A 57,671-nucleotide genomic window follows, 5' to 3' on the forward strand; every position below is an offset into this window, starting at 1 on the left:
GAAAATTTCTTTTCTCTTTTAATTAGTTTTTCCTGCCAGTCTGTCTGTGAACATTGCGTTGTTGCGGGTGCAAAAGTACCACCTTTATTTACATCTGCAAGACTNNNATTATATTTTTTCCATGTTTTTTCTAAGTGGCTGGTTTCGCGTTTTTTACATATCAAAGTTTTTTTGGTCTTTTTTCCAGAGGTGGGTACTTTGCGACGATTTTACGGCAAAACACAAAGTTCTCTTTAGGGAAATTGGATGCACAAAGTTCTCAAAACTGTGTTTTATTCTTATTTTGTCGTATGAACAAAGAACGCCAAACTTAATTTTATGCTTCTTTTTAATCGCGCAAAGTCGCAAAGGCGCTAAGTTTTAGTTTGTTTTGCAATTTTATTCCAGATCTTTTCTTGAAAACTGCTGCCCTAGCCCCGATAGAAGTGGAAATCCTTTTGCTTTTTTCTTTAAAAAGCAAAAGATTGGAACGGATAGCGGGATTAAGCTCCTGATAAAACAAATTTTAAACTTCAAATCCCAAACTCTAAACTCTAAATTCCAAATTATCTGGATTGCGTAATACTTTACAGAGGCTTCGACTTCGCTCAGCCTGACAGGTGTATTTTACTCTTATATATGTATAAAAATCAAACCCGGCAGGCTTTTAAATCTGTCGGGTTTGGTGAATGAAATCTAATCTTATATATAGTATACTTATATATGTATACTTTCATTTAAACTGTCGATCGCTTCTTTTGTGATTTGAATGCTTTTTAGTTTTGCTTGATGATCGAAGATTGGACTTGTTACCATTAGTTCGTCGATTCTTGCATAGTCGATGAACTTTTTTAAATCGGCAACTAATTGTTCTTTGTTTCCTGTGAAGGTTCCTGCTGTCATTTGATTGACATGGAAGCGTTCTTGCTCGTTCATAATGTCATCTAAAGACGGAACTGGAGGCTGTAAACCTTTACGATCGTTTCTAATTAAGTTCAAAAACATTTGATACAAACTTGTAGATAATAATTCTGCTTCTTCATTTGTATCTGCAGCAATTATATTGACACAAGCCATTGTTTTTGGTTTATCTAAATACTCTGAAGGCTGGAAATTTTCGCGATAGAATTCAAATGCCTGAATCATCAATTTTGGCGCAAAGTGTCCGGCGAAAGCATAAGGCAATCCGTAAGCTGCTGCCAAAGCTGCGCTGTCCATACTTGAACCTAGAATCCAAATTGGGACTTTCAAACCTTCGGCTGGGAATGCACGCACTTTTCCTGTTTCATTTTCGGAAGAAAAATATTCTTGAAGCTTGCTTACATTTTGCGGAAAACGCTGCGCCTGCTCAAAAAAATCTTTTCGAATTGCTTCCGCAGTTGGCTGGTCTGTTCCCGGCGCTCTTCCTAAACCTAAATCGATTCGGTTTGGGTAAAGTGTTTCTAAGGTTCCAAATTGTTCAGCAACTACTAAAGGAGAATGATTCGGCAGCATGATTCCGCCAGAACCTACACGAATATTTTTTGTCTGACTTGCTACATAACCAATTAAAACAACTGTCGCTGTACTTGCAACGTGTGCCATGTTATGATGTTCTGCCAGCCAAAATCGCTTGTATCCTAAATTATCTGCTAATTGCGCTATGTCTTTTGTTTTTTGAAATGTTTCTGTGGCGTTGCTATCCTGAGTAATGATAGCGAGGTCTAATAATGAGACTGAAATTGGGTTTTTCATATAAAAAAATGCTAGTATACAAAATTAACTCATTTATCTGGATGCCTTTTGTTTTCTAATGTTAATAGAATTATAATATTCTCATTACCGAAAAAACAATTACTTTTTGATAATTAATTATTGTTTTACGATAATTAATTATACATTTGCAATATCAATTTAACTTTTCCCTATATGAAGACAACTCATATTGTATCTCGAATATTATTTTACTTTACCCGATTTTTAGCCGTTGTTTATTTCTTTTTGGCGACATATTCTGTTTTTACTTTGATGACGGGATTGTTTTTGACCTTTAAAGACAACGGAAAGTATTTTCAGATTTGTTATCCTTTTACTTCGCATCCTTTAATGCTGGGTGATTACAATTTACCATATATTCTTTTTGATTTTTTAGCTCCGTTAAGCCTGTACGGACTTTTCTTTTTATTGAGCAGTAATGTTTTTAAAGTATTTTTTCAGCCAAAATTGTTTACTGCAAATGGAATTTCTCATTTAAGGCGTTTCTATTTATCGAATTTATTGATTCCGGGAATTGTACTATTTGTGGCTTTCTTTTTTGTTCCTCTAGACAATGAAGTTTGGCTTTTTATTATACTGCACGGAATGCTTGGTGTTTTCGCATACTTTTTAGCTGCCATCTTTAAACAAGGTTTAAACCTTCAGAACGAACAAGACTTATTTATATAACTATGCCAATAATCGTAAATGTTGATGTAATGCTTGCCAAACGCAAGATGCAGAGTAAAGAGTTGGCAGAAAAACTAGATATTACGCCTGCCAATTTATCGATTCTGAAAACTGGAAAAGCAAAAGGAATTCGGTTTGATACTCTCGAAGCTATCTGTAAAATTCTGGATTGCCAGCCTGGCGATATTTTAGAATACGTAGCAGAATAGCTTTCTTTTAAATTTTAATTTCTAAACATAATAAATCGGTTTTTGAAGCCGATAGGTATTCTATTGCCTAAAATTTTCAAATCAATAACTCATTTAATCATCTAAATCAATCAAAAATGAACAGTTTATCAATCAAAAATCTCAGCAAAACTTATGAGAACGGCACGAAAGCGATTGACCAATTATCGCTTGAAATCACAAATGGCATGTTTGGCTTATTAGGTCCAAACGGCGCCGGAAAGTCTAGTTTAATGCGGACTATTGCTGCTTTGCAGGAACCCACTTCTGGAATTATTGAGTTTAATGGAATCAATATTCTGGAAAACCCAATGTTTATTCGAAAAAATCTAGGCTATCTTCCGCAGGAATTTGGTGTTTATCCTAAAATTTCTGCTTATCGCCTGCTCGATCATTTGGCAGTTTTGAAAGGGATCGTCGATAAAAAAGAACGACACGATCAAATTTTGTACTTATTACAGCAGACTAATTTATTACAGCATAAAGATAAAGCGGTTCATTCTTTTTCGGGCGGGATGCGTCAAAGGTTTGGAATTGCTCAGGCTTTGCTTGGAAATCCGAAGATCATTATTGTGGATGAACCAACGGCAGGGCTTGATCCCGAAGAAAGAAACCGATTTAATAATTTACTGAGCGAAATTGGCGAAAGTATTATTGTGGTTTTATCAACTCATATTGTAGAAGACGTTCGAGATTTGTGTCCTAAAATGGCGATTATTTCCAACGGAAAATTGATTTTGGAAGGAAAACCAAATGAAGCAATCGATTCTTTGAAAGATAAAATCTGGATGAAAGCGATTCAGAAAACAGAATTGAAGGATCATCAATCGAACTTCAATATCATTTCGTCACACTTAAATTCGGGAAAAATTAATATTCATGTTTTCTCAGATCAACGCCCAGATTCTGGCTTTGAATTAATTTCGCCAGATTTAAGCGATGTTTATTTTAGTGTTCTAGGTCAAAATCAACTTCAAAATTAAGGTTATGTTTTCTAAATTAATTCAATTTGAATGGCATGACAATACCAGAAGCTGGACTTTTTATGCCACATTTATTATTTATCTAATTCTTGGATTTTTTGTGAGTGCGTTTGCTAACTTCTCTTTTTCGGGCGCATACAAAAATAGTCCGTATGTTTTAACTTATGCGATTGGTCTGATTTCGTTAATGACGATATTCTCGATTACGCTTCAGGCGGCACAAAGCTTTTTAAAGGAATATGAAACGAAATTCGATTCGATTATTTTCTCCTCGCCTATTTCTAAATTTCATTATTTGGCAAGTAAATTCGTTACGGCATTTGCTATTGCTAAAGTTTCTTTCGGAATGTTTATTGTAGGAATGATCGTTGGACACCAAATGTCATGGCTTCAAAAAAGTGAACTTGGACCTTTTGAAATTATAAATTATGTCTGGCCGTATTTGGTCATTGTGATTCCGAATATTTTTTTGTGCCTTTCTATCTTGACTGCTCTGGCGTGGCTTACACGAAGCAAACTTTTCATTTATGTTGGCGGATTATTAATTTACATCTTATATATAGCAGGTTCGATTTTTTCGAATTCGCCCCTATTTGCAAATGCTTCTCCATCTTCGGCGAAAGCCATGTCTTGGGCAGCAAAAATAGATCCGTTTGGTCTGGCAGCTTTTCTGGAACAAACGAGATATTGGACTTCAATTGAAAAAAACAGCCAGCTGGTTTCACTTTCGGGTAACTTTTTATTTAACCGATTGTTATGGATTTCTGTTTCTCTCCTTTTAATTTTTGTTTCGTATCGATTATTTTCATTCCGAAAAACCAAAACTAAAAAGGTAAAAACATCTAAATTCATTCAAAAAGAAACAAAAGTATTTTCGGCAGCAATTCCTAAAAACATCGAATTCAAAACTTTCAGACATAATTTAGCTGTTTTTAAAAGCAATATAAAACTGGATGTTTATTTAATTCTGAAAGGAATTCCATTTTTGCTGATTGTACTTTTATTCTCTGGATTATTAATGATTGAGATTTCAGATGAAATTGACGGCGGAATCCGCTTGGCTGAAAAAATCACCGATACTGCTTTAATGATTACCACCATAATTGATCGTCTTCCTTTTATATTGATCCTGATTCTCCTTTTTTACAGCAGCGAATTATTAAACCGAAGTGAAAATTCGAGATTTGAAATGCTTGAAAACACTGCGCCTTATTCTCAGTTTATTGTTTTGCTGGCAAAATTGACAGCACTTTTTATAATTCCGTTACTCATTATTAGTATAAGTATTTTGATTGGATGTGGATTTCAAATTATGAATGCGAATGCTCCAATCGAAATTGGTCTTTATCTTTCTTTGTTTTATTACATTGGATTTCCGTTACTGCTAATTTCAATTTTGATCATTGCAATTCAGACTTTTATTAAAAATAAATATATCGGACTTGCGATTTCGGCTTTTGTCTGCATTTTGTTTTGTACTGGAATTGGAGAGCAATTGGGAATTTCACATCCTTTATTTCGTTTTGGAAATGCTTTTAAAACAGAATATTTTGATTTGAATGGTTTCGGAAAATATACAATTCCTTTTCATATTTCGATGTTTTACAATTTCGGATTGGCATTAATCCTTTTAACCCTGACAGGAATTTTATGGAAAAGAAATGCTTCAATCGTAAAAACCTTTCGCAGAAATTCATTTAATGGTATTCAAAAAACAACTTTAGTATTTGGAATTATTATTTTTATTGGTTTTGGAAGTTATCTTTTTTACAAAACCAATATTGAATATCTGTATTTGACCGAAGACGATCAGAATAATTGGAGCGAGAAATATGAAACTCAATTTAAAAAATATACAAATCTACCTCAGCCAACAATCGTTTCGATAAAAAGTAAAGTCGATTTATATCCCGAAGAAAACCGCTATGAAGTAAATGGCATCTATGAACTAATTAATAATTCCGAAAAACCAATAGATAGTTTACTCCTATATATAGATCGAAATTCAAAACTGACTTCTGTTGAGATTCCGACTTCTAAAAAATTAGATGATGTTTCTGATTTTCAACATTATTGGTTTCGATTAGAAAAACCTTTACAGCCAGAGCAAAAACTTAAAATGAATTTTTCTTTTGAATCATCTTGGTCGCCTTTTAAAGGACACACGGCTTTTAATTCTATAATCGAAAATGGTTCTTTTATGCGAATAAGCCGTTACTTTCCGCTTTTTGGTTATCAGGAATCGAATGAAATCAGCAGTAAAAAAGAGCGTGCAAAAAGACATTTGAAACCTCAGACGCCTCTTAAAAAACTGGAAGATAAATCTAAAATCAAATATGATTTTGTTGATTATGACGCTGTGGTTTCAACATCTAAAAATCAAACTGCTATTGGTGTTGGAGATTTAATTGGAAGTTGGAAAAAAGACGATCGCAATTATTTTCATTATAAATCAAATGGAAAGATTCCGTTTCGATTTGCTTTTTCTTCTGCTGATTATCAAATTCAAAAAACGAAATATAAAGGAATTTCTATTGAAGTTTTTTATGATAAAAGACATTCCAGAAACATTGAAAAACTAATTCAAGATGTAAAAAATACTTTAGATTACTGCCAGAGCAATTTTGGTAAATATCCATATAAAACGATTCGATACGCAGAAGTTTCTGCTTTCGCCGATGGATTTGCGGCGACTTCATATCCGTCGACAGTTTTTATGAAAGAGAATTTCGGATTTTACAGCGATCTCAAAAACAAAGATAAAGAAGATGTCATCAATCAATTAACGGCTCATGAATTGTCGCACGAATGGTGGGGAAATTCACAAATAAGCCCAGAACAAAAAGAAGGAAGCTGGATTTTGACCGAAACTCTGGCACAATATACCGAGCTGATGCTTTATGAAAAAGAACATGGTTTGGAAAAAGCTTTGGAAACTTTAAAAATCCATCTTGATTTATATTTAAGTAGCAGAAGTTACGATCCAGAAACACCTTTATATAAAACCAATTACGACACGCCTCATTTACCTTATGATAAAGGAATGCTGGTTATGCATCAATTGCGAATATTAATTGGTGAAGAAAAGGTAAATCTGGCTTTGAAAAATTTTCTGAATCATTATAGATATCCAAATCCGTTTCCTGATTCTGAAGATTTATTAAAAGAAATTTATGCTGTAACAGATAAAAATCTATATACAAAATTAGATGAAATGTTTAAGCAGATTATCACTTATTCATCTAAAATAGAATCTGTTGAAAGCATTAAAAAGAATGGCTTTTATGAGATCTCTTTTAAAGCTTCTTCTGAAAAATATAAAGAAAATGCAACGGGAGAAAGAAAACAAATTCCAAACAACAATAAAATAGATATTGGAATTTATGATGAAAACGGAAAGTTATCGCGTTTTAAATTTTCAATAAAAAACAATAAAATAGAGGGAAAAATAAAATCTAAAATAAAACCTCAACGAATTGTTGTAGATCCTTATTTAATGAATATCGATACTTTTATAAAGGATAACGAAAAGGAGATTGATTAGAAAGTTTTGCCACAGATTAAAAAGATTAGAAGGATTATTTATTATGAAAGTAAAAAAATCATTAGAATCCTTTTAATCTGTGGCTATATTTTTTATTTCAGCTGAATGAAAATCTGTTTGTGAGTTGTTTTTCCGTCGTCTTTAATTTTTAAATCTTTATTTGATTCGATTTCAAATTTTGAAGAAGTATCAACTGTTAAAGAAATATCTCGATTTCTAAAGTTTTCTGGAATTTCAGGCAATACAATTGTCACTTCAATTTCTTTATCTTTTTGTTTGTAATCGACTTTAATTCTGTCTCTTAACCAAATATATTCGTAAACTTCCTGCCACGGCGCCATCCAAATTGTATCACTTCCTTTTACGCCGTACTTATCTGCAAGCGCTGTCATATAATATTTAAAATCGGGAAAACGCATGCTTAAATTCCATAAATTTCCATTGCCTGTTCCGTGTGTAAATTCGTTAAACCAAAGTGTATTTGGTTGTTTTACAATCGAATCTAGTGTCTTTAAATAACGATCCATTGTTTTGAAACTAGTTGAATCTTTTGAGCTCTGCACAAAAGTTCTGGCTGTAATCATTTTATCTAAATCGACTTTAGAATCAACATTTAAAATAGGTCCAACACCTTTGTGGGAAGCAACTGAAAGAAATCCGTTTGCTAATGCAGCTTTTTCATATTCATGATGATAATCTGGATCTCCTTCTCCGCCAGGAACCACAAAATGTGACATGGTAAAATCAAGATTTTGTTTTATCGAAGTAGTATTTTCAGTTACTTCTGTCAAATAATTTGTACCGTGTTTTGTAGCGTGATGAAAACCGTGATTCAAAACATCCCAGCCAGCATTATACATTTCTTGAATTTCTTGCCAAGAAAGATGTCCGCGATTTGCTGGCAAATCACGAATTGCACCACCGTTAATTGCCAAAGCCAATTTAAATGGGATTTTGTTTCCGAAACCGTCTGAGTAAAAAAGACCATTTGAAGTTGTTCCGTCTCCGCCTTGATCGATTTTCCATTCGTTTTTATCAGGATTACTGATTTTTCCGCCATTCAATAATGGAAAGGCTGTTAAATAAGCAGATCGATATCCATCATCAAGCGTAAAACTATAGGCAAAATGTTTATTGAATTTTAAAGGAGCAGGTTTGATTTTAACCTCATCGGCGGATTTTAATTTGATTTTAAAAGAAATAGTTTTTGATTTTGAAGAATCTTTTTGAACAATTTCATTTGAGAAACCATTAAAACTTCCGAAGATTACGACAGCTATTAAAAGGAGAATTCGTTTTGACATAAATTTTAGTGGTTCTTTTTGGATCTAAAAATACACTTCTTTTCGATGAAAATATTTTAAAACTGATTACATACTTAAAAATAATTTATTCCGAATTAAAAAAGGAAAGTGATTTAAAACCTAAATTTGTACATCAAAATAACTTTCTTTCCTCAAATGACACACAAAATTTTAATTATAGACGACGAAGAAAAACTGAGAAGTCTGTTGGCGCGTATTATAAAATCGGAAGGATTTGAAGTTTTCGAGGCAAAAGATTTAAAATCTGGTTTTAAGAAACTAGAACAAACCGAAATTGATGTCGTTTTGTGTGATGTCAAATTACCTGATGGAAATGGCGTTGATTTTCTTCAGAACATAAAAGCAAGTTTCCCGCTTGTAGAAGTTATTCTGCTGACAGCTTTTGGAAATATCCCAGACGGAGTTCAGGCAATGAAAAATGGTGCTTTTGATTATATTGTAAAAGGTGACGATAACGATAAAATTATTCCGCTTCTTTATAAAGCTTTAGAGAAAGTGGAATTGCAAAAAAAAGTACAGCAACTGGAAAAACGTATTGCAAACAAATATTCTTTCGAGACTATAATTGGAAAATCTAAAGGAATTGAACAGGTTATTGATCTCGCACAAAAAGTTGCCAAAACAGATTCGACCGTTTTATTGACTGGTGAAACTGGAACTGGAAAAGAAGTTTTTGCGCAGGCCATTCATGAAAACAGCAATCGTGTCGGAAAATCATTCGTCGCATTAAACTGCAGTACTTTCAGCAAAGAAATTTTAGAAAGCGAACTCTTTGGACATAAACAAGGCGCTTTTACCGGAGCTTTAAAGGATAAAAAAGGTTTTATAGAAGAAGCAAATGGCGGTACTTTGTTTTTGGATGAAATTGGAGAAATGCCGATTGATCTTCAAGCCAAATTACTTCGCGTTTTAGAAACTTCCGAATATATTCCGGTTGGCGATACAACTCCGAAAAAGTCAAATTTCAGATTAATTGCTGCAACAAACCGAGATTTAAAAACAGAAAGTGACGAACATCGTTTCCGTTCTGATTTGTATTTCCGTTTAAATATCTTCGAAATCAAACTGCCTTCTTTGCGAGAAAGAATCAAGGATATTGGCGTTTTGACGCATTATTTCGTCAAACAATTTTCTGAAAAAACAAACAAAAAAACATTACATATTGCTGATGATTTTCTACAGAAATTAGAAAATTATTCTTGGCCGGGAAATATCCGAGAACTTAAAAATATTATCGAACGATCGGTTATTTTGAGTAATGGAGATACTTTAACTTCAGATGTTTTGCCGTATGAAATGCAGCATCAAACGGAAAAAAGCACAAAATCAATGTCGGCTTTCTCTATGCAGAGTGTTGAAAAACTGCACATTCAGAAAGTTTTGAATTATACGAAAGGTAATAAAGCCGAAACAGCACGGTTATTAGAAATTGGAATTGCGACTTTGTATCGAAAATTGGAAGAATATGGGATTGAAAATTCCAAAATTTAAATTTCAAATTCCAACTGCAATAACAATCTCAATTACAATTTTTAAAGCTTCGGAGAAGCGAAATATTTATAGAATTATTTATTGCCAATAATGTAAAGCTCCAGCGGAGCAACACCTACGCAATCTAAAAAAATATGTCGCCCCGCTGGGGCTCTGATAACTTTGATTCTTTTATTTCTATAAAAATTTCGCTCCTCCGGAGCTTGACAATAACATATCAAAACGAGAAAAGCTTATCAAAATGATAGGCTTTTTTTATGCTTAATTTTTGGCACACAACTACATTCCTTTTATTTACAGCGCTTTAGCTGTAACTTGACTTTTTCGGAACATATTTTGGCATAAGGAGGGAGAACATAAAAATTCATTCTCATGAAAAATCAAGTCACCTCAATCTACAAACAAGCCGAACGCTTTGCCGAGATAACTAAAAAATCTATTATTTCTGGAAATATCGTTCGTGCGAAAAAATGCCTGGCTCTTGCTGAACGCTTATTTATCAGTGGAAGCATCGAAACTAAAAACGCCATTTCTAATGTGTATGTTTTTTCGGTTTCTTCTTTTATGGAAATGCGCCACTGCAATATTTCACACCTTTTTCCTCAAACGCTTAAAGCGGAATACATTAAGCAAGTTAATACTTCGGGAGTCTAATTCGTGAAATGTTTTTTGTGAAATGTTAAATGTTGTTTCCTTTCACAAATCACATTTTACGTCTCACATTTCACAAATCTAAAATCTAAAATAAAATCTTATGATCACTTTTCTTTTACTCGCATTGGCCGTTGTGCTGTTTGCTATTTGTTTTCTGTCAGTTGAATTCTTTGAAAAAATCTAAATCATGACTGCACTATTTATTATTTCAATCGCCGTTTTCGTGTATTTGGTTTATGTATTAATCAAACCCGAAAAATTTTAAACATGTAAAAAGTTATAAGTGAGATGTTAGATGTTATACGTCAGTCTGCTTTTACATCTCACATTTTACAATTAACAAATCACATTTTATGAACACAGAATTATTAGGCATCATTGGTATTTTTATCCTAACTATTGTTTTAGCGATTCCTTTAGGGAAATATATTGCTAAAGTTTATTTGGGAGACAAAACACTTTTTGACCCGATTTTCAATCCAATTGAAAAATTTATTTTTAAAATCAGCGGTATAAATTCCACTGAAGAAATGAACTGGAAACAGCACTTAAAAGCACTTTTAAGTATAAACATGGTTTGGTTCTTTCTTTGCTTTTTTGTTTTATTGTTTCAGGGTTCTTTACCGCTTAACCCAGATAACAATCCATCTATGACGCCAGATTTGGCATTTAATACTGCTATTTCATTTTTGGTTAACTGCAACTTACAGCATTATTCAGGCGAAAGCGGGGTTTCTTATCTTTCACAAATCGTCCTGATGTTCCTTCAGTTTGTTTCTGCCGGTATCGGAATGGCGGCTGCCGCAATGATATTTACAGCAATGAAAGAAAGAACTACAGAGCAATTGGGTAATTTTTACAATTATTTCATCAAAAGCTGTACTCGTATTTTATTACCGCTTTCAGCAATTGTGGCTATTGCGTTAGTATTTAGCGGTACGCCAATGACTTTTGAAGGTAAAGATGCTATTACAACGCTGCAAGGCGATCATGTAGAAGTTTCTCGCGGACCAGCCGCAGCCTTTATTGCTATTAAACATATTGGTACAAACGGTGGTGGATTCTTTGGAGCCAACTCAGCACATCCATTAGAAAATCCCACTTATTTTACTAACGGAGTTGAGCTTTGGGCGCAGATGATTATTCCGTTTGCGATGATTTTTGCGCTTGGCTTTTTCTTAAACAAAAGAAAATTATCGAATATCATTTTTGGTGTAATGACGGTTGGATTTTTACTTCTGGTTGTTCCAACAGTGATGAGCGAAATGAACGGAAATCCTGCTATTGAAAAAATGGGTATCGCACAAGCAACTGGAGCGATGGAAGGAAAAGAAGTTCGGTTTGGGCCCGCAATTTCAGGCTTCTGGAGTATTGCCACAACAGTAATTTCTACAGGTTCTGTAAACAGTATGCACGATAGTTCTATGCCGGTTTCTGGCGCTATGCAATTATTATCGATGATGGTAAATGCCTTTTACGGTGGATGTGGCGTAGGTATTCTCAACTACTACATTTTCATTATCCTAGCCGTATTCATCTCTGGACTAATGGTAGGTCGAACTCCTGAATTTTTAGGGAAGAAAATCGAAGCACGGGAAGTTAAAATTGCTGCTTTTATCGCTATTCTTCATCCTTTATTAATATTAGCGGGAACTGCTTTAGCATCTTATTTTGCTGCACATGATACCGCAATGGGCTATTGGTTTAGCGGTAACGCAACAGGTTGGTTAAACAATCCAGGAAATCACGGGTTCTCAGAAATGTTATACGAATACACTTCGAGCGCTGCCAATAATGGTTCTGGTTTTGAAGGATTAGGAGATAATAATCCGTTTTGGAATATCACTACAGGAATTGTTTTATTGTTAAGCCGTTTTATTCCAATCATTGGACCATTAGCAATTGCAGGTTTATTAGCAGGTAAAAAATATATTCCAGAGAGTGCAGGAACTTTAAAAACCGACACCTCAATTTTCGGAATCATGACTTTTGCTGTAATCGCAATTATCGCTGCTTTATCATTCTTTCCTGCGTTGGCACTTGGACCTTTAGCCGAATACTTTACTTTAAAATAATATAAAAAATGTCAACTAATAAATCCACATCATTGTTTGAAAGTAAGCAGGTAAAAGAAGCTCTAGTGCAGTCTTTTGTCAAGCTGAATCCAAAAATGATGATCAAAAATCCGGTAATGTTTACCGTAGAAATTGGAACTGCGATCATGTTTGCGGTTTGTATTTCCATATTAATGGGAGCAACAGATCAAGGCAGTTTTATCTATAATTTAATTGTGTTTTTGATTTTACTGGCAACGCTTTTATTTGCCAATTTCGCCGAAGCAATTGCCGAAGCCAGAGGAAAAGCACAAGCCGACAGTTTAAGAAAAACACGTGAAGAAACTCCTGCAAAGCTTGTAAAAAGTGAAAAGTCAAATGTAAAAGGTCAGCTAGATACATTTCACATTTTACATATTTCATCTTCACAACTAAAAAAAGACGATATTTTCGTTTGCGAAGCCGGCGATTTAATTGCTGCCGATGGTGAAATTATCGAAGGGTTAGCCACTATCGACGAAAGCGCCATTACCGGAGAAAGTGCTCCTGTGATTCGCGAAGCCGGCGGTGATAAATCGTCTGTAACCGGAGGAACAAAAGTACTGTCTGATAAAATTAAAGTAAAAGTAACATCTGAACCTGGCGAAAGCTTTTTAGATAAAATGATTGCTTTAGTTGAAGGTGCGAGTCGCCAGAAAACACCAAACGAAATCGCCTTAACCATTTTATTAGCCGCATTTACGTTAATCTTCGTGATTGTGTGCGTTACGCTAAAACCGTTTGCCGACTATGCCAACGCACCCATCACGATTGCGGCTTTCATTGCTCTGTTTGTATGTTTAATTCCAACCACAATTGGAGGGCTTCTTTCTGCGATTGGTATTGCGGGAATGGACAGAGCGTTACGCGCCAACGTAATTACAAAATCTGGTAAAGCCGTTGAAACTGCGGGAGATATTGATGTATTGCTTTTGGATAAAACCGGAACTATTACCATTGGAAACAGAAAAGCAACCAATTTTTATCCAACAAAAGGAATTTCTTTTGATGATTTTGTAAAATCAGCTGTTTTGAGCTCGCTTGCAGATGATACCCCAGAAGGAAAAAGTATATTGGAATTAAGCGAGATGATCGATGTAAAAAATGAGGTTAAAGCAAGCTTTTTGCAAACTACTTCTGATATTTCACACACCATCAAATTTACTGCCGAAACCAGAACTTCTGGAGTCGTATTAAAAGACGGAACCAATATTAGAAAAGGAGCGCAAGACGCTGCAAAAAACATTGCACAACAAGCCGGAAATTCTTTTCCTGAAGATACTGCCCAACAAGTTATTACCATTTCGTCTAACGGAGGAACTCCATTAGTAGTAATCAAAAACAATGAAGTTCAAGGTGTTATCGAACTTCAGGATATTATCAAAACCGGAATGAAAGAACGTTTTGAGCGCTTACGCAGAATGGGAATCAAAACGGTTATGGTTACCGGAGATAATCCATTGACAGCTAAATTTATTGCCGAAGCTGCCGGTGTTGATGATTTTATTGCAGAGGCTAAACCTGAGGATAAAATGAACTACATCAGAAAAGAACAAGCCGAAGGAAGATTAGTTGCCATGATGGGTGACGGAACAAACGATGCTCCTGCCCTAGCGCAAGCCAATGTGGGAGTTGCCATGAACAGCGGAACACAAGCCGCAAAAGAAGCTGGAAACATGGTCGATCTTGACAATGATCCAACGAAACTAATCGAGATTGTTGAAATTGGAAAACAGCTTTTAATGACTCGAGGCACTTTAACTACTTTTTCTATTGCAAATGACGTTGCGAAATATTTTGCTATTGTTCCTGCTCTTTTTATTACTGCGATTCCTGCGCTTCAAGGTTTGAATATTATGCATTTGCACAGTCCTGAAAGTGCGATTTTATCGGCTGTAATTTTCAATGCGATTATCATTCCGATATTGATTCCGCTTGCGCTGAAAGGTGTTGATTACAGACCAATTGGAGCAAGTGCTATTTTGAAAAGAAATCTTTTGATTTATGGACTTGGCGGATTGATCGTTCCTTTCATTGGAATTAAAGTAATTGATTTAGTTGTTGCACTTTTTATGTAAAAATTAAACCCGACAGGTTTTAAAAACCTATCGGGTTTACAAAACTCAAATTAAAAACACAGACTTTAGATTATTAAGCTTTCAAGAAAAAAACTTAGAACCTTAGCAACTTAGTCCCTTAGAATCTCAAAAAAATGAAAACAATATTTTCACTCTTAAAACTTACCGTACTTACTTTGATTTTGTTTGCGGTTATCTATCCTTTAGCGATTTACGGAATCGCACAAATTGCTCCAAACCAAGGAAAAGGAGAAACGATTTTGGTTAACGGAAAAGTGGTTGGTTACCAAAAAATTGGTCAGAAATTCGACAAATCGAATTATTTCTGGGGAAGACCTTCGGCTGTAGATTATAATGCGGCTGGAAGTGCCGGAAGCAACAAAGGTCCAAGCAATGCCGAATATCTTGCTTTGGTTCAAAAAAGAATTGATACGCTTTTATTGGTTCACCCCTATTTGAAAAAATCTGAAATTCCATCAGATATGGTTACGGCTTCAGGAAGTGGTTTAGATCCGAATGTTTCTCCGCAAGGTGCTTTAATTCAGGTTAAGCGAATTGCCAAAGAAAGAAAATTAGCTGAAGCAAAAGTAAAAGCTTTGGTGGAATCTAAAATTAATACGGCTGTTGTTGGTCCTGAAACGGTTAATGTTTTGGAATTGAATGTAGCGCTGGATGAGATTCGTTAAGCTCTAAGATGCTAAGGTTCTAAGGTTCTGAGATTCTAAGTTTTTTATCCTAACAGGTTTTAAAAACCTGTTAGGTATTATAAACTCGTTATTACGAATTCTAATTCTTTTCTATACGTATTCTTGTCATTTCGACGAAGGAGAAATCTTCGCAAGAAACTCGACAAAGATTGGCGATTCACTTTACGGAGCTACTTACGGAGATTTCTCCTTCGTCGAAATGACAAACTAAGCGATAAAAACTAAACTTAAAATTAAATACCTACAAGGTTTTAAAAACCTTGCAGGAAGATGAAAATGCCTTTTTACCCCAAATGCCCTAGCCCCGATAGTCCCGAAGCTTCGGGAGCGGGATTAGCTCCTAAAAAATCTAATAAATAATAGAATACCACAAAAATGAAAAAAATAATACTTACTGCTTTAATCGCTTTTGGTTTTAGCAATTTACACGCACAAGAAGAAACAAAAAGTCCGTTTACATTTTCAGGATATGTAGACGCTTATTATAGTTATGATTTTGGAAAACCCGAAAATCATACTCGACCAAACTTTTTTTATAGTTATAATAAAAGCAACGAGGTAAATCTGAATTTGGGTATGGCGAAAGTTAATTATTCTAAAGAAAATATTCGGGGTAATTTTGCCTTGATGGCAGGAACTTATGCCGAATATAATATGGCGGCCGAACAAGGTTTGTTGAAAAATGTTTACGAAGCAAATGTTGGAGTAAAGATTTCGAAAAACCATAATTTATGGATTGACGCGGGAATTATGCCTTCGCATATTGGTTTTGAAAGCGCCATTGGAAAAGACTGTCAGACTTTAACTAGAAGTATTTTGGCTGAGAATTCTCCTTATTATGAAACGGGAGTAAAAATTGGCTATACATCTGAATCAGGAAAATGGTATTTGGCAGGAATGTATTTGAATGGCTGGCAACGAATTGAGAAAGTAGAAGGTAATCAAACGCCGGCTTTTGGAACTCAGGTTACGTACAAACCATCTGATAAAGTGGCTTTGAACTGGAGTACGTATGTGGGGAATGAACAGCCAGATATTGACAAAAAATGGCGCTATTTTAATAATTTCTACGGACAATTTAAAGTAACAGAAAAAACAAACGTAACGGCTGGTTTTGATGTAGGATCTCAGCAATCGGCTAAAAACAGCAACAAATATGATACTTGGTTTTCGCCAGTTTTAATTCTGCAATACAAACCAACAGAGAAAATTCAGCTTGCAGCAAGAGGTGAATATTATAGTGATGAAAAGGGTGTAATTATCGCAACTGAAACGCCAAACGGTTTTAAAACTTACGGATTTTCAGCTAACTTTGATTACTTAGTAACTGATAATGTTATGTTTAGAATTGAAGCCAGAAATCTTTCAAGCAAAGATGAAATCTTCACAAATAAAGACAATCTTCCAACGGATACGAATACGTTTGTAACGACTTCATTGGCGATTTCATTTTAGCTTTAGGCTATAGGCTTTAAGCAGTAAGCTTTTTAAAAGTTATACTGCCTAAAGCCTAAAGATTATTGCTTAAAGCATATTTTTATGGAAAACGAAAATAATAACGCACAGCACTTTCTCGATTTGATTCAGAAATCACGAAAGGGAAAGTTTAAAATCTACATTGGGATGAGCGCCGGTGTGGGCAAAACTTTTCGTATGCTGCAGGAAGCGCATTCGTTATTGAAAAACGGAATCGATGTAAAAATTGGCTACATCGAAACGCACATGCGAAAGGAAACGCATGAATTATTGGCGGGTTTGCCTGTGATTCCACGACGGACGATTTTTTATAAAGGAAAAGAATTAGAAGAACTCGATGTTCAGGCGATTATAAACCTTCGCCCAGAAGTGGTAATTGTTGATGAATTGGCGCACACAAATGTTGAAGGAAGCAAAAACGAAAAGCGTTGGCAAGACGTATTGGAGATTCTTGAAGCTGGGATCAATGTCATTTCGGCTGTTAATATTCAGCATATTGAAAGTTTAAATGAAGATGTAAAACGTATCACAAACATTGATGTTCAGGAACGCATTCCAGATAATGTTTTGCGGTTGGCAGATGAAGTCGTGAATATCGATTTAACATCTGAAGATTTGATTGCGCGTTTGAAAGAAGGAAAAATTTATACTCCGGATAAAATTCAGACGGCTTTAACGAACTTTTTTAAATCGGAACAAATTCTTCAACTTCGAGAACTGGCTTTGAAAGAAGTAGCGAGTCAAGTCGTTCGAAAAGTTGAGAATGAAGTTCCGAATCTTCATGCTTTGCGACATGAAAAATTACTGGCGTGCATTAGCAGTAATGATAAAACAGCCAAAATTGTGATTCGAAAAGCAGCACGATTGGCAAGTTATTACAACGGATCATGGTATGTTTTGTACGTAGAAACACCGCAGGAAAGCAGTACAAAAATTGCTTTAGACAAACAACGTCATTTAATAAATAACTTTAAACTCGCCGTACAATTAGGCGCAGAAGTTATTAAATTAGAACATAAAAATATTGCCGATGCGATTTTGATTACTGCAGAAGAAAAACAAATTACAACTGTATGTATTGGAAAACCGCATTTGAATTTATTTAAAGTAATTTTGTCTACAACAATTTTCAGGCGTTTGCTAAACAAACTGTCTTTATCAAATGTTGATCTTGTTATATTATCGTGAAATGTTTGATGTAAAATGTGAGATGATCTTTGGGAAATACATTTTACATCTCACAGCCAACATTTTACAAAAATTAAAATTATGAGAATTAAAACCAAATTAAATCTGGGCGTTGGATTGTTGTTTCTAATGATTATTATACTTTCGTTAGTGAGCGGCTATTCGGTATTTTTAATAAAAGCAGACACAGAGAATATTCTGAAAGCGAATTATAATACGCTGGAATATTCGCGAAATATGATTTTGTCTTTGGATGAAATTAAAACCAATCCTGATAATGAAATTCAAACTTTTAAAAAATATCTGGAAAAGCAAACGCAAAATGTAACTGAACCTGGAGAAAAGGAAGCAACCGAAAATCTGGAAAAAAGTTTTTCGCTTTTAGAAAAAAATGGTACTGATGAAACTTTAAAAACGCAAATCAGAAAAGACATTTTTGCGATCATGAAACTCAATCTCGATGCTATAAAACAGAAAAGTGATATTGCCAAACTCACAGCCGAAAATGCTAATTTATGGATTGCCATTGTTGGAAGTTTATGCTTTTTAATCGCTTTTAATCTACTCGTTAATTTACCTAATAATATTGCAAACCCAATAAAGGAATTAACGCTGAGTATTAAAGAAATAGCCAATAAAAATTATTCAGAACGGGTACATTTTACAAGTCATAGCGAATTTGGTGATCTTGCAAAGTCGTTTAATACGATGGCGCAAAAACTTCAGGAATATAATGACAGTAATTTGTATAAATTATTCTTCGAAAAGAAACGACTGGAAACTTTAATCAATAATATGCACGACCCTATTATTGGGTTGGACAATGAAGGAATTGTTTTGTTTGCCAATGATGAAGCGCTAAAAATTATTGGTTTAAAATTGGAAGATGTTGTTGGAAAATTAGCTTCAAATTTGGCTTTATCGAATGATTTGATTCGGTCTTTGATTTTAAAGGAAGAGGCTGACTCTCCTAAAAAACAACCGCTTAAAATTTACGCTCACGGAAAAGAAAGTTATTTTGAAAAAGAGATTCTGAATATTACTATAATTCCAACTGGTGAAGAAAAAGAAATTAATATCGGTGATGTAATTATTTTGAGAAACATTACACTTTTTAAAGAATTGGATTTTGCCAAAACCAATTTTATTGCGACCGTTTCACACGAATTAAAAACGCCGATTGCTTCTATAAAATTAAGTCTTCAATTGCTTGAAAATGCTAAAACGGGCGACATGAACGACGACCAAAAACAATTGGTTGAAAGTATAAAAGATGACAGTCAAAGACTATTGAAAATTACAGGCGAATTACTTAATTTATCGCAATTGGAAACTGGAAATATTCAACTAAATATTGAAAAAAGTAATCCGCATGAAATTGTAAATTATGCTGTTGAAGCCGTAAAAGTTCAGGCCGATCAAAAACAGATTAAATTGGTTATTGACGCTGATGAAAATCTTGAAGACGTAAAAGCCGACAGCGAAAAAACAGGCTGGGTTTTGATTAATTATTTATCAAATGCGATTCGGTATTCTTCTGAAAAAAGTACTATTTTCATTAAATTAAAAAGAGAAAACAATCAAATCGTTTTTCAGGTTATCGACACTGGAAAAGGAATTGACACACGATACAAAGACAAAGTTTTTGATAAATATTTTCAGGTTCCGGGAAGTCAAAAATCCGGAACAGGATTAGGTTTGGCAATCAGCAAAGAATTTATTGAAGCGCAAAATGGGAATGTTGGGGTCGAGAGTAATTTAGGATTGGGAAGTACGTTTTGGTTTTCGTTGAAGGTTTAAAAAGATTCGAACCATTTTCTAGAACTGATGACACTTAAAAAAAGATAATATTTAGCCAATCTTAACCCAACTACCCTATTTAAAACTAACAAATTAATATTCCCTTAAGGTTCAATTAAGCCCAAAATACCTGCATTGAACATTCGTTATTATTGCAAAATATAACGACAAAAACAATGTTCCTCAAAACGATTTCCCTTGTATTCCTGCTCGGATTATTTTCTGCAAATGCACAGCAAAATGATTCAATTGTAAAAATTGACAGTACTTCAAATCATTTAAAATTTAATTACAAACAATTAATTATTCCAAGTGCATTAATTGGCTATGGTGTTATTGGAATTGGAAATGATCAACTCCTAAGTTTTAATCATCAAATTAAGAATGAAGTTACTGAAGACATTGACGAGAAAATTACTATTGACGATTTCTCTCAATACGCACCCGCAGCATCTGTTTATGCTTTGAATGCTTTTGGAGTAAAAGGTAAAAACAATCTACGAGATCGTTCTGTAATATTTGTGACTTCTTATGTTATAATGGCTTCAACGGTTTTAGGTTTAAAATCGATTGTGCATGAAGAACGTCCAGACGGAAGTTCGAACAATTCTTTTCCTTCAGGACATACTGCGACTGCTTTTGCCGGAGCCGAGTTTTTATGGCAGGAATACAAAGATAAATCGATTTGGTACGGAATTGCCGGATATGCCGTTGCAACCGGAACTGGATTATTTAGAATTTACAATAACCGCCACTGGTTAACCGATGTCGCTGCAGGAGCTGGAATTGGAATTTTGAGCACCAAATTAGCGTATTGGATGAATCCTTATATTACCAAAAAATTATTCAAATCTTCTTCTGAAAGTAAGTCAACTTCTATGGTAATGCCTTTTTATAATGGGCAGCAATATGGATTGGGTTTTGTGAAAGTTTTTTAGCGTTTTTAGCCACAGATTAAAAAGATTAAAAAGATTTTTTGAATAATGTTGTCTAGATTTTTCCGTCACGAATCAACGAATTACTTTAAATCAAAATTCATAAATTCGTGGCGGAAAAAAATAATCCTTCAAATCTGTGCAATCTGTGGCAAAAAGCCTTTTAAGTGTTCGAAGTATTATTCTTAATCTCCATCACTTCTCTTTTTACTTCAAGAAGCAGTTCTTTCATCGTTTCAGTTTCAGATAAGGTTTGTTTTTTATCAGATCGGCCGATGTTGCATTCGTACTCCCAAATCTCTAAAATATCAGAAGCTTTCACTTCATAATTTGGATAAAAACTATTATCAGATTCCAAAACTAAAGAATTCTTTTTGTTTTTATTGAGACGTTTGTAGACCATACCTTCATTTTTGGTAATCAAGATATAGGTCTTACCATCCATCACCTCTCCTAACCTTTCCACATAACGTCCGATAATGATAGAACCATCTTCGTGTGGCGGCATCGAATCACCTTCTACAGGAAATCCGCGGTGTTTACCAGGCCCTAAAAAAGGAAGTGAAACCTGCTGTAAACTTTCGATATACTCAGGATCAGCATATCCGTTGAGGTAACCGGCTTTTGCTTTTTGAGATACAATTTCGATATAATTCTCCCCAAAACTATCTACCTGTATGGGTAAAATAAGTCGATTGCCTTCTAGTTTTATTAAATTTTCTACGTTTATTTTACGTATATCGACAGACAATAACAAATCGATACTCATATGAAAATATAAAGCGATTTGCTTTAAAATGTCATACGGCGCTTCGGAAGTTCCATCTTCGTATTTAACGTATCTACCTCTTGTAATTCTTAGGTTTTGGGCTAATTTTTCTTGTGATATTTTATGCTTAACCCTTAATGCTCTGATATTGTCTGAAAATAAGGACATAACTAATTTGTTATAATTTGGAACAGCAAATATACAAAAAATTGTTATCATCTGTGTTAATTTTGTTTCATACAAAAACAAGAAAATGGCAAGGGCAATTGTACACATGGATTTGGATACTTTTTTTGTATCCTGTGAACGACTAACCAACTCAGAATTAAGAGACAAACCTCTTATTATTGGTGGAGGTGATCGTGGCGTTGTAGCCTCTTGTTCTTATGAAGCCCGCAAATTTGGGGTGCGTTCTGCAATGCCTATTCAAATGGCGCTAAAACTTTGTCCAGATGCAAAAGTTATGAAAGGCGACATGGAATTGTATTCACAATTATCGCACGATGTTACTCAAATTCTTCAGGAAAAAGCACCCGTTTTAGAAAAAGCTAGTATCGATGAATTTTATCTGGATATTACTGGAATGGATAAATTTCACGGAAGCTATAAATGGACAGATGAATTGGCAAAATCTGTAATAAAAGAAACTGGTCTGCCAATTAGTTTTTCGCTATCTATTAATAAAACTGTTTCTAAAATTGCAACTGGCGAAGGCAAACCTGTAGGGAATCTCGAAATTCCTGAGCAAGGAGTTCAGGCTTTTTTAAATCCGTTATCGATTCAAAAAATCCCGATGGTTGGAAATGTCACGTTCCAGCTTTTGTCCCGAATTGGTGTTCGTAAAATTCAGACTCTAGCAGAAATGCCTCCTGAGGTTTTACAGCAGATGATTGGAAAAAATGGTTTGGACATCTGGAAAAAGGCCAACGGAATCGACCATACGCCTGTAGAACCTTACAGTGAAAGAAAATCAATTTCTACTGAACATACTTTTGCTCAGGATACAATCGATATTGCCAAACTAAAAAGAGTGCTTTTAGGAATGGTCGAAAAACTGGCTTTTCAGCTTCGGTCTGAACAATGGTTAACCTCAACAGTTACGGTTAAAATACGTTATGCCAATTTTGATACAGAAACCAAACAATGCAGAGTAGCTTATACATCAGCAGATCACGTTTTGACCAAAAATGTAATGGAACTTTTTGAGAAATTGTATCAGCGTCGTATGCGTTTACGTTTGATTGGTGTTCGCTTTAGCGGATTAGTTCGCGGTACCTATCAAATTGATCTTTTTGAAGATACTCAGGAAATGCTTTCACTTTATGCCGCCATGGATAAAATGAAAAACCGTTATGGTTTTGATGCGGTAATGCGCTGTGCCGGAGCTTCTTTTAAACCCAATAACAAAGACGAAATTTTAAAACGCAGCAAATAATGTATCTCAATTGTCATTCATATCATTCATTACGTTACGGCACGATTCCTCTTGATAAACTTATCGAGGAGGCCGTTTCTTATGGTGTTAAAGCAATGGCACTTACTGATATTAATACAGTAACGGGAATTTATGATTTTATAAAAGCATGTACTGAAAAAAAGATTAAACCATTGGTTGGAATGGAGTTTCGATGCAGTCATGAGTTTCGATATATCGGTTTGGCTCAAAATGCTGAAGGTTTGGCTGAAATGAATCGGTTTTTAACGAATCATAATTTTAGCGGAGAAAAACTGCCATTAAATGCACCCGAATTCAAATCGGTTTTTGTAATTTATACTTTAGAAAATGCTCCGAAAGTTCTTCGTGAAAATGAATTTATCGGCATTCGTCCCGAAGAAGTTTCAAGACTTTTCTCATCAGAACATAAAGATAAAATTTCTAAAATGGTTGTACTGCAATCGGTAACTTTTAGAAATAAAAAAGAATTTAATCTGCATAAAATTCTGCGTGCAATTGATACGAATATTATCTTATCAAAATTAACAGAAGCTGATTATTGCAGAACTTCTGAAAAAATGCTGCCTGTAGAATCGCTGTTACCTTTTTATGAAAAGTATCATGAAATTATAATTAACACAGAGAAAATTATTAATTCCTGCAATTTTGAATATGATTTTTCTACTCCAAAAAACAAAAAATTCTTTACTACAAGTCGTCAGGAAGATTTAAAAATGCTTACCGACTTGGCTATGAAAGGATTAAAAAGACGTTATGGAAACGAGAATCTAGAAGCAAAAAAGCGTATAGAAAAGGAACTAAAAGTGATCGATGAATTAGAATTCAGCGGTTATTTTTTAATTACTTGGGATATTGTACGCTACAGCAATAGTCAGGGTTTTATGCATATTGGCCGAGGCAGCGGTGCCAATAGTATTATAGCCTATTGTTTAGGCATTACAGATATTTGCCCATTAGAATTGGATTTGTATTTTGAGCGATTTTTAAATTTAAATCGTAAAAGTCCGCCCGATTTTGACATCGATTGGAGCTGGAAAGAGCGTAATATAATTTTAGAATATATTTTTGATAAATATGGCCGCGATCATGTTGCTTTTTGCGGTACCAATGTAGAATTCAAACACCGTTCTATTTTCAGGGAAGTCGGGAAAGTTTTTGGTCTTCCAAAAGAAGAATTAGATATGCTGGCCAAAAATCCAATGGCATTGCAAGAAACTAATTCTATTGTACAGCTGGTTCAGTATTATAGTCTTATGATGAATAAATACCCCAATCAGCGCAGTATGCATGCCTGCGGTATTATTATTTCTGAAGAACCAATCACCAATTATACGCCGTTGGAAATGCCTCCAAAAGGTTTCCCTATTGTACTTTTTGACATGCATATTGCCGAAGAAATTGGTTTCGAAAAATTCGATATTCTAAGTCAGCGCGGCATTGGGCATATCGATGACAGCGTAAAACTAATCGAAAAAAACCGAGGCATAAAAGTAGATATTCGTGACACTTCTATATCTAAAGATGAAGCTGTATGCAATGTTCATTTGGCACAAGGAAAAACCATTGGCTGTTTCTATATCGAAAGTCCCGCAATGCGTGGATTATTGCGCCGTTTAAATTGCGATAATTACAGGATTCTTGTAGCAGCTTCTTCAATTATTCGTCCCGGCGTTGCACAATCTGGAATGATGAAAGAATATATTTTTCGTCATAATAATCCAGATCAATTTCAATATTTTCATGAGGTTTTCAAAGAACATCTTGGCGAAACCTATGGTATTATGGTCTATCAGGAAGATGTGATCAAAATTGCCCAGCATTACGGAGGCGTTCCTGCTGCAGACGGTGATATTCTGCGTCGCGCCATGTCTGGAAAAGGACGTTCTGTAGAGGCTTTGCAAAAAGTAAAAGATAATTTCTTTGCTTCCTGTGCCCAAAAAGGACATCCTGAAGGGCTTAGTCAGGAAATTTACCGCCAGATTGAGTCTTTTGCAGGATTTTCATTTTGTAAAGCGCACTCTGCTTCGTATGCGGTAGAAAGTTACCAAAGTTTATATCTCAAGATCAATTATCCTGTAGAGTTTATGACAGCGGTTATTAATAATCAAGGCGGATTTTACAGAACAGAAGTTTATGTACACGAAGCACGTATGTCTGGAGCAACAATACTTAATCCGTGTGTGAATAAAAGTGAATATCAAACTACGGTTTATGGAAATGATATTTATCTAGGTTTTATGCATCTGCAGGGTTTAGAATCGAAAATAGCAAATTTGATCGAATCGGATCGGGAGAAAAATGGTGAATTTATTTCTTTGGAGGATTTTATCAACCGAATTCCAATTGGTATTGAAAGTATTAAAATTTTGATTTTTATAGATGCTTTTCGTTTTACGGGAAAAACCAAGAATCAGCTTCTCGTTATTGCAAGTTTACTTTTAAATAATTTTAAACCAGAAAACAGAAGTTTGATGCTTTTACAAGAACCCGTTAAAGAATATAAGCTTCCAACTTTAGATCGTTCTGTTTTTGAAGATGCTTTTGATGAAATCGAGCTTTTGAGTTTTCCTGTATCCTGTCCCGTTTTTGATTTATTACAAACCAAATACCGCGGCGATGTTATGGCAAAAGATCTTGTCTCGCATCATAAAAAACAGGTTCGAATGCTGGCTTATTTAATTGCCCGAAAACAGGTTCCTACCAAAAAAGGAAATATGTATTTTGGAACTTGGATTGATCATGAAGGCTCTTATTTTGACACGGCGCATTTTCCTGATAGTCTGGCGCAGCATCCTTTTCAAGGCGGAGGCTGTTATTTGCTTTTAGGAAATGTAGAAGTCGATTATCACTTTCCAACCATAACGATCCTCAAAATGGCCAAGATGCCTTTTATCCCCGATCCTCGTTATATGGATGCAAAAGATCAGTTTAAAACACAGCGATTAATTAAGGAGGATGTTAGTCCTACGCATCGCGAACCTTATCCGCAGGGACATGAAATTAATCTGCCGAGACATCGAATGAAATTTTAGCATTAAAATAACAAATGAAGAAATAGATTTTACGTTATATAAAGATGAGAAATACGGAATATGCCATAGTCGATATTGAAACCACAGGCGGGAATGCCAGTGGCAGCCGCATTACAGAAATTGCCATTATTATTCATGATGGTAAAAATGTAATCGACCGTTATGAAACGCTTGTAAACCCCGAAAAAGAAATACCACTTTCTATTTTTGGTTTAACAGGGATTAATAACGAAATGGTGGCCAATGCACCTATTTTTGATGATATTTCGGAGAAAGTACTTGAAATGCTTACCGATCGTATTTTCGTCGCGCATAACGTCAACTTCGATTATTCATTTGTTCGTCATCAATTGGAACAAGCTGGTTTTAAATGGACTGCCAGAAAATTGTGCACCGTTCGCGCAGCACGAAAAATTAAACCAGGATTGGGATCGTATAGTTTAGGGAATCTGTGTAACTCCTTAAATATCTGTTTAGAAAACAGGCACCGCGCCGGCGGAGATGCAGATGCTACTGCTATATTGTTTTCTTTATTATTGGAATGGGATGATGCTGGCGAGATCAACAAAATGATCAAAAAAACATCTGAAGACCAGCGTTTGCCACCAAATTTACCTCCAGAAGATTTTAGTAATTTACCCGAAAAGCCAGGAGTTTATTATTTTTACAATCAGCAGAAAAAGGTGATTTATGTTGGAAAAGCAATCAACTTAAAAAAACGCGTCGCTTCTCATTTTAGCGGACATAAGATTAATTCGCAAAGGCAGCATTTTCTGCGTGATATTCACGGAATTTCATTTGAAGTCTGTGCAACCGAATTAATGGCTTTGTTATTAGAATGTACCGAAATCAAGAAACTCTGGCCAACTTACAATAGAGCATTAAAGCGCTTTGAGGCGAAATTTGGAATTTACCAGTATGAAGCAAGAAACGGATATAAATATTTAGCCGTTGGAAAACTAACCAAATTTCAGACTTGTATTCATGAATTTAATAGTTTGTATAACGCTATAAATTTACTGAGAGAGCTGTCTGAACAATTTGAAATTGATCAAAGATTCTGCAAATATTCCAGACCTGAAGATGGAGAGCTTTTTCATCATAATGATATGAAAAGCCTGCCTGATGCCTTGCTTCATAATCAGCAAGTGGATAATGCAATTGATTTTCTGTTAAACAACCGTCCCACTTTTGCCATTATTGACAAAGGAAGAACCAAAGACGAACGCAGCTGTATTTGGATTGAAAATGGTCATTTTTATGGTATGGGACATATTCCGACAGATGTTTCGATTACAGATCCATCAGAAGTAAAAAACTATGTTACGCCCTATAAAAGCAATCAATACATTGTGCATTTGATTTTTGCTTACGCAGAAAAATATCCAGGTAAAGTATTCTTTAAGAAACAGTTCCTTAACCAAGAATAGAATTAAATGCTTAATTATCAGTAAATTTAATATTACAACTAATTAAATGTACCATGAAAATAGCAACCTATAATGTAAACGGAGTTAACGGACGCTTAAATGTATTACTGCGCTGGCTTGAAGAAGCTGCTCCAGATATTGTCTGCCTTCAGGAATTAAAAGCACCACAGGATAAATTTCCGCTTAAAGCGATAAATGATGCGGGTTACAATGCTATTTGGCATGGACAAAAACAATGGAACGGCGTGGCAATTCTTGCCCGTAACATGAAGATTGAAGAAATAACCCGTATTCTTCCAGGTGATGAAGAAGATATCCAAAGTCGTTATGTCGAAGCTTTAATTAACGGAATTGTAATTGCCTGTCTTTATCTCCCAAACGGAAACCCTGCGCCGGGACCAAAACTTGAATATAAACTGAAATGGTTTGATCGTTTGGCTGAGCGTGCAGAAACCTTATTGAAGTTAAAAATTCCAGTAATACTCGTTGGCGATTATAATGTTATGCCAACAGAATTGGATGTTTATAAACCTGAAAAATGGGTAAAAGATGCGCTTTTCCTGCCTGAAGTCAGAAAAGCTTTTGCAACTATTGTTTCGCAGGGATGGACAGATGCTATTCGGAAATTATATCCTGATGAGAAGATTTATACTTTTTGGGATTATTTTAGAAATGCTTATGAACGTGATGCAGGATTGAGAATTGATCATTTTTTACTGAGTCCGCAAATTGCAAAAGAATTGCGCTCTGGCGGTGTTGACCGTCATGTGCGAGGCTGGGAAAAAACAAGCGATCATGCTCCTGTGTGGATTGAAATTGATAAAAAATGAATGCAACAATGACATTATTTAACGACACCGAATTATTTACTCCAGGTTTGGCAGGAAAAAAAGTATTTGACATTCCTGATTCTGAATTGATTTTGATCGATAATTTTTTTACCAAAGAAGAATCTGATCGCTTTTATGAAAGACTGCTCCGTAAAACCAAATGGAGAGAATATGAAATGGAAATTTACGATAAAATCTACACCGTTCCCAGAATGATTGCCTGGTATGAAGACAAGGATAATCCAGGAGCAGATCCAAAAGGTCCCGACTGGAATTACGAATTATTGACTATTAGAGGCCGCGTAGAGAAAGAAACACAGCTTGATTTTAATACCGTTCTGCTTAATTTATACCGAGATGGAAATGACGGTGTGGGCTGGCATAGCGACAAAGAACACAATACTGGACCAAACCCGATTATTGCATCGGTTACTTTTGGTGAAACTAGAATGTTCAGGCTTCGTCATAAATTCAACAAAGACATTCCGCAGGTTGAAATTCCGCTGCATCATGGCTCTTTTTTATTGATGGCCGGAACAACAAATAGCTTTTGGCAGCACCAAGTTCCGAAAACGGCTCGGGATGTTTTACCAAGAATAAATTTAACATTTAGGCAAACCCGCCGAAATGTGTAAGTTATTAGTAACTAAAAATGAGCCAGTTTTTTGGCTCAATAACGAAGAGGAAAATTCTGTCGAAAAAAGTTAAATTACTGATTGTATGAACGTTTTATTAGGCAGACCCTATCTTTTTTAGTATTTTTGCAACCTTTTTTTAAATACAATACCGTAATGGCATATTCAAACAATGATTTAGCGCGCTTCTTAGATGCGCAAAACAAACTTTATCTTACCGCTCTTTCTGAAATCAGTAAAGGGAAAAAAGAAACACACTGGATGTGGTTTATTTTTCCCCAAATTAAAGGTTTAGGAAAAAGCGATACTGCAATTCTTTACGCCATTAATGATTTAAAAGAAGCATCTGATTATTTAGAACATCCAATTCTAGGAAAACATTTAATCGAGATTTCAGAGCTTTTATTAACCTTCAAAAGAAAATCTGCAGACGGAATTTTTGGCGATTTAGACGCTCGAAAATTACGTTCTTGCATGACTTTGTTTTCTTTAGTAGAAAATACAAATCCGATATTTAACGAAATTCTGGATGCTTTTTTCTCTGGAGAATGCGACCCACTGACTTTGTCTATTATTAATTCAACTATAAAATCATCTACTGAGCCTTCTATTGTATAATTTACAATACTCATAGATTTTTTACATTTTAAAGACACTACAATTGCGTAGTGTCTTTTTTATTTTAAAGCCAAAAAATATCAAGAAGTAAAGTTTTATATTTGATAGCCTTTTAAGTTTTATCTTGCATTATCCTAAAATTCAATATCATGAACGAGAAAATTAAAACTTTACAAGTTATTCATCTTGCTATTTGTGCCGGAACAGTTCTTGCTTATTACTTTTTAGGAGAGCTTTCAATTGAAAAATTAGACATTCCAACAATAGATTCAACATCTCTAGTTTATGTATCTATACCTGTCCTCGCTTTCGTTTTTAGCAGTTTTTTATTCAAATCACAATTAAAACAAATCGATCCAAAATTCAAAGCGGAAGAAAAAATGCGAATTTATCAAGCAGCATCTATTATGCGATGGGCAGTTTTAGAAGGCGCAGCTTTTTTAATATTACTTTTAAAACCAGATTTTGTATTATTCGGAATACTTATTATTATATATCTAATTTTCCTGAGACCAACAGAAGAAAGAATTAACAACGATCTATCAGATTCTTAAATAGAATTTACTCAAAAAAGAACGCCTTGTGAAGTACACAAGGCGTTCTTTTTTATATTGGATTTTACAACTTGAACTAACTATTCTTTCGGCTTTGTTAAATAATAAACTGGAATACCCGTCAGCATAATTAAAACTCCCCAGCCGCAGGTAGAGAATTTTGTGATTAGCAAAGAGATACAAATTGCTGTTGCTGTAATAATATACAACATTGGCAAAAACGGATATCCAAAAGCTTTGTAAGGTCTTTCGACATCTGGCATTTTTTTGCGTAAAATGAAGATTCCGTAGATTGTTAAAATGTAAAAAATCAAAACAATGATGATTACAAAATCTAGTAAATCACCATATTTACCTGTCAAACATAAAGCCGAAGCCCAAACACACTGCGCCCAAAGTGCCCAAGCTGGAACACTAGAACTATTTAAAATAGCCGCTTTTTTAAAGAACAATCCATCGTTTGCCATTGTGTAATAAACCCTTGCTCCTGCCATAATTAATCCGTTGTTACAGGCAAAAGTCGAAATCATAATCATGATTGCAATAATCAGTGTTCCAATGTTCCCGAAAATATATTGTGATGCTACAACCGCTACACGATCAGATTTTGCTGTTGCAATTTCGTCTAACGGAATCACTGCCAAATACATAATATTTGTTAAAACATAAATAATCGTTACAATAAAAGTTCCTAAAAACAAACTGAAACCCACATTACGTTTAGGATTTTTAATTTCACCAGCAATAAAAGTTACACCGTTCCAGGCATCGCTGGAAAATAAAGATCCAACCATTGCTGCAGAAATTCCAGTTATTAAAGCTGATCCTCCAATTGGAAGCCATGATCCAGTTTCTTTGTCAAATGCACGAGTATTCCATCCATCTGCCCAGTTTGCATCCCAAACAGAAGCTTTTGCTGCAAGCGTTAATCCAAAAACTATTAATCCGAGCAATGATAAAATCTTAATAATCGTTAAAACCGTTTGCAGAATTTTTCCGTTTTTGACGCCTCGGCTATTGATGTAAGTCAATAAAACAATTGTAAAAATAGAAACTAACTGCGCCGCATTAAGTTTAAAAGAACCTAACTCATAAAGAATATTTTCATCACTAAAGGGCTCATACAAATAAGCAGCAAATTTCGAAAAAGCTACTCCCACCGCTGCAATTGTTCCAGTTTGAATCACAGCAAAAAAACTCCAGCCGTACAAAAAGGCAATTAATTTATTATAAGCTTCTTTTAAGTATACATATTGGCCTCCCGCTTTTGGGAACATTGCACTTAATTCACCATAACTTACGGCGGCAATAATGGTAATCAATCCAGAGATCAGCCAAATTAAAGTCAGCCATCCAGCAGATCCTACTTGTCTGGCGATATCGGCGCTAACAATAAATATCCCAGATCCGATCATAGAACCCACAACAAGCATGGTTCCGTCTAATAATCCGAGTTCTCTTTTAAAATGTTCTTGGTCGTTTTCTTGCATTTTTATTGGTTTAGGGTTGGTTAAAGATATACTTTTTTTAGAAATTTTAGATTTTAGAAAATAAATCGCAAATACGTTTTGCATTCTAAAAGAAAAATAAAATTACAACAAAATATTTTTTGTAGTATTTTTACGCATTATTTATAAAAATTTAAAGTATGAATTTATTTAGTAATTCTGTTGTACTCTTAACAGGAGCTGACGGTGACATAGGAAAAGCTTTCATAGAAGAGTTATTAAATCAAAATGTAAGGAAAATATATATTACAGGAATAAATATAGAAAAACTATCTGCTCTTGCATCTCTACATCCTAACAATTTATTTCCATTTCTTTTAGATGTAACAGATAGTAATCAAATCAAAGATTTTTGCTCTAACCACACAGATATTAACATATTAATTAATAATGCTGGAATAGAGTTGAAATCTAATTTTTTGAATTTAAAAGCTCATGAATATGCTAAACTAGAAATGAATATAAATTATATTGGAGTTGTAAATCTCACCAACGAATTAATCCCTACTCTAAAATCAAATTCAAATGCAGCTATAATTAATATTTTATCAATTGCAAGTCTTTATGTTATTAAAAGATTATCAACGTATTGTGCATCAAAAACGGCAGCACATATTTTTACGCAATCAATCAGAGAAGATTTAGCAGAAGATAATATTAAAGTATTTGGAATATATCCTGGTTATGTCGATTCAAAAATGTCTTCAGACGTAGAACATAATAAAATTTCACCTCAAGCATTAGTCAAAAATATCTGCAATGATATAAATTTAGATTTCTATGATGTATTTCCAGACCCAATGTCTATTGCATTTAAAAATAGTAATAAATTAACTATAGATTATATATAAGTATTTTGTAAATGGTTGTAGTCATTTTTGGCATGACCTTAAAGCTATTTCAAATTTATAAATTAAGACGAAAAATAACTTTTCCAATATTTCTCTAAACTGCAAGCTTCACAACTTGCAGTTTTTTTATAAATAAATTTCCTCCTTACGCTTTCCCGTAAACATTTACGATTTCAAGTATTTATATTTGATCGACTAATCAAAATAAACCAAAATCTAAAAAATCAATTTATGGAAACCAGTGCAACAAGTTCATTAGAAATTTCAAGTCAGTTTTACAATTATGCTGCTGACTTGATGGTAAATCAAGAGAAATCTGCTTCTGAAACCAAAAATGCTTTGATCTCACAAGGCCTTACTCCAGAAAATGCAGCATTTGTTGTTGAGAATATCGAAGGTCAAATAGAAGAAGCAAAAAATGATAAAGCTAGAAAAGACATGATTTATGGAGCTTTATGGTTTGCCGGCGGTACTATTTTGACTCTTTCAAATATTGGCTTTATTTTTTGGGGAGCTATTTTATTTGGCGGTATTCAATTTTTTAGAGGATTGATAAATTTAAATTCTTAACTTTAATTCAGCATTTCAAAATTATTCTCTCATTTTTCAAAACTCAAAAAACATGAAAAAAATTACTTTTTTGCTTTTATTCTTTTTTGCTTCGTTAAGCACATTTGCCCAAGATATTACAGGTGACTGGAAGGGAGTTTTGAAAGTGCCTGGCGCAGAACTTAATCTTGTTTTGCATGTGACAAAAACTGAAAATGGTTTTAGCGCCACTTTAGACAGTCCAGATCAAAAAGCATTTGGACTTCCAGTGACAACAACAACATTCGCAAATTCAACCCTCAAATTTACTGTAGAAAATTTAGCGGTAGAATATGAAGGCGTTCTGGATAAAGATCAAGTTATAACTGGAACTTTCAAACAAATGGGACAAGCGATCCCATTAATTTTAAAACGTTAGCAATACTATATTTTAAATAAACTGATTATGACTTGGGATCCAAAAAAATACAACGAGTTCAAAGAAGAACGTTCGAAACCTTTTTTGGATCTTACAAGTCATATTGTTGATAAACCAAACCTAAAAGTTATTGATTTAGGATGCGGCACAGGCGAACTCACAAAAAAACTGTCCGAAAAACTTACTAATCCAATTGTATTGGGTATCGATAATTCTGCTGAAATGTTGGCAAAAGCTCCCTTAGGATCGCATCTTAACTTTGAAAAAAGAACAATTTTAGAACAGCTCGAAAATGAAACCAAATGGGATTTAATTTTTTCTAATGCAGCATTGCAGTGGATTGATAATCACAATGAACTTTTTAAAAAAATTATTTCTCGTATAAATCTAGGCGGTCAATTAGTTGTTCAAATGCCACAGCAAAACGAAAATATTCTTAACAAAATACTTTTAAACCTAGTTCAAGAAGAACCATTTTCATCTTACTTGAATGATTGGACACGTCCTTCTCCTGTATTAACTCTAGATGAATATGCTAAAATTCTTTTTCAAAATGGCGGCAAAGATTTGGTCCTTTACGAAAAAGTATATCCCTTAATTTCTGCTAATAAAAACGATTTTTTCGATTTTATTTCTGGCTCTGCATTAACAGTTTATCAGGAACGTTTAAAGCCAAATGAATTTGAAGAATTGTCACATGAATTTAAAAAAAGAATCGATACCTATTTTCCAGTTGTCCCTTCTATTTATGCTTTTAGACGATTGATTATATATGGTAAGTTTTAATTAAATTCTTGGATTCAAAAAGCATAATTTTTTCTCTACTTTTAATTTAACGATTATTCAAAAATCATTAAACAAAAAATCATTTACAATTGATTGCTCAAGGGTTTTAATATTCCCTTTGTAAACTCATTTTATCTTCTCAGAAAAACAATTCATTTTTATGTAAAAATTAAAGACAAAAACACAAAAACCTATAAAACAAATAATTAAGTAAAACAAACCTTGATTTTATATTCTTTTGGACAGTTATTTTTTTTGTAAAAATAATAAGATAAATTTTATTATATTTGAGAAAAGCATTCCAGATATTTTTTTCAATGACAAATAATTTTAACAAGTGTTTAATTTATATTAACTGATAAGCTTTCCCCATAAGTTTTTCTAAGTCTACATAAGCTCACAAAAGGCACTTTATATTAACCTATTAATTATAAGATTATGTCTAAGTTACAAGCATTAAAAAACTTTCGTTTTCCAAAAGTTTTCATTCTTATTTTAATAGTTTTTATCTCGTGTGCACTCCTAATCTGCATTAACTTTTTTACTATCAAAATTTTATCCGCTAATCGAGCTTATGTTAATGGTGAATCTCATTATTCGAAAGGACAAAAAGACGCATCAAGACATCTTATAACTTATCTATATACTAAAAATCCAAATCAGTGGAAATTGTATTTAGAAGAATTAAAAGTTCCTCAGGGCGATGGTATTGCTCGAATTACACTTTTAAAAGCCGGCGACAATAAAATTGCTCGTAACGGATTTTTAATTGGCCGAAATCATGAAGAAGATTTAGATGATATTATTTGGCTTTTTGACAATTTTAAACAGATTTCTTATCTATCAAAAGCAATAGATGAATGGGGAAAAGGTGACAAATTGATTTTCAAATTATTTGTTATCGGCCAGCAGATTAATGCTAAAATTGAACGGAATCTTTTGACGATTGAAGATCAGCAGCAATACTTAAAACAAATCAGCGCTATAAGTGATCAATTAACTATTAACGAACGGAATTTTTCTAATGTTTTAGGTGAAGGAACCCGAAAAATAAAGGATTTATTGATTATTTCGAATGTCTTTTTTATTCTAATAATAATCTGCAGTGTTTGTCTTTATTATTCTATTATGGTCAAAAGACTGCTTGTTTCCAAAAAAGAGACTGAGATAAAAAATGAAAATCTTATTATCGTAAATCGCGAATTAGACCGATTTGTATATAGTGCATCTCATGATTTAAGATCTCCTATAACTTCATTAAAAGGTCTTATAGAAATTACGGCATTAGAAGATGATGTAAATCAAGTTCGAAATTATCTTGAAATGATGCATCAGAGTCTCGCTCGACAAGATCAATTTATTAGCGATATCATTGATTATTCTAAAAACAAAAGAAAAGAAGTAATCATGGAGCCAGTAAGCTTGAAAGAATTGTTTAATGAAGCTATTTTACAATTAATGCATATTGAAAATGCAAGTAAAATCAAATTTACGCAGGAACTCGAAGTAGATCAGATTGAAAGTGATGGTCTTCGTTTAAAAATCATTATTAATAATCTGCTTTCAAATGCCATAAAATATGCTGACTGCAGCAAACAAGAAATGTTTATTACTATTAAAACATATTTTAGTGAAGGCTTAAATAAAATTGAAGTAGCAGATAATGGTATTGGAATTCACGATGATCATAAGGACAATATTTTTGATATGTATTTTGGAACAAACAAAAATAAAGGTTCTGGACTAGGTCTTTATATTGTAAAAGAAGCTGTAGAAAATATTAAAGGCGATATTTCTGTTTTTTCAGAAAGTACTGTTGGAAGTAAATTTATTGTAACGATACCTAATTCAAATGCAATTTAAACCGCAATTTCTAATTATAGAAGACAATTTAATTGACCAATTTATCATTAAAAAACTGCTAAAAAAAGGATTAGATATCAATCCTTTATTTATAGCTAATAATGGAAAAGAAGGAATAGATTGGCTTGTCCAAAATCCAGATCATAAATCGCTGATTATTCTTTTAGATATTCAGATGCCTATAATGAATGGATTTGAGTTCTTAGCAGAATTTGCCACTCTAGAAGAAAACTTAAAAGCTAAAATTGAGATTTTTGTTCTTTCATCAACTTTGGATATTGACGAAATTAAAAAGGTAAAAAACAATAAATATGTTTCAGATTTTTGGAACAAGCCTTTACGACTGGATTTACTAGAAAGTATTTCTCTCTAACTATTATTCTAAAACGCGATTTACTTGAGAAAATGCTCTAGTGTAGTACGGTTCTTTTGTAGAAGAAATCATAACACCTCCATGAGTTGATGAATGAACAAATTTTATTTCACCATCGGCAACTTCAACGATCATTCCAACGTGATTAATGTGGCGTCTCCCATTGGTTCTAAAGAAAATTAAATCTCCTTTTTGAGCTTCTTCTGTGTTCACTTTTGTACCAATACGAGATTGTTCTATTGAACTTCTTGGCAATTTAATATCAAAATTATTAAAAGTACAAATCATTAAACCAGAACAATCAAACCCTGCTTTTGTGGTCCCGCCCGATCTATAACGCACTCCAATATTTTCTGTAGCATTTGCAATAAGCTGATCTATTAATTCTGAATGACTGCCAGTTGATAATCTAACAAATGTAGAATCTTTTTTAATTTCAGCAGTTTGTGCTATTTGCACTGGTGAAGATACTGCAGCATTTTGTGATTCTTTAATTGCAATAGCCGATTGAATCGCGTCTGCTTTTTCTTTTGGAACTCGAATTTTTAAAAGATATCCAACAGGTACTTTCCCTTTTATAGACGGATTCTGGCGCTCTAATTCTGCAACAGTAATTCCATATTCTTTAGAAATACCGTATTTCGTCTCTTTCGGTTTCACTTCTCTATAAAGCTCAACTTCTGTAGAGATAACTTCTGGTGCATTCTCACGTGGCTTTTCATTTGTGGATGCAACATCAGAAGAATTAGAAGGAATTGTTATTTGCTGTCCAATTTTCAATCCTTCCGTTTCCAAAAGCGGATTAGCTTTCTTTAAATCATCAACAGAGACGTTGTATTTTTTTGAAATTCCCCACAGCGTTTCTTTGGCTGCTACTTCGTGTGAATTTGGGCTAGTACTTATAACTACTTCAGATTTAGGCTCAGACTTAGTTTTAATTTTAGCACTATTTTTATTTGGAATTAAAAGGATCGAATTTAGTTTTAAGATTTTAGAAGAGTTTGGATTTGCATCGGAAATCTCTTTAACTTTTACTCCATATTTTTTAGCAATAACAGAAAGATTTTCTCCTTTTGAAATTTTGTGCTTAACAAAATTATCTTGTGCAAATACTCCAACACTGAAAAAAAACATTCCTATTATTAATCTAAAAATCATAAATTACTATTTAAGTTAGTACTTCTTTTTTTTAAGTTTAGTTACATAATTAAACTTAAAAATTATAAATATATTACCTCAAAGGCGAATTTAACTCTTAAAACCAGAAAAACCATAATTTTTAACAATTAATTTATTCCAAAATGTCAAATTTAAACTTGACTTAATATCAAAAAAAGCTTCATTATTGATTTTCAGATAATTAAAATTTAAGCTTATTTTTCTTATAAATGATGTTCACAAAACAGTAATTAAAAAAATAAGTTTTTCCATTTAGCGATCTTAAATAAAAAACGCCCCGTTTTCACAGAGCGTTTTTTTTAATATATAAAGGTAAATCTTAAAGATTAAGCTTTTCCAGCAGCAATTAAGTTTAAAGCAGAGCCTGCAACAAACCAGCCAATTTGACCTGCGTTGTAAGTATGGTTCGCCAAGATTATATCTTTTGTACCATCGGCATGAACAAACTCTAATGTTAATGGTTTTCCTGGAGCAAATTCAGTTAAATCTAAGAAGTTAATTGTATCATCTTCCTGAATTTTATCGTAATCTGCTTCGTTAGCAAATGTCAATCCTAAAAGACCTTGTTTTTTAAGGTTTGTTTCATGGATACGAGCAAATGATTTTACTAATACTGCTTTAACTCCTAAGAAACGAGGCTCCATTGCAGCGTGCTCACGAGAAGAACCTTCGCCATAATTATGATCTCCAATTACTATAGACGGAACTCCCGCTGCCTTGTATGCACGAGCTACAGCAGGAACAGCATCGTAAGTACCTGTTAATTGATTTTTAACCGAATTTGTTTTTTGGTTGAATGCATTTACAGCACCAATCAACATATTATTAGAAATATTATCTAAATGTCCACGGAAACGAAGCCATGGCCCAGCCATAGAAATGTGGTCAGTTGTACATTTTCCAAATGCTTTAATCAGCAGTTTAGCACCTGTAATGTTTTTACCATCCCAAGCATCAAAAGGAGCTAATAATTGTAAACGCTCAGATGTCGGGCTAACCACAACCTGAACTCCCGAACCGTCCTCAGCCGGAGCTTGAAATCCCGGATCTTCAGCATAGAAACCTTTAAGAGGAAGTTCGTCTCCAGTTGGAGCATCAAGCATTACTTCTTCTCCGTCTTCGTTTATTAATTTATCTGTTAATGGGTTAAATCCTAAATCTCCAGCAATGGCTAACGCAGTTACCAATTCTGGAGAACCTACAAATGCCAAAGTGTTTGGATTACCATCTGCACGTTTTGAGAAATTACGGTTGAAAGAGTGAACGATTGTGTTTCTTTCTTCTTTTTCTGCTCCTTCTCTATCCCACATACCAATACATGGTCCGCAGGCATTAGCAAATACAGTAGCGTTGATTTTATTAAAAGTTTCTATAAAACCATCTCTCTCTATTGTAGAACGCACCACTTCAGAACCTGGAGTAATAGTAAACTGAGCTTTAGTTTTTAAATTCTTAGCCGCAACTTGTTTTGCCAAAGATGCTGCACGAGATATATCTTCGTAAGATGAATTTGTACAAGAACCGATCAAACCAACTTGAATTTGTAACGGCCAGTTATTTTTGATTGCTTCCTCTTTCATTTTAGAAATTGGGGTAGCTAGATCTGGAGTAAAAGGACCATTTAAGTGTGGTTCTAATTGAGATAAGTTAATTTCGATAACCTGATCAAAATATTTTTCTGGGTCGGCATAAACTTCTGGATCTCCAGTTAAGTAAGAAGCTACTTTATCTGCGGCATCGGCAACATCGGCTCTGTTTGTAGAGCGTAGGTAACGACTCATAGAATCATCATAACCAAAAGTTGAAGTTGTAGCTCCAATTTCAGCACCCATATTACAAATAGTTCCTTTACCCGTACAAGACATTGCAGTTGCACCTTCTCCAAAATATTCAACGATAGCACCAGTACCACCTTTTACAGTAAGAATACCAGCCACTTTAAGAATAACATCTTTAGGAGCAGTCCAACCTGATAATTTACCAGTTAATTTAACTCCAATTAATTTAGGAAATTTAAGCTCCCAAGCCATACCAGACATAACGTCTACAGCATCGGCTCCACCAACTCCAATTGCCACCATTCCTAAACCACCTGCATTTACAGTGTGAGAATCGGTACCAATCATCATTCCACCAGGGAAAGCATAATTTTCAAGTACTACTTGGTGAATAATTCCAGCTCCTGGTTTCCAGAAACCAATTCCGTATTTATTTGAAACTGACGACAAGAAATCGAAAACTTCATTACTTTGTGTTTTTGCTCTAGCCAAATCGGTTTTAGCATCTACTTTTGCCTGAATCAAGTGATCACAATGCACTGTTGTAGGAACTGCTACTTTAGATTTACCAGCATGCATAAATTGTAATAAAGCCATTTGAGCAGTTGCATCTTGACAAGCCACACGGTCTGGTGCAAAATCAACATAATCAACTCCTCTTCCAAACGCCTTTGTTGGATTTCCATCCCAAAGGTGATTGTATAAAATTTTCTCTGTTAAGGTAAGTGGACGACCAACAATCTCGCGTGCCTTGTCAACACGACTTGGCATGTTTTCGTACACTTTTTTAATCATTTCGATATCAAAAGCCATAAGTTTTATAATTATTTTTTTGTTTTTTTATTTTATTTTGAACATCACAAGTTACAAAAAATAGAGGAGCTATAAAAGAAAAAGCCCGAGTTTATCACTCGGGCTTTAATATATTAATAATCGAAGGATTACATTACTAATTGCTTGTTAGAAGGCGCAAATTTAGTTAAGTTGATACCTTCAACTGCAGTTGTATATTCATCTAATGTTGGAGTTCTACCTAAAATTGTAGATAAAACTACAACTGGTGTAGAAGAAAGTAATGATTCTCCTTTTTTACCTTCAGAATCTTCTACGACTCTTCCTTGGAAAAGACGAGTAGAAGTTGCCATTACAGTATCTCCTTTTGCTGCTTTTTCTTGGTTACCCATACAAAGGTTACATCCTGGACGCTCTAAATACAACATGTTTTCATATTCTGTACGCGCTGCACCTTTTGGAGCATTATCGTCAAATTCGAAACCTGAGTATTTTTGTAAAACTTCCCAGTCACCTTCAGCTTTAAGCTCGTCTACAATGTTATATGTAGGAGGAGCTACCACAAGCGGTGCCAAAAATTCTACTTTACCTTTTTGATCTTCAATATTCTTAAGCATTTGAGCAAGAATCTTCATATCTCCTTTGTGAACCATACATGAACCAATAAATCCAAGATCTACTTTTTTCACTCCTCCATAAAAAGAAAGAGGTCTAATTGTATCGTGAGTATATCTTTTAGAAACATCAACATTATTTACGTCTGGATCTGCAATCATTGGCTCAGCAATCTGATCCAAATCAACTACAACTTCAGCGTAATATTTAGCGTTTGCATCTGGAGTTAAAGCTGGTTTCTCAGCAGATTTAATTTCAGCGATTCTCTTATCAGCTTTATTAATTAACCCTTGAAGAACGTGTTTATCGTTATCCATACCTTTATCGATCATAATCTGGATTCTGCCTTTTGCAATTTCCAATGATTCGATTAAAGTATCATCTTCAGAAATACAGATAGAAGCTTTTGCTTTCATCTCTGCAGTCCAGTCAGTAAACGTAAATGCCTGGTCAGCAGTAAGAGTTCCAATGTGAACCTCAATAATTCTACCTTGGAATACGTTTTCTCCTCCAAACTGATGAAGCATTTGTGCTTGAGTAGCATGAACTACATCACGGAAGTCCATGTATCCTTTCATATCTCCTTTGAAAGTAACTTTTACAGATTCTGGAATTGGCATAGAAGCCTCACCTGTAGCTAATGCAAGAGCAACTGTTCCTGAGTCGGCTCCAAAAGCAACACCTTTTGACATTCTGGTGTGAGAGTCACCACCAATAATGATAGCCCATTCGTCAATAGTGATATCGTTAAGTACTTTGTGAATTACGTCTGTCATTGAGTGATAAACACCTTTTGGATCACGAGCTGTAATTAAACCAAAATCGTTCATGAATTTCATCAACTTTGGAATATTCGCCTGAGCTTTTTTATCCCAAACAGAAGCAGTGTGACAACCTGATTGGTACGCACCGTCTACGATTGGAGAAATTACTGTAGCAGCCATAGATTCTAACTCCTGAGCAGTCATAAGTCCAGTTGTATCTTGAGAACCTACAATATTAACTTCTACACGAACATCAGAACCAGCGTGCAATACTTTACCAGCAGGTACACCAACAGCGTTTCTGTTAAAGATTTTTTCTACTGCTGTAAGACCTTGTCCTTCAATAGAAATTTCTTTTGATGGAGCAAATACAAGAGGAGCTTCAATACCTAAAACTTTCGCTGCTAATGTTTGAAGTTTTTTACCAAATACAATCGCGTATGAACCTCCAGCTTTAATAAATTCCATTTTCTGAGGTGTAAATGCCTTAGAAATGTCTATTAATTCCTGATCGCCGTTGTATAATTTTTTCTCTTTAATATTAATTGTAAGAACTGTTCCAGTTGCTACAGAATATGCCTGCTCTAGAATTGGTTCGTCATTTTCATTACGAACAACATTACCATTCTCATCAAGTTTTTTAACCCAGTTTTTTAGATCTAAACCAATACCACCAGTAACATCAACAGTGGTTAGGAAAATTGGAGAAATTCCGTTTGTTCCACCAACAATTGGAGCGATATTTACGAATGGAATATATGGACTTGCTTGTTTTCCTGTCCAAAGTGCCACGTTATTTACACCTGACATTCTTGAAGAACCTACACCCATTGTTCCTTTTTCTGCAATAAGCATAACGCTTTTATCAGGATGCTGTGCTTGCAGCATTTTGATTTCGTCTTGTGCTTGAGGAGTAATCATACATTTACCGTGAAGTTCACGATCTGAACGGGAGTGAGCTTGGTTACCTGGAGAAAGCAAGTCTGTAGAAATATCTCCTTCACCAGCAATATAAGTAACGACTTTAATTTCGTCAGCTACTTCTGGAAGTTTTGTAAAGAACTCAGCTTGAGCATAACTTTCAAGGATTTCTTTTGCAACTGCATTGTCATTTTTATATGCCTCTATTAAACGATCTGTATCCGCTTCATAAAGGAAAACCTGAGTTTTAAGAACTTTTGCCGCTTCTGCTGCAATAGCAGCATCATTTCCTAGAGCTAGATCTAGCAATACTCCAATTGAAGGACCACCCTTCATGTGAGATAATAATTCAAAAGCAAAAGTTGGAGTTATTTCTTTTACAACAGATTGACCAAGAATAATCTCTTTTAAAAACTTAGCTTTTTCACCAGCTGCACTAGTTGTCCCTGGCAATGTGTTGTAAATAAAAAATTTAAGAGAATCTTCTCTATATTCGTTATCTACATCTTTAATTTGCGAAATGATTTCGCTTAATAATTCTGCACCATCAATCGGCTTTGGATGAAGTCCTTGGCCTTTTCTTTCTTCAATTTCTTTAATGTAATCTTTGTAAGTATTCATAATATAGTAGAAGTATTTTTTTTTGTATGCAAATTTAAAAATTAAAGCCGAGAATTAAAAAGAATATAATAGATCTCGCCTTTTCAAAAATTATTATTGCTAAAAAACGATTTTCAATGTCTGTTTTTGCTAAAACAGCAATTTTGAATCAAAAAAATGAATTATTGATATTTTAAAATCTTTTCATTAACAAAGTCGAAATTTAATGTTACGAAGTAAGTGGGATTTTACCTCTATTTTCACAAAGAACTGTTCTAAATAAGTAATTATAACGTTATAGTTGTCTTGAACGGATCAATTTATTATTTTTTAAAGACATCGAAATTCAATATTTTTTCTATTTTATTAACCACGTAAAATAAAAAAAGCCTGATAAAATTATCAGGCTTTTTTTTTCAATTTCAATTGATATTTTACATCAGCTTTTTAATAATAACTTCTTCTGTTATTCCTTCGGCATCTGCTTTATAATTTTTAATAATTCTATGACGTAAAATTCCAGTTGCAACAGCTTGGACATCTTCAATATCTGGTGAAAACTTTCCATTGAATGCTGCATGAGCTTTTGCTGCCAAAATTAAGTTTTGTGAAGCTCTCGGTCCTGCTCCCCAATCGAGATAATTTTTCACAAAATCATTTGTCAAAGCATTATCAGGACGAGTTTTGCTTACTAAAGTAACTGCATATTCTATAACATTATCAGCAACAGGAATTCTACGAATTAAATGCTGAAAATCTATAATTTCCTGAGCTGTGAATAGTGGATTTATTTCTGTCTTTACATCAGAAGTTGTACGTTTTACAACTTGAACTTCTTCTTCAAAACTTGGATATTCTAATTTTATTGCAAACATAAAACGGTCTAACTGCGCTTCTGGCAGCGGATATGTTCCCTCCTGTTCAATTGGGTTTTGAGTAGCTAAAACAAAATAGGGTAAATCTAATTTATGATGCTGTCCTGCAATAGTTACCGATCTTTCCTGCATAGCCTCAAGAAGAGCTGCCTGAGTTTTAGGCGGCGTTCTATTAATCTCATCTGCCAAAATAATATTAGAAAAAATTGGTCCTTTTATAAATTTGAAATTTCTATTTTCGTCTAGAATTTCACTTCCTAAAATATCAGAAGGCATTAAATCCGGCGTAAACTGAATTCTTTTAAAATCTAAACCTAAAGCTTGAGACAAAGTATTAATCATTAAGGTTTTTGCCAAACCCGGAACACCTATTAAAAGTGCGTGTCCTCCAGAAAATATACAAAGTAAAATTTGATCTACAACGGCGTCCTGCCCTACAATGATTTTCGCTATTTCTTTTTTTAATTCGTTTCTTTTTTGAACTAAATTGTGAATTGCTGTTACGTCAGACATTTATGAATATATTTTAAATTAAAAAGAGTTAGTTCTATGAATTCATAAAACTAACTCTTTTTATTTATTTAATAAAAATTATTTTTTCAGCCAGTTGTTTGCGAAAGCACATTCTTTGTATTCACCAATAATTTTAATATAAGTATCTTTAATCTTAGTATCAAACCATTTTGCGATTGCATTGATTTGTTTTTCTTTCAATGCTAATTCTTTGATTTTTGTATAATCCTTAGCATAATCTGCTGTATGTTCGTCAATTCTGTTTGTAACAGTAATCAATTTATACGTTTTTTTTCCTTTGTCATCTGTATTTAAAAGTGGCTGAGAAACTTCATCTCCTTTTAAATTAGAAACCTGACTGTATAATACCGGATCCATTTTCGTCAATTCGAAACGAGTATCTTGAGTGGTAGGATTTACTAAAGTTCCCCCATTTGCTCTTGTTTCTTTTTCATCAGATTCTGTTCTTGCAGCATCAGCAAAAGTGATTTCTTTATTGATTATCTTATTTCTGATGTTTGTAATTCTTTCTTTTGCTTCTTTTAAAGCAGCTTCTGAAACAGTTGGAGCAATCAAAATATGACGCAACTCCACTTCTTGTCCTTTTATTTTTTCAACCATAATAATATGGAAACCAAAAGTCGTTTCAAATGGCTGTGAAATCTCACCTGCCTGTAAACTAAAAGCAACATCTTTAAATTCTTTTACAAAAGGAGTTTTTCTAGTCATTTTATAATAACCTCCATTTGGAGAAGATCCTGGATCTTGAGAATATAAAACGGCTTTTGTAGCAAAACTAGAACCATCTAAAACGTCCTGTCTTATCGAATTTAATCTGTCAATTACTTTTTGCTTATCTTCTTTAGAAACTTTTGGTTCTACAACAATTTGAGCTACTTCCATCTCGGCACCAAAGGTTGGCAATTCATCTTTTGGTATTTTCTTAAAGAAATTACGAACTTCTTCTGGAGTAATTTCAACATCTTTAATAATCTTGTCTCTCATTTCTGAAGCAAGTTTCTGCTCTTTTAAGATGTCCGCAAAATATGTTTTAAATTCTTCTACAGAACTCTTTTTGTAATATTCAACAACTTTGCTAATATCTCCACCAACTTGCTGCGTCATATAATTTAGACGCTCTTCCATCATACTTCTAACTTCGGCATCACTAACAATGATACTATCCTGAATAGCTTGATGTGCATATAATTTATCTTCTAAAAGCTTACCAAGCATTTGGCATCTCGTAATATCTTTAGTAGAACCACCTTGCGCAGTAATTTCTAAAAATCCTTTATCAATGTCAGAATCCAAAACAATATAATCCCCTACTGTTGCAATAATTCCGTCGATTTTTAATTTTCCTCCTGAGTGAGTTTCAAAAGGTTTTTCGGCTACAACATCAGGAATTATTTCTTGAGCTGTAATAATTGGAGCAAAAAAAAGAAAAAAACAAATTGCTAGTGCAAACTTGAAATCAATTGTTTTTAGCTGTAATTTTTTTAATGACATTATTTTAAATTTAATTTGAATGTAAGCCTGTTTTAGATAATCCGCCAAAATTATAGATGTTTTTTAAATACTAGTTAAACATAAATAATTAGAGTATAGTTCTTTCGTAACTTATAACGAACAAAAATAACAATTCAATTACATAATACAACTATCCGCTATACTATTAACAAAAAATTATATGATGATTATATTCAGGTAGTTTAAAGAGGTTAACTAGTTTCCTTTATATCAATCAAATAACTATTCCTTAAGCTAGCTTTAGAATCGAGGTTGCCTATTGCAAATAAATACCTTAAAGTAAGCAGAATAAAAAAAGTTCTCAACACTACAACGTTTTCGTAACAAACTATTTTCTTACAAATTAAAATTAATTCAAAAAATATATACTTTAGATGCGTAATTAGTAATTTATCGCATATAAAAATAACAATATCTTCTTTTTATAGCCTTTAAATTAAATAATTGCAATAACTATTTAACTAAACCCTATCTATTATGAAAAAACCTTTTTTAAAGTTGTGCCTTATTACAGCTGTTACGGGACTGCTGTATTCATGTTCACAAAATGAAACCAACGAAATTGATTCAAAGGCTGAAAGCCAGCAATTCAAAATTATTGATGTTACGCATCACGATGGAAAACCTTTTAGCACAGGAACTTCAAGTTCATCCACAGGTAAATATGTAGACAACCCAGGCGGCGGCGTAATGATGCAGGCTTTCTATTGGGATGTTCCTGCAGGCGGAAACTGGTGGAATACTGTAAGCTCAAAAGTAACCGCGTGGTCAAATGCCGGAATTGGTTCTATTTGGCTTCCACCTGCTTCTAAAGCTCAAAACGGAGCTTTTTCTATGGGTTATGATCCAACAGATTATTTTGACTTTGGAGATTTCAATCAAAATGGAAGTACAGAAACTAGATTTGGATCCAAAACCGAATTGGTTAGTTTGATAACAGCTGCTCATACTGAAAACATGAAAGTGTATGCCGATATTGTAATTAATCATAACAGTGGAGGCCAGTCAGAAGCTAATCCTTTTACTGGAACAAATACTTGGACAAATTTTACTGGAATTGCCTCTGGAAAATTCAAGCGTACTTATAATGATTTTTATAAAAACAGTTACGGAAATAATGATGAAGGTGCCTTTGGAGGGTTTCCAGATTTATGTCACGCTGCACCAAATGTTCAAGACTGGCTTTGGCTGAGAGCTGATGGAGTTGGTAAATATTACAAGAACACTATGAAGTTTGACGGCTGGAGATTTGACTACGTTAAAGGATTTGGTCCTTGGGTTGTAAATGCTTGGAATGCAAATGTAGGCGGATTTTCTGTTGGTGAATATTGGGATTCTAATGTAAATACTCTTGAATGGTGGGCTAATAATGCGAATAGCTCTGTATTTGATTTTGCCTGCTATTACAAAATGAATGATGCCTTTGATGGAAATAATCTTGCGCTGCTAAATGATGATATGATGTGGAAACGTAATCCATACAAAGCTGTAACTTTTGTGACTAATCATGATACAGATGAAATATGGAGCAAATTATTGGCTTATTCTTATATATTAACACACGAAGGTTATCCAACAATTTTCTACAGAGATTATGAAGAATGGCTGGACAAAAACAAATTAAATAATTTGATTTGGATTCATAATAATAAAGCAACTGGAACAACGTCTATTTTATATTCTGATAACGACGAATATGTTGCAAGAAGAAATGGTTACAATGGAAATCCTGGATTGGTCGTTTATATTAACAATTCTGATGTCTGGCAGGAAAGATGGGTTCAGACCAATTGGGCCAATACACAAATTAAAGATTTCACCGGAAATTCGACTTGGTATCCAACGACGCAAGCCGATAAATGGGTAAAAATACAATGTCCTCCAAAAGGATATTCAATTTGGTCAATTAATCAGTAATTTAAAATGACTATTGTAAGGCTGTTTTATAACAGCCTTATTTTTTTCTTTTAGACTTGAAAGAGAAAAACTGTTCCAATTTAAGAAGTGAATATTTTTATTAAGCGGTAATTAATAGTATTTTTGCAACCTATTTATACGAAATATGAGCTTTTTAAAAGAAATACAACGCAGAAGAACATTTGGAATTATATCGCATCCCGATGCTGGTAAAACAACATTAACAGAAAAATTACTGTTATTTGGAGGTGCAATTCAGGAAGCAGGAGCTGTAAAGAATAACAAAATAAAAAAAGGAGCAACGAGTGACTTTATGGAAATCGAACGCCAAAGAGGTATTTCGGTTTCGACTTCTGTACTTGCTTTTAATTATAAAGACAAAAAAATCAATATCCTTGATACGCCAGGACACAAGGATTTTGCCGAAGATACATTTAGAACTTTAACCGCTGTTGATAGTGTAATTGTTGTTATTGACGTTGCAAAAGGGGTTGAGGAACAAACAGAAAAATTAGTTGCTGTTTGTAGAATGCGTAACATTCCGATGATTGTTTTCATTAATAAGTTAGATCGTGAAGGTAAAGATGCTTTTGATTTAATGGATGAAGTGGAACAAAAATTGGGTTTAACTGTTACACCATTAAGCTTCCCTATCGGAATGGGTTATGATTTCCAAGGAATTTATAATTTATGGGAAGAAAACATTAATCTTTTTAGTGGTGACAGCCGTAAAAATATTGAGGAAACAATTGCTTTTTCTGATGTTCAAAATAATCCAGAACTAGATAAAATTGTTGGTCAAAAAGCTGCTGAAAAACTTCGTGAGGAATTAGAATTGATTGATGAAGTGTATCCAAAATTTGAGCGTCAGGATTATCTTGACGGAAAAATTCAGCCTGTATTTTTTGGTTCAGCTTTGAATAATTTTGGAGTTCGTGAATTATTAGACTGTTTCGTTACAATCGCTCCATCACCAAGACCAAAAGATTCAGAAACTCGTTTAGTTGATCCTACCGAAGAAAAAATGTCTGGTTTTGTATTTAAAATACATGCTAACATGGATCCTAAACACCGTGACCGTCTGGCATTTATTAAAATTGTTTCTGGAACTTTCGAAAGAAACAAACCTTATTACCATGTCCGACAAAAGAAAAATCTAAAATTCTCTAGTCCAAATGCCTTTTTTGCTGAGAAAAAAGAAATCGTGGATATTTCTTATCCAGGTGATATTGTTGGTTTACATGATACAGGAAACTTTAAAATTGGTGATACTTTGACAGAGGGCGAAGTGATGAGCTTTAAAGGAATTCCAAGTTTCTCTCCAGAGCACTTTAGATATATTAATAACGCTGATCCGATGAAAGCGAAACAATTGGACAAAGGTGTTGATCAATTAATGGACGAAGGTGTTGCTCAGTTATTTACTTTAGAAATGAACAACCGGAAAGTAATTGGAACTGTTGGAGCGCTTCAATATGAAGTTATTCAATATCGTCTAGAGCATGAATACGGTGCAAAATGTACATATGAAAATTTCCCTGTTCATAAAGCGTGCTGGGTAAAGCCAGATGATGCTAAGAATGAAGAGTTCAAAGAATTTAAACGAATCAAACAAAAATTCCTTGCACATGATAAATATGGCCAATTGGTATTTTTAGCCGATTCAGACTTTACCATTCAAATGACTCAAAGTAAATATCCAAGTGTGAAATTATACTTTACATCAGAATTTGATTAATTCTATTGGAAAGAAAAAAATATAAAAGGCTGTCTAATAAATTTTAGACAGCCTTTTTATTTGCAATAAAAAAAGCGCTAATATTAAAATTAGCGCTTTTCTTTAATTTGAATTAAATCAACCTTACTAAGTCATTATATTTCAAAAATAATCTTTCATACAAGCTACCAAATTACTCTAATACAATTATTTAAAGAAATTTAATCGACTAAAGGAGATTAAATCAGATAAAATGCATTTAATCCTATTTATAATAAAAAAGCCCCATTAAAAAATGGGGCTTTAAAATTTATGCTTGTCCCGCAGGACCAAAATTAAGCGGTATTGGTGCTTGTTCTGTCTCTTTGATTTCACCATGGGCTGCTTCAAATCGATGGATGTTTTCACCTATTGCTCTTAATAATCTTTTAGCATGTTGTGGTGTCAAAACAATTCTTGACTTTACCTTGGCTTTAGGAATACCGGGCATAATGCTCACAAAATCTAAAACAAACTCTGACGATGAGTGATTAATAATCGCAAGATTAGAATAAATTCCTTCTGCAATAGTTTCGTCTAACTCAATATTAATTTGCTCTTGTTGTTGTTTCGGATTACTCATAGTTTCCTAATTAATAAATGTATTCTTCTTTATTAGCCATCATTTCGTTGTAATCGTCTTTAGATCCTACGATAGTGTTATCGTATTCTCTCATACCAGTTCCCGCAGGAATTCTGTGTCCAACAATTACATTTTCTTTTAATCCTTCTAAATCATCTACTTTACCAGCTACAGCAGCTTCGTTAAGTACTTTTGTTGTTTCTTGGAAAGAAGCAGCAGAGATGAATGATTTAGTTTGTAACGAAGCTCTTGTAATACCTTGAAGAACTGGCGTTGCAGTTGCAGTAATTACGTCTCTTGCTACAACAAGATTTCTATCATTTCGTTTCAACAATGAATTTTCATCACGTAATTCACGAGGTGTAATGATCTGACCTGGTTTCAATACTGAAGAATCTCCAGCATCTTCAACTACTTTCATACCATATAATTTATCGTTTTGAACGATGAAATCTTTAGTATGAATTAATTGATCCTCTAAGAATAAAGTATCACCTGGATCCTGAACTCTTACTTTACGCATCATTTGACGAATAACTACCTCAAAGTGCTTGTCATTAATTTTTACCCCTTGTAAACGGTATACCTCTTGAATTTCATTTACCAAGTACTGTTGAACAGCAGCTGGACCTTGAATTCTTAAGATGTCATCTGGTGTAATTGCACCATCAGACAATGGAACTCCCGCTCTTACGAAGTCATTTTCTTGTACTAAAATTTGGCTAGAAAGTTTAACTAAATACTTTTTAATTTCACCAAATTTAGACTCGATAACGATCTCACGGTTACCTCTTTTAATTTTTCCGAAAGATACAACACCATCAATTTCAGACACAACTGCTGGGTTTGATGGGTTACGAGCCTCAAGCAACTCAGTAATTCTTGGTAAACCTCCCGTGATATCGCCAGCTTTAGAAGAACGACGAGGGATTTTTACTAATACTTTACCTGCTTTAATTTTCTCACCATTTTCAACCATTAAGTGTGCACCTACTGGTAAGTTGTAAGAACGAATCAATTCACCTTCTTTACCGTAAACCAATAAAGTTGGGATTAATTTTTTGTTTCTAGCCTCAGAAATTACTTTTTCTTGGAAACCAGTCTGCTCATCGATCTCAACCATGAACGATTGTCCTTGCTCTAAATCTTCGTAAGCAATTTTACCAGTAAATTCAGAAACAATTACACCGTTATATGGATCCCATTTACAGATTACAGTTCCTTTAGCAACAGTATCTCCATCGTTAACAAAAATACTAGATCCGTAAGGAATGTTATGCGTATTTAAAACAATTCCAGTTTTCTCATCAACTAATTTTAATTCAGTTGAACGTGAAACTACGATATCAACAGAGTTACCTTCTCCGTCTTCTCCTTTAACTGTTTTTAAATCTTCAATTTCAAGTCTACCGTTAAATCTTGTAATAATACTAGATTCTTCAGAAATACCTCCAGCAACCCCTCCAACGTGGAACGTACGAAGTGTTAACTGTGTACCTGGCTCTCCAATAGACTGAGCTGCAATAACTCCGACAGCTTCACCTCTTTGTGTCATCTTACCAGTAGCTAAGTTTCTACCGTAACATTTAGCACAAATTCCTTTTAGAGCCTCACAAGTTAATGGAGATCTAACTTCTACTTTTTCAATTGGAGAAGCTTCGATAGTTCTCATAATTGATTCCGTAATTTGCTCTCCAGATTTAACCATTACTTCATTGGTAAGAGGATTAATAACATCTTGCAATGCAACACGTCCTAAAATTCTCTCTCCTAAAGATTCAACGATTTCCTCATTTTTCTTCAATGCAGCAACTTCAACACCTCTAAGAGTTCCACAATCTTCGATGTTAACAATAACATCTTGAGAAACGTCATGAAGTCTTCTTGTTAAGTAACCTGCATCGGCCGTTTTAAGAGCCGTATCCGCAAGACCTTTACGAGCACCGTGAGTAGAAATAAAGTACTCAAGGATCGAAAGACCTTCCTTAAAGTTAGAAAGAATCGGGTTTTCAATAATCTCACCACCACCAGCAGTAGATTTTTTAGGCTTAGCCATCAAACCACGCATACCAGTTAACTGACGAATCTGTTCCTTAGAACCCCTCGCTCCAGAGTCAAGCATCATATATACAGAGTTGAAACCTTGCTGGTCTTCTCTAATATTTTTCATTGCCAATTCTGTTAACTGCGCATTTGCTGAAGTCCATACGTCAATAACTTGGTTGTAACGCTCGTTATTTGTAATAAGACCCATGTTATAGTTAGTTGAGATACCTTCAACTTGCTCTCTAGCATCTGCAATTAACTTAGTTTTTTGTTCTGGAATTCTAATATCACCTAAAGAGAATGACAAACCTCCTCTAAATGCGAATTTATAACCCATATCTTTCATATTATCCAAGAAAGCTGCCGTTGTAGGTACATCAGTCACACTTAAAATGTGTCCGATAATATCTCTAAGGTTTTTCTTAGTCAATACGTCATTGATATATCCAGCTGCTTCAGGTACTACTTCGTTAAATAATACACGTCCTGCAGTTGTTTGAATAATTTGGTACACTAATTCTCCAGCTTCATTAAAATCTTTTGCTCTAATTTTCACACGAGCATTCAATTCTAATCTTCCTTCGTTTAATGCAATATTTACTTCTTCAGCAGAATAGAAAGTCAAATCTTGACCTAAAATTTTGTGATCTTCTGTAGAAATACGCTCTTTGGTCATATAATATAGACCCAAGACCATGTCCTGAGAAGGTACAGTAATAGGCGCACCATTTGCAGGGTTCAAGATATTATGAGAAGCCAACATTAATAATTGAGCCTCTAAAATAGCCTCTGGTCCTAATGGTAAGTGAACCGCCATCTGGTCACCATCGAAATCGGCGTTGAAAGCCGTACATACTAATGGGTGTAATTGGATCGCTTTTCCTTCAATTAATTTTGGCTGGAAAGCTTGAATACCAAGTCTGTGCAAAGTAGGAGCACGGTTAAGTAATACTGGGTGTCCTTTAATTACATTTTCAAGAATATCCCAAACTACTGGCTCTTTTTTGTCAATGATTTTCTTTGCAGATTTTACCGTTTTTACAATACCTCTTTCGATCAATTTACGGATAACGAAAGGCTTGTATAATTCAGATGCCATATCTTTTGGCAATCCGCACTCATATAATTTTAACTCTGGACCAACAACAATTACCGAACGAGCAGAATAATCCACACGTTTTCCTAAAAGGTTTTGACGGAAACGTCCTTGCTTACCTTTTAATGAGTCAGATAATGATTTTAGTGGTCTATTAGATTCTGTTTTAACAGCAGAAGCTTTACGTGTGTTGTCAAATAATGAATCTACAGATTCTTGCAACATACGTTTCTCGTTTCTTAAGATAACTTCTGGAGCTTTAATCTCCATTAATCTTTTCAAACGGTTGTTACGGATGATTACACGACGATATAAATCGTTCAAATCTGAAGTTGCAAAACGACCTCCATCAAGTGGCACAAGTGGACGTAATTCTGGCGGGATAACTGGAACCACTTTCATAATCATCCATTCTGGACGGTTCTCGCGGTTTTCGTTAGACTCACGGAAAGACTCAACAACTTGTAATCTTTTTAAAGCTTCAGTTTTACGTTGTTTAGATGTTTCGTTGTTAGCGCTGTGTCTTAATTCATAAGATAAAGCATCTAAGTCAATACGAGCTAATAAATCCATGATACACTCTGCTCCCATTTTGGCAACAAATTTGTTTGGATCTAAATCATCTAAATATTGGTTTTCTTGTGGAAGAGTATCTAAAATATTTAAATATTCCTCTTCAGTTAAGAAATCTAATCTTTGTAAAGATTCTCCATCTGCATTTTTAGCAATACCAGCTTGGATTACTACGTATCTTTCGTAGTAAATGATCATGTCTAATTTCTTAGATGGAAGACCAAGGATATAACCAATTTTATTTGGAAGAGAACGGAAATACCAAATGTGAGCAATTGGTACAACAAGGTTGATGTGTCCTACTCTATCACGACGTACTTTTTTCTCAGTAACTTCAACACCACAACGGTCACAGATGATACCTTTGTAACGAATTCTTTTATATTTACCACAAGCACACTCAAAATCCTTAACAGGTCCGAAGATTCTTTCGCAGAAAAGTCCGTCACGCTCAGGCTTGTGCGTTCTATAGTTGATAGTTTCTGGCTTTAAAACCTCTCCTCTTGATTCTTTCAAGATAGATTCTGGTGAAGCCAATCCAATTGAGATTTTATTAAATCTTTTAACTGGATTTTTATCTTTATTGTTTCTGTTATTCATCATAGTTTTTACTATTGATTTATTTGCAATTAAAAAATTGATTTTAGATTTATAATCTACTCTTTTAGAATAAAGAGTTAATCATTCAGCTACTACCTCGGGTTACTTCTCTAAACCTCAGAATTAAATTTGAAGTGCTAGTTATAAAATGCCTCGCATTTTTATAAAAAATCGGAACGGTTTACGGGTATAAATCTTTAAAAACTTTATAAATGAGTAATCAGTCCCATTAAAAAATGAGACTGATTACAAAACTTTTTTTTATTCTTCTAAACGAATGTCTAGTCCTAGACCTTTCAATTCGTGCATCAATACATTGAATGATTCTGGTAAACCTGGTTCTGGCATAGATTCTCCTTTAACGATAGCCTCGTAAGTTTTAGCTCTACCAATAACGTCATCAGACTTAACAGTTAAGATCTCACGTAATGTGCTTGAAGCTCCATAAGCCTCAAGTGCCCAAACCTCCATCTCTCCAAAACGCTGACCTCCAAATTGAGCCTTACCTCCAAGTGGCTGCTGCGTAATCAATGAGTATGGTCCGATAGAACGTGCGTGCATCTTATCATCAACCATGTGTCCTAATTTAAGCATGTAAATTACACCCACAGTTGCTTTTTGTGCAAAACGCTCTCCAGTTCCACCATCATAAAGGTATGTATGTCCAAAACGTGGTACGTTAGCCTCATCAGTCAAAGCATTGATTTCGTCAAGAGAAGCACCGTCAAAAATTGGAGTAGCAAATTTTCTACCCAAGTTCATACCAGCCCATCCAAGAACAGTTTCATAAATCTGACCAATGTTCATACGTGAAGGTACCCCAAGTGGATTCAATACGATATCTACTGGTGTTCCATCTTCTAAGAAAGGCATATCTTCATGACGAACGATTCTAGCAACAATACCTTTGTTACCGTGACGACCTGCCATTTTATCCCCTACTTTCAATTTACGTTTCTTAGCAATATAAATCTTAGCTAATTTCAAGATTCCAGATGGTAATTCATCTCCAACTGTAATAGTGAATTTTTCTCTTCTTAAAGATCCTTGTAAGTCGTTCAGCTTAATTTTATAGTTATGAATTAAATCATTAACCATTTTATTTGTAGCGTCATCAGCAACCCATTGGCCTTTGCTTAAGTGAGCAAAATCTTCTACTGCGTAAAGCATTTTTTGAGTATATTTTTTACCTTTTGGTAAAACTTCTTCACCCAAATCATTCATTACACCTTGAGATGTTTTTCCGTTAACAATCAAGAATAATTTTTCAACTAATCTGTCTTTTAATTCAACAAATTTAGTTTCAAACTCCATTTCTAAAGCGCCTAAAGCATCTTTATCTTGAGTACGTTTACGTTTATCTTTTACGGCTCTTGCAAATAATTTTTTGTCAAGAACTACACCATGTAAAGATGGAGAAGCTTTTAATGAAGCATCTTTTACATCACCTGCTTTATCCCCGAAGATTGCACGAAGCAATTTCTCCTCTGGAGTAGGATCTGATTCTCCTTTTGGTGTAATTTTTCCGATAAGAATGTCGCCAGGTTTAACCTCTGCTCCAATTCTAATCATACCGTTTTCATCTAAATCTTTAGTAGCTTCTTCAGAAACGTTAGGAATATCGTTTGTTAACTCTTCGTTTCCTAACTTAGTATCTCTAACCTCTAATGAATAATCATCAACGTGGATAGAAGTAAAAATATCATCACGAACTACTTTTTCAGAAATTACAATCGCATCCTCGAAGTTATACCCTTTCCATGGCATGAACGCAACTTTTAAGTTTCTACCTAAAGCTAATTCACCATTTTGAGTAGCATATCCTTCAGACAATACTTGCCCAGGAACAACTCTATCACCTTTTCTTACGATAGGTTTCAAGTTGATACTTGTACCTTGATTGGTTTTTCTAAATTTAATTAAGTTGTAAGTTTTCTCATCAGCATCAAAACTAACCATTCTCTCATCTTCAGTACGATCGTATTTAATAGTAATGATATTAGCATCAACATACTCAACAGTACCATGCCCTTCAGCATTGATTAATACTCTTGAATCTGAAGCTACTTGACGCTCTAAACCTGTACCAACAATCGGCGCTTCAGGACGGATCAAAGGAACTGCCTGACGCATCATGTTTGATCCCATCAACGCACGGTTAGCATCATCATGCTCCAAGAAAGGAATTAAAGATGCAGAAATCGATGCAATTTGGTTAGGAGCAACGTCTGTATAATGTACTGATGTTGGTTCAACAACTGGGAAGTCACCTTCCTCACGAGCAATAACATTGCTAGCAGTAATTTTACCAGAAGCATCCATTTCAATGTTTGCCTGAGCAATCATTTTTCCTTCTTCTTCTTCAGCACTTAAATAAATAGGTGTACTTTCTAAATCAACTACACCATCAGTAACTTTACGGTAAGGAGTCTCAATGAATCCCATTCCGTTTACTTTTGCATAAACACCAAGAGATGAAATCAAACCAATGTTTGGTCCCTCAGGAGTTTCAATCGGACATAAACGACCATAGTGAGTATAGTGAACGTCACGAACCTCGAAACCAGCTCTCTCTCTCGAAAGTCCACCTGGTCCAAGTGCAGAAAGTCTTCTTTTGTGTGTAATCTCAGCTAATGGATTCGTTTGATCCATAAATTGAGATAACTGGTTAGTACCAAAGAAAGAGTTGATAACTGATGATAATGTTTTAGCATTAATCAAATCAATTGGTGTAAACACCTCGTTATCTCTAACGTTCATTCTCTCACGAATAGTTCTAGCCATACGTGCTAAACCTACACCGAATTGTTGAGACAATTGTTCACCAACTGTTCTAACACGACGGTTTGATAAGTGATCGATATCATCAATCTCTGCTTTAGAGTTAATTAATTCGATCAAATATTTTACGATTGTAATGATATCTTCTTTAGTAAGCACTTGCTTATCCATTG

Annotated in this window: 41 protein-coding genes (1 of these 41 only partly in view); 29 read left to right on the plus strand and 12 right to left on the minus strand. The window is 34.2% G+C overall.

Annotated elements, in window-relative coordinates; all coding sequences use genetic code 11:
- Window positions 1-696: 696 nt before the first annotated feature.
- The gene (locus ASE40_RS10920) at window positions 697-1,713 is read right to left on the minus strand and encodes an LLM class flavin-dependent oxidoreductase (protein WP_057117020.1); all 1,017 of its coding nucleotides are present in this window, start codon (window positions 1,711-1,713) and stop codon (window positions 697-699) included.
- A 174-nt stretch (window positions 1,714-1,887) separates the two neighbouring features.
- Here ASE40_RS10920 and ASE40_RS10925 point away from each other — a divergent pair, with 174 nt between their 5' ends.
- The 4 genes from ASE40_RS10925 (at window position 1,888) to ASE40_RS10940 (ending at window position 7,157) form a co-directional block, all read left to right on the plus strand.
- Entirely contained in the window at window positions 1,888-2,403 is a 516-nt protein-coding gene (locus ASE40_RS10925; protein ID WP_057117021.1) for a DUF2975 domain-containing protein, read from the plus strand.
- Window positions 2,404-2,405: 2 nt separating this feature from the next.
- On the plus strand, window positions 2,406-2,612 hold the full coding sequence (locus ASE40_RS10930; protein ID WP_012024053.1) for a helix-turn-helix domain-containing protein: 207 nt from the start codon (window positions 2,406-2,408) through the stop codon (window positions 2,610-2,612).
- A gap of 116 nt (window positions 2,613-2,728) precedes the next feature.
- Complete coding sequence (locus tag ASE40_RS10935; RefSeq protein ID WP_057117022.1) at window positions 2,729-3,613, plus strand: ABC transporter ATP-binding protein; 885 nt, start codon at window positions 2,729-2,731, stop codon at window positions 3,611-3,613.
- Between the two features lie 4 nt (window positions 3,614-3,617).
- The gene (locus ASE40_RS10940) at window positions 3,618-7,157 is read left to right on the plus strand and encodes an ABC transporter permease/M1 family aminopeptidase (protein ID WP_057117023.1); all 3,540 of its coding nucleotides are present in this window, start codon (window positions 3,618-3,620) and stop codon (window positions 7,155-7,157) included.
- 92 nt (window positions 7,158-7,249) lie between these two features.
- Here the strand turns inward: ASE40_RS10940 and ASE40_RS10945 are convergent, their stop codons facing one another.
- Window positions 7,250-8,461 carry a polysaccharide deacetylase family protein gene (locus ASE40_RS10945; RefSeq protein ID WP_057117024.1) on the minus strand — a complete coding sequence of 404 codons (1,212 nt, stop codon included), beginning with the start codon at window positions 8,459-8,461 and terminating at the stop codon, window positions 7,250-7,252.
- A gap of 156 nt (window positions 8,462-8,617) precedes the next feature.
- On the opposite strand from ASE40_RS10945, the gene ASE40_RS10950 reads away from it, so the two are divergent.
- The 10 genes from ASE40_RS10950 (at window position 8,618) to ASE40_RS10990 (ending at window position 20,907) form a co-directional block, all read left to right on the plus strand.
- A complete protein-coding gene (locus ASE40_RS10950) occupies window positions 8,618-9,973 on the plus strand; it encodes a sigma-54-dependent transcriptional regulator (RefSeq protein WP_057117025.1) in 1,356 nt (451 codons plus the stop codon).
- A gap of 372 nt (window positions 9,974-10,345) precedes the next feature.
- Window positions 10,346-10,627, plus strand: a complete 282-nt coding sequence (locus ASE40_RS10955; RefSeq protein WP_029273480.1) for a hypothetical protein — start codon at window positions 10,346-10,348, stop codon at window positions 10,625-10,627.
- Window positions 10,628-10,814: 187 nt separating this feature from the next.
- Complete coding sequence (gene kdpF / locus ASE40_RS21725; protein WP_081909388.1) at window positions 10,815-10,892, plus strand: K(+)-transporting ATPase subunit F; 78 nt, start codon at window positions 10,815-10,817, stop codon at window positions 10,890-10,892.
- Window positions 10,893-10,980: 88 nt separating this feature from the next.
- Complete coding sequence (gene kdpA / locus ASE40_RS10960; protein ID WP_057117026.1) at window positions 10,981-12,702, plus strand: potassium-transporting ATPase subunit KdpA; 1,722 nt, start codon at window positions 10,981-10,983, stop codon at window positions 12,700-12,702.
- A gap of 8 nt (window positions 12,703-12,710) precedes the next feature.
- The gene (gene kdpB / locus ASE40_RS10965) at window positions 12,711-14,798 is read left to right on the plus strand and encodes a potassium-transporting ATPase subunit KdpB (RefSeq protein ID WP_057117027.1); all 2,088 of its coding nucleotides are present in this window, start codon (window positions 12,711-12,713) and stop codon (window positions 14,796-14,798) included.
- A 134-nt stretch (window positions 14,799-14,932) separates the two neighbouring features.
- Complete coding sequence (locus ASE40_RS10970; protein ID WP_057117028.1) at window positions 14,933-15,484, plus strand: K(+)-transporting ATPase subunit C; 552 nt, start codon at window positions 14,933-14,935, stop codon at window positions 15,482-15,484.
- A gap of 396 nt (window positions 15,485-15,880) precedes the next feature.
- Window positions 15,881-16,960, plus strand: coding sequence for a porin (locus ASE40_RS10975; RefSeq protein WP_057117029.1), 1,080 nt, complete (start codon window positions 15,881-15,883; stop codon window positions 16,958-16,960).
- An 84-nt stretch (window positions 16,961-17,044) separates the two neighbouring features.
- On the plus strand, window positions 17,045-18,169 hold the full coding sequence (locus ASE40_RS10980; protein ID WP_057117030.1) for a universal stress protein: 1,125 nt from the start codon (window positions 17,045-17,047) through the stop codon (window positions 18,167-18,169).
- A gap of 81 nt (window positions 18,170-18,250) precedes the next feature.
- Complete coding sequence (locus ASE40_RS10985) at window positions 18,251-19,969, plus strand: sensor histidine kinase (protein WP_057117031.1); 1,719 nt, start codon at window positions 18,251-18,253, stop codon at window positions 19,967-19,969.
- A 176-nt stretch (window positions 19,970-20,145) separates the two neighbouring features.
- Window positions 20,146-20,907 carry a phosphatase PAP2 family protein gene (locus ASE40_RS10990; protein ID WP_057117032.1) on the plus strand — a complete coding sequence of 254 codons (762 nt, stop codon included), beginning with the start codon at window positions 20,146-20,148 and terminating at the stop codon, window positions 20,905-20,907.
- Window positions 20,908-21,067: 160 nt separating this feature from the next.
- On the opposite strand, the gene ASE40_RS10995 is transcribed toward ASE40_RS10990, so the two are convergent.
- Entirely contained in the window at window positions 21,068-21,841 is a 774-nt protein-coding gene (locus ASE40_RS10995) for an XRE family transcriptional regulator (protein ID WP_057117651.1), read from the minus strand.
- Window positions 21,842-21,926: 85 nt separating this feature from the next.
- On the opposite strand from ASE40_RS10995, the gene dinB reads away from it, so the two are divergent.
- The 7 genes from dinB (at window position 21,927) to ASE40_RS11030 (ending at window position 30,228) form a co-directional block, all read left to right on the plus strand.
- The gene (gene dinB / locus ASE40_RS11000) at window positions 21,927-23,108 is read left to right on the plus strand and encodes a DNA polymerase IV (protein WP_057117033.1); all 1,182 of its coding nucleotides are present in this window, start codon (window positions 21,927-21,929) and stop codon (window positions 23,106-23,108) included.
- Window positions 23,108-26,161: a DNA polymerase III subunit alpha gene (locus tag ASE40_RS11005; protein WP_057117034.1), complete on the plus strand. Its 3,054-nt coding sequence runs from the start codon at window positions 23,108-23,110 to the stop codon at window positions 26,159-26,161. Before dinB ends, ASE40_RS11005 begins: the two co-directional genes overlap by 1 nt.
- Window positions 26,162-26,205: 44 nt before the next feature.
- Window positions 26,206-27,591 (plus strand): exonuclease domain-containing protein, encoded by a 1,386-nt coding sequence (locus tag ASE40_RS11010; RefSeq protein WP_057117035.1) that lies wholly within the window; start codon window positions 26,206-26,208, stop codon window positions 27,589-27,591.
- A gap of 53 nt (window positions 27,592-27,644) precedes the next feature.
- A complete protein-coding gene (xth, locus tag ASE40_RS11015) occupies window positions 27,645-28,421 on the plus strand; it encodes an exodeoxyribonuclease III (protein WP_057117036.1) in 777 nt (258 codons plus the stop codon).
- 8 nt (window positions 28,422-28,429) lie between these two features.
- Window positions 28,430-29,056: an alpha-ketoglutarate-dependent dioxygenase AlkB family protein gene (locus tag ASE40_RS11020; RefSeq protein ID WP_057117652.1), complete on the plus strand. Its 627-nt coding sequence runs from the start codon at window positions 28,430-28,432 to the stop codon at window positions 29,054-29,056.
- 156 nt (window positions 29,057-29,212) lie between these two features.
- Window positions 29,213-29,674: a DUF1810 domain-containing protein gene (locus ASE40_RS11025; protein WP_057117037.1), complete on the plus strand. Its 462-nt coding sequence runs from the start codon at window positions 29,213-29,215 to the stop codon at window positions 29,672-29,674.
- Between the two features lie 149 nt (window positions 29,675-29,823).
- Entirely contained in the window at window positions 29,824-30,228 is a 405-nt protein-coding gene (locus ASE40_RS11030; protein WP_057117038.1) for a hypothetical protein, read from the plus strand.
- Between the two features lie 80 nt (window positions 30,229-30,308).
- Here the strand turns inward: ASE40_RS11030 and ASE40_RS11035 are convergent, their stop codons facing one another.
- Window positions 30,309-31,718, minus strand: coding sequence for an APC family permease (locus ASE40_RS11035; protein WP_057117653.1), 1,410 nt, complete (start codon window positions 31,716-31,718; stop codon window positions 30,309-30,311).
- A 158-nt stretch (window positions 31,719-31,876) separates the two neighbouring features.
- On the opposite strand from ASE40_RS11035, the gene ASE40_RS11040 reads away from it, so the two are divergent.
- The 6 genes from ASE40_RS11040 (at window position 31,877) to ASE40_RS11065 (ending at window position 36,576) form a co-directional block, all read left to right on the plus strand.
- Complete coding sequence (locus ASE40_RS11040) at window positions 31,877-32,587, plus strand: SDR family NAD(P)-dependent oxidoreductase (protein ID WP_057117039.1); 711 nt, start codon at window positions 31,877-31,879, stop codon at window positions 32,585-32,587.
- A gap of 231 nt (window positions 32,588-32,818) precedes the next feature.
- Window positions 32,819-33,157, plus strand: a complete 339-nt coding sequence (locus ASE40_RS11045) for a hypothetical protein (RefSeq protein WP_057117040.1) — start codon at window positions 32,819-32,821, stop codon at window positions 33,155-33,157.
- 52 nt (window positions 33,158-33,209) lie between these two features.
- Window positions 33,210-33,554, plus strand: coding sequence for a hypothetical protein (locus ASE40_RS11050; protein ID WP_057117041.1), 345 nt, complete (start codon window positions 33,210-33,212; stop codon window positions 33,552-33,554).
- A 27-nt stretch (window positions 33,555-33,581) separates the two neighbouring features.
- A complete protein-coding gene (locus ASE40_RS11055; protein WP_057117042.1) occupies window positions 33,582-34,340 on the plus strand; it encodes a methyltransferase domain-containing protein in 759 nt (252 codons plus the stop codon).
- Between the two features lie 669 nt (window positions 34,341-35,009).
- Window positions 35,010-36,203 carry a sensor histidine kinase gene (locus ASE40_RS11060; RefSeq protein WP_241774358.1) on the plus strand — a complete coding sequence of 398 codons (1,194 nt, stop codon included), beginning with the start codon at window positions 35,010-35,012 and terminating at the stop codon, window positions 36,201-36,203.
- Entirely contained in the window at window positions 36,193-36,576 is a 384-nt protein-coding gene (locus ASE40_RS11065) for a response regulator (protein ID WP_057117044.1), read from the plus strand. Before ASE40_RS11060 ends, ASE40_RS11065 begins: the two co-directional genes overlap by 11 nt.
- Before the next feature lie 3 nt (window positions 36,577-36,579).
- On the opposite strand, the gene ASE40_RS11070 is transcribed toward ASE40_RS11065, so the two are convergent.
- The 5 genes from ASE40_RS11070 to ASE40_RS11090 form a co-directional block, all read right to left on the minus strand.
- Complete coding sequence (locus ASE40_RS11070) at window positions 36,580-37,734, minus strand: peptidoglycan endopeptidase (RefSeq protein WP_057117045.1); 1,155 nt, start codon at window positions 37,732-37,734, stop codon at window positions 36,580-36,582.
- A gap of 347 nt (window positions 37,735-38,081) precedes the next feature.
- On the minus strand, window positions 38,082-40,346 hold the full coding sequence (locus ASE40_RS11075) for an aconitate hydratase (protein ID WP_057117046.1): 2,265 nt from the start codon (window positions 40,344-40,346) through the stop codon (window positions 38,082-38,084).
- A 128-nt stretch (window positions 40,347-40,474) separates the two neighbouring features.
- A complete protein-coding gene (locus tag ASE40_RS11080; protein ID WP_057117047.1) occupies window positions 40,475-43,246 on the minus strand; it encodes a bifunctional aconitate hydratase 2/2-methylisocitrate dehydratase in 2,772 nt (923 codons plus the stop codon).
- A 413-nt stretch (window positions 43,247-43,659) separates the two neighbouring features.
- Window positions 43,660-44,613: an AAA family ATPase gene (locus ASE40_RS11085; RefSeq protein ID WP_057117048.1), complete on the minus strand. Its 954-nt coding sequence runs from the start codon at window positions 44,611-44,613 to the stop codon at window positions 43,660-43,662.
- A 78-nt stretch (window positions 44,614-44,691) separates the two neighbouring features.
- The gene (locus tag ASE40_RS11090; RefSeq protein ID WP_057117654.1) at window positions 44,692-46,125 is read right to left on the minus strand and encodes a peptidylprolyl isomerase; all 1,434 of its coding nucleotides are present in this window, start codon (window positions 46,123-46,125) and stop codon (window positions 44,692-44,694) included.
- A 498-nt stretch (window positions 46,126-46,623) separates the two neighbouring features.
- On the opposite strand from ASE40_RS11090, the gene ASE40_RS11095 reads away from it, so the two are divergent.
- A complete protein-coding gene (locus tag ASE40_RS11095; RefSeq protein WP_057117049.1) occupies window positions 46,624-48,063 on the plus strand; it encodes an alpha-amylase in 1,440 nt (479 codons plus the stop codon).
- A 145-nt stretch (window positions 48,064-48,208) separates the two neighbouring features.
- Complete coding sequence (locus tag ASE40_RS11100) at window positions 48,209-49,801, plus strand: peptide chain release factor 3 (RefSeq protein ID WP_057117050.1); 1,593 nt, start codon at window positions 48,209-48,211, stop codon at window positions 49,799-49,801.
- Between the two features lie 289 nt (window positions 49,802-50,090).
- Here the strand turns inward: ASE40_RS11100 and ASE40_RS11105 are convergent, their stop codons facing one another.
- The 3 genes from ASE40_RS11105 to rpoB form a co-directional block, all read right to left on the minus strand.
- Entirely contained in the window at window positions 50,091-50,402 is a 312-nt protein-coding gene (locus ASE40_RS11105) for a DUF3467 domain-containing protein (protein ID WP_012024017.1), read from the minus strand.
- A gap of 10 nt (window positions 50,403-50,412) precedes the next feature.
- Window positions 50,413-54,720 (minus strand): DNA-directed RNA polymerase subunit beta', encoded by a 4,308-nt coding sequence (gene rpoC / locus ASE40_RS11110; protein WP_057117051.1) that lies wholly within the window; start codon window positions 54,718-54,720, stop codon window positions 50,413-50,415.
- A gap of 258 nt (window positions 54,721-54,978) precedes the next feature.
- Window positions 54,979-57,671 carry the 3' portion of a DNA-directed RNA polymerase subunit beta gene (gene rpoB, locus ASE40_RS11115; protein WP_057117052.1) on the minus strand. Its footprint extends 1,120 nt past the window's final position, so the window shows 2,693 of its 3,813 coding nt (coding positions 1,121-3,813); its start codon lies beyond the right edge, outside the window — the gene reads right to left on this strand; it ends in the stop codon at window positions 54,979-54,981.

The sequence above is a fragment of the Flavobacterium sp. Root935 genome, assembly GCF_001429295.1.
Lineage (GTDB): Bacteria > Bacteroidota > Bacteroidia > Flavobacteriales > Flavobacteriaceae > Flavobacterium.

Bases quoted from the DNA above. Each gene is read 5' to 3' on its own strand.
- ASE40_RS10920 (WP_057117020.1), bottom strand. From the start codon at position 1,713: ATGAAAAACCCAATTTCAGTCTCATTATTAGACCTCGCTATCATTACT.
- ASE40_RS10925 (WP_057117021.1), top strand. From the start codon at position 1,888: ATGAAGACAACTCATATTGTATCTCGAATATTATTTTACTTTACCCGA.
- ASE40_RS10930 (WP_012024053.1), top strand. From the start codon at position 2,406: ATGCCAATAATCGTAAATGTTGATGTAATGCTTGCCAAACGCAAGATG.
- ASE40_RS10935 (WP_057117022.1), top strand. From the start codon at position 2,729: ATGAACAGTTTATCAATCAAAAATCTCAGCAAAACTTATGAGAACGGC.
- ASE40_RS10940 (WP_057117023.1), top strand. From the start codon at position 3,618: ATGTTTTCTAAATTAATTCAATTTGAATGGCATGACAATACCAGAAGC.
- ASE40_RS10945 (WP_057117024.1), bottom strand. From the start codon at position 8,461: ATGTCAAAACGAATTCTCCTTTTAATAGCTGTCGTAATCTTCGGAAGT.
- ASE40_RS10950 (WP_057117025.1), top strand. From the start codon at position 8,618: ATGACACACAAAATTTTAATTATAGACGACGAAGAAAAACTGAGAAGT.
- ASE40_RS10955 (WP_029273480.1), top strand. From the start codon at position 10,346: ATGAAAAATCAAGTCACCTCAATCTACAAACAAGCCGAACGCTTTGCC.
- kdpF (WP_081909388.1), top strand. From the start codon at position 10,815: ATGACTGCACTATTTATTATTTCAATCGCCGTTTTCGTGTATTTGGTT.
- kdpA (WP_057117026.1), top strand. From the start codon at position 10,981: ATGAACACAGAATTATTAGGCATCATTGGTATTTTTATCCTAACTATT.
- kdpB (WP_057117027.1), top strand. From the start codon at position 12,711: ATGTCAACTAATAAATCCACATCATTGTTTGAAAGTAAGCAGGTAAAA.
- ASE40_RS10970 (WP_057117028.1), top strand. From the start codon at position 14,933: ATGAAAACAATATTTTCACTCTTAAAACTTACCGTACTTACTTTGATT.
- ASE40_RS10975 (WP_057117029.1), top strand. From the start codon at position 15,881: ATGAAAAAAATAATACTTACTGCTTTAATCGCTTTTGGTTTTAGCAAT.
- ASE40_RS10980 (WP_057117030.1), top strand. From the start codon at position 17,045: ATGGAAAACGAAAATAATAACGCACAGCACTTTCTCGATTTGATTCAG.
- ASE40_RS10985 (WP_057117031.1), top strand. From the start codon at position 18,251: ATGAGAATTAAAACCAAATTAAATCTGGGCGTTGGATTGTTGTTTCTA.
- ASE40_RS10990 (WP_057117032.1), top strand. From the start codon at position 20,146: ATGTTCCTCAAAACGATTTCCCTTGTATTCCTGCTCGGATTATTTTCT.
- ASE40_RS10995 (WP_057117651.1), bottom strand. From the start codon at position 21,841: ATGTCCTTATTTTCAGACAATATCAGAGCATTAAGGGTTAAGCATAAA.
- dinB (WP_057117033.1), top strand. From the start codon at position 21,927: ATGGCAAGGGCAATTGTACACATGGATTTGGATACTTTTTTTGTATCC.
- ASE40_RS11005 (WP_057117034.1), top strand. From the start codon at position 23,108: ATGTATCTCAATTGTCATTCATATCATTCATTACGTTACGGCACGATT.
- ASE40_RS11010 (WP_057117035.1), top strand. From the start codon at position 26,206: ATGAGAAATACGGAATATGCCATAGTCGATATTGAAACCACAGGCGGG.
- xth (WP_057117036.1), top strand. From the start codon at position 27,645: ATGAAAATAGCAACCTATAATGTAAACGGAGTTAACGGACGCTTAAAT.
- ASE40_RS11020 (WP_057117652.1), top strand. From the start codon at position 28,430: ATGACATTATTTAACGACACCGAATTATTTACTCCAGGTTTGGCAGGA.
- ASE40_RS11025 (WP_057117037.1), top strand. From the start codon at position 29,213: ATGGCATATTCAAACAATGATTTAGCGCGCTTCTTAGATGCGCAAAAC.
- ASE40_RS11030 (WP_057117038.1), top strand. From the start codon at position 29,824: ATGAACGAGAAAATTAAAACTTTACAAGTTATTCATCTTGCTATTTGT.
- ASE40_RS11035 (WP_057117653.1), bottom strand. From the start codon at position 31,718: ATGCAAGAAAACGACCAAGAACATTTTAAAAGAGAACTCGGATTATTA.
- ASE40_RS11040 (WP_057117039.1), top strand. From the start codon at position 31,877: ATGAATTTATTTAGTAATTCTGTTGTACTCTTAACAGGAGCTGACGGT.
- ASE40_RS11045 (WP_057117040.1), top strand. From the start codon at position 32,819: ATGGAAACCAGTGCAACAAGTTCATTAGAAATTTCAAGTCAGTTTTAC.
- ASE40_RS11050 (WP_057117041.1), top strand. From the start codon at position 33,210: ATGAAAAAAATTACTTTTTTGCTTTTATTCTTTTTTGCTTCGTTAAGC.
- ASE40_RS11055 (WP_057117042.1), top strand. From the start codon at position 33,582: ATGACTTGGGATCCAAAAAAATACAACGAGTTCAAAGAAGAACGTTCG.
- ASE40_RS11065 (WP_057117044.1), top strand. From the start codon at position 36,193: ATGCAATTTAAACCGCAATTTCTAATTATAGAAGACAATTTAATTGAC.
- ASE40_RS11070 (WP_057117045.1), bottom strand. From the start codon at position 37,734: ATGATTTTTAGATTAATAATAGGAATGTTTTTTTTCAGTGTTGGAGTA.
- ASE40_RS11075 (WP_057117046.1), bottom strand. From the start codon at position 40,346: ATGGCTTTTGATATCGAAATGATTAAAAAAGTGTACGAAAACATGCCA.
- ASE40_RS11080 (WP_057117047.1), bottom strand. From the start codon at position 43,246: ATGAATACTTACAAAGATTACATTAAAGAAATTGAAGAAAGAAAAGGC.
- ASE40_RS11085 (WP_057117048.1), bottom strand. From the start codon at position 44,613: ATGTCTGACGTAACAGCAATTCACAATTTAGTTCAAAAAAGAAACGAA.
- ASE40_RS11090 (WP_057117654.1), bottom strand. From the start codon at position 46,125: ATGTCATTAAAAAAATTACAGCTAAAAACAATTGATTTCAAGTTTGCA.
- ASE40_RS11095 (WP_057117049.1), top strand. From the start codon at position 46,624: ATGAAAAAACCTTTTTTAAAGTTGTGCCTTATTACAGCTGTTACGGGA.
- ASE40_RS11100 (WP_057117050.1), top strand. From the start codon at position 48,209: ATGAGCTTTTTAAAAGAAATACAACGCAGAAGAACATTTGGAATTATA.
- ASE40_RS11105 (WP_012024017.1), bottom strand. From the start codon at position 50,402: ATGAGTAATCCGAAACAACAACAAGAGCAAATTAATATTGAGTTAGAC.
- rpoC (WP_057117051.1), bottom strand. From the start codon at position 54,720: ATGATGAATAACAGAAACAATAAAGATAAAAATCCAGTTAAAAGATTT.